We start from the raw sequence: 57,671 nt of genomic DNA, 5'->3' as shown, positions 1-57,671 counted from the left end.
AAGCCCACGCTGACCGCGACGACCGACGAGAGCAGCCACACCCACAGGTCGGCGGTGGAGCCGTGCTCCTCGCCGGCGACCGGCAGCGGGCGGTGGCGGTGCTTGAGCCACAGGCGCCGGCCCACCGGGAGCAGGAAGCCCAGGCCGGCGGCGACCAGGATGGCCGAGTTGCCGAGCGCGCGGCCGGTCATCTGCAGCCAGGCGCCGCCGAAGGAGGCGTAGTCCCCGCTGCCGGTGACCACCCAGAAGAGGAAGCCCTTGGGCTTGGTCAGGATGACCGCGACGAGCGCTATCGGCAGCGCGAAGCCGAAGCCGATCTTGAACAGGGCGGGCGGCCAGCGCACCCCGCGGCGGCGGGCGTCCTGGAGGAGCATCCACAGCACCGGGAGCAGCACCGCGCCGCCGGTCTGCTTGGTCAGCGAGCAGAGCGCGACCGCGATGCCGGCGGCCAGCCAACGGCGGCGCTCGGCGTAGCGGAAGGCGGCCACCATGGCGGGCAGCATGAAGACCTCGAAGGTCGCCGCCTGGGTGTCCTCCGGGGAGAGCCCGATGGACACCAGCAGGTAGAGCAGCCCGGCGCCGGCGCCGGCCCGGTTGCCCCAGCGGCCGCGGGCGATGGAGGCCAGCAGGATCGCGGTGACCAGGTGGGCGACCACCGCGAGGGTGCGCAGCGGCCACAGCGAGGCGGAGCCGAAGACGGCGAAGCAGGCCTGGTAGAGCCAGGGCAGCAGCGGCGGCTTGCGGTCGACCACGGTGTCGTACAGGACCCCGCCGTCGGCCAGCATCCGGGCCTGGGTGGCCAGGAAGCCCTCGTCGGGGCTCCACACCGGCCGGGCGAACGAGGGGATGTGGGTGGCGAGCGCCACCAGTGCCAGCACCGGCACCAGCCTGGTCCAGTACCCGGTGGTGACGTGGGTACGGACGCGCTCGGGCAGGCGCTGGGCCAGCCCGGCGAGGCGGGGGTGGGTGGGGGTGGTCGGCACCATCACAACCTACCGGGCGGGATCGGCGCGGGCAGCGCCGGTCCCGCCTTTCGGTGCGATTATCGGCTCGTCTTGTGACGAGCTGTTACAGAGTTGGGGCAAACGGCCCTGCGACGGGGCTCAGGCCTCGACGCGGGCCTCCGTGGCGGCCTTGTCCAGACCGGCCACCAGAGCGGTCACCTTGCGGGCGATGTCCGGGGCGTTGAGGCCGATCTCCGCCAGGATCTCGGCCCGGGTCGCGTGGTCCAGGAACTCCTGCGGGATGCCGAAGTCGCGCACCGGCAGGTCCACGTCGGCGTCGCGCAGCGCCTGCGCCACGGCGGCGCCGACGCCGCCCGCGCGGCCGTTGTCCTCGATCGTGACGACGGCGCGGTGCTCGGCGGCCAGGCCCGGCAGGGCCGGGTCGACCGGCTTGACCCAGCGCGGGTCCACCACGGTCGCGGTGATGCCCTGGGCGGCCAGCAGGTCGGCGACCTCCAGGCTGGTGCCGGCCATCGCGCCGACCGAGACGATCAGCACGTCGGCGCGGTGCGCCCCGGCGGACTCCTCCGCGGCGCGCAGCACGTCCATGCCGCCCACCCGGCCGACGGCGGCGACGGCCGGGCCGACGGTGCCCTTGGAGTAGCGCACGACCGTCGGCGCGTCCTCGACCTCGACGGCCTCGCGCAGCTGGGCGCGCAGCTGGTCGGCGTCGCGCGGGGCGGCCAGGCGCAGGGTCGGGACGACCTGCAGGATCGACATGTCCCACATGCCGTTGTGGGAGGCGCCGTCGCTGCCGGTGACGCCGGCCCGGTCGAGCACGAAGGTGACGCCCAGCTTGTGCAGGGCCACGTCCATCAGGACCTGGTCGAAGGCGCGGTTCAGGAAGGTCGCGTAGACGGCGACGACGGGGTGCAGGCCGCCGGTGGCCAGGCCGGCGGCGCTGGTGACGGCGTGCTGCTCGGCGATGCCGACGTCGAAGATCCGCTTCGGGAAGGCCTCCGCGAACGGGGCCAGGCCGACCGGGTGGAGCATGGCGGCGGTGATGCCGACCACGTCCTCGCGCTCGCGGCCGATCGCGACCATCTCCTCGGCGAAGACGGACGTCCAGTCCTTGCCCGCGCTCTTGATCGGCAGGCCGGTCTCCGGGTGGATCACGCCGACCGCGTGGAAGCGGTCCTCGTCGTTGTTCTCGGCGGCGTGGTAGCCGCGGCCCTTCTCGGTGAGGCAGTGGACGATCACCGGGCCGCCGAAGCCGCGCGCCTTGGTCAGCGCGGACTCCAGGGCGGTGAGGTCGTGGCCGTCGATCGGGCCGATGTACTTGAGGCCGAGGTCCTCGAACATGCCCTGCGGGGCGATGAAGTCCTTGAGGCCCTTCTTGGCGCCGTGCAGCGTCTCGAAGAGCTGCTGGCCGACCACCGGGGTGCGCTGGAGCGCGTCCTTGCCCCAGGACAGGAAGCGCTCGTAGCCCTGGGTGGTGCGCAGCGTGGAGAGGTGGTTGGCCATGCCGCCGATGGTCGGCGAGTAGGAGCGCTCGTTGTCGTTGACGACGATGACGACCGGGCGGTCCGTGGCGTCGGCGATGTTGTTGATCGCCTCCCAGGCCATGCCGCCGGTGAGGGCGCCGTCGCCGATGACCGCGACGACCGGGTCGCTGTTGCCCTTGAGCTGGTTGGCCTTGGCCAGGCCGTCGGCGTAGGAGAGCACGGTGGAGGCGTGCGAGTTCTCGATCACGTCGTGCTCGGACTCGGCGCGGGACGGGTAGCCCGACAGGCCGCCCTTCATCCGCAGCATCGAGAAGTCCTGGCGGCCGGTGAGCAGCTTGTGGACGTAGCTCTGGTGGCCGGTGTCGAAGAGGATGCGGTCGCGCGGGGAGTCGAAGACCCGGTGCAGCGCGATGGTGAGCTCCACCACGCCGAGGTTGGGGCCGAGGTGGCCGCCCGTCTTGGAGACCTCCGTCACCAGGAAGGTCCGGATCTCCTGCGCCAGTGCGGCCAGCTGTCCGGGCGTGAGCCGGTCGAGATCGCGCGGTCCCCGAATGCGGGTCAGCAGGGCCACCCGTTCCTCCTCGTTCAGTGTTCGCGGACCGCGGCCGGTCCGACGGGCGTCGCTGCCCGGTGTGCCGGTGCGCCTCGACGGTCCGCTGCGACGGTCGTGGTCGGTGCCGACCGGTCGAGTCTAATGTCCGCCTGCCGGACACCGAGCGGCGCGCCCGGTGCCACCGGCCGGCCATGGACGATCCCCGAGGTGACGGGGGTCCGGGCGGGAGCGGGTCGCGTCAATTCCGATTGACGGAGGCGGCGGCGAGGGCGCCCGACTCCCCCATCTCGCTCATGACAAGCGCCAGCGCGCCCAGCACCTCCGCGCGGCCGCCCAGGGTGCCCGGCACCACGGACAGCTGGCGGGCGGCGCTCGGGATCGCGTAGCGGGCGACCGAGTCCCGGATCGGGGCCAGCACCAGCTCACCGGCCTCGGCGAGGTCGCCGCCGAGGATCACCCGGCGCGGGTTGAGCAGGTTGCACAGGGTGGCGACGCCGGTGCCGATCTGCCGGCCCGCGTCGGCGATCACCCGGCGGCAGCCGAGGTCGCCCTGGTGGGCCAGCTCGACCACCCTGGGCAGGGTGAGGTCGGGGCCGAGGGTCGAGGAGAGCAGGGAGAGCAGGTAGCGGGAGCCGACGAAGGTCTCCAGGCAGCCGCGGTTGCCGCAGCGGCAGACCGGGCCGGCCTCGTCCAGCGTGATGTGCCCTATCTCACCGGCGGTGCCGCCCGGGCCGCGGTAGATCTGGCCGTTGACCACCAGGCCGGCGCCGACCCCGCTGGCGATCTTGATGTAGGCGAGGTCGCTCAGACCGCGGCCGGCGCCCCAGACCAGCTCGCCGAGCGCGCCGAGGTTGGCGTCGTTGTCGACGTGCACCGGCATGCCGAGCCGCTCGGCCAGCTCGCGGCCGGGGGCGATGCCCGTCCAGCCGGGCAGGATCGCGGTGGAGCCGAGTGCGCCGGTCTCCACGTCGATCGGGCCGGGCACGCCGAGGCCGACGCCGATCACCTTGTCCGGGCGGAAGCCGGCCTGCGCCAGGAGCCGATCGACCATGGCCTCGGCGCGGTCGAAGCCCTGGGCGGCGGAGACGTCGACGTCGATCGGGGCGCTCTCCTCGGCGAGCACCCGGTGCGCGAGGTTGCCGACCGCGACCCGCAGGTGGGTGTGGCCGAAATCGATGCCGACGACGATGCCGGCGTCGCCGCTGAGCGAGACGCTGCGGGCCCGGCGGCCGCCGGAGGAGGTGTCGGCGACGACGACGGTGCCGCTCTCCTTCAGTTCCCGCACGATGTTGGAGACGGTGGCCGCCGAGAGGCCGGTGCCGCGGGCGATCTCGGCCTGGGTCAGCGAGCCGGCCATCCGCACGGCCCGCAGCACGCGCTCCAGGTTCGCCCGGTGCAGCGATGACTGCGAGCCCGGTGTGTCCGTCGCCATGATCCACCATCCCAGAGGGGCGGGGACCCCTCCGCCGGGCGTCCCCTTCAACTCCTGAAGCCTACGGCTCCGGGTGGGAGGTGGGGGTGTTGGAGGCGGGATCAGGGGGCGGCGAGGGTGACGGCGGGCGGCGGAGGAGGCGGCGGGAGGGGCGCGGCCGGGTGGGGAGGTGGGGGTGCTGGAGGCCGGATCGGGGGGGGCGGCGAGGGTGACGGCGGGCGGCGGAGGAGGCGACGGGAGGGGGCGCGGCCGGGTGGGGAGGTGGGGGTGCTGGAGGCCGGATCGGGGGGCGGCGAGGGTGACGGCGGGCGGCCGTGGGGGTAACGGGAGGAGACGTGGCCCGGGTGGCCGGCGGGGTCGTCAGGTCACGGTGGGGTTGAGGTGGTGGGGGGATCCCGGGGAGGTCCGGGGGCTTTCGGGCTCCTGCCGACAGCCGAAAACCGGTCACCACTACCATGGTGCCCAATCTCACGCGTCCCACCGGACCGCGGACGGTACCGGCAGGGGACGAATCCAGACATGACGGGGAATCAGATGGCAGGGGATCACCCTACGCCGGGGGCAGGCGAAACACCGGGCAGCGGCCCGCAGGAACACCGCGGCGTCTCGTTCGGGCGCCAGCCCGGCGTCGACCCGGCCGCCGTCGCCGACCAGATGACGCAGCTGGACGGCTCGGCGATCCCGGGACCGGCGGCGCCCGCGGGACCGCCGGCCCAGCCGGCGGCGCCGCCGGCCGCACCGCCGACCGGCCCGGCCTACGCGCCGACCGCCGCCGCCTTCCCCTCCCAGGCCCCGCCGCCGCCCCCGGCCGGCGCGCCCGTCGGCCCGTACGACCCGGTGCCCGGCGGCTACCAGGCGCCCGACGCCGGGCAGTCCTACGGCGGCGGCTACGGCTACCCGCAGGAGCAGCAGAGCGGCTACGCCTACCCGACCACGCCGGTGCCGGCCGTGCCGAAGCAGCGCAACCCCGTCATGGTGTGGGGCGGCATCATCGGCGGCGTGCTCGCGATCGCCATCGTCGCCGCGCTGGTCGTGCTGTTCCAGCAGAAGGACAACCCCGACAACCCGGTCGCGAACACCGGCGGGACCACCACCGGCACCTCCGGCGACGGCGGCAGCACCAGCACCGGGACCAGCAGCGGCACCAGCGGCAACGGCGGCACGGGCGGCAGCGGTGCCAGCTACAACGTCGCCTGGTCCGTCCCCAAGGCCACCGACTCGGACGGCAGCACCCAGATGCTCGGCATCTGGGCCACCGACAAGCTCGCCGTGCGCGTGGACTCCAACGGCATCCGCGCGTACAACCTGTCCGACGGCAAGCCCGCGTGGTCCATCCCGGTGCCGAACGGCGCCAAGGAGCTGTGCGCCGCGTCGAACAGCACCAACTCCAAGAACATCGGCGCCGTCGCCTTCAACACCGGTGACAGCGACTGCTCCACCATGGCCGCCGTCGACCTCACCTCGGGCAAGCTGACCTGGAGCGTCAAGGTCTCCAACGACCGGCTCTCCTCCCCGACCCTGTCCGTCACCGACAAGGTCGTCGCGATCGGCGGCCGGCTGGTCGGCGCGGTCAGCATCGACAACGGCAGCACCGTCTGGTCGTGGAAGCCGCGCGACAGCAGCTGCACCGTGACGGGCCGCACCGCCGCCGCCCAGATCGTGATCAGCGACCGCTGCTACGAGAGCAGCCCGAAGTCCCAGCTGTACGTGGTGGACTCGGAGACCGGCGCGCAGAAGAGCACGCCGCTCGCGCTCGCCGGCAGCATCGAGGCGGTCGACAAGGTCGTCTCCGCGGATCCGCTGGTGGTGCTCATGACCAACGGCACCAACGGCGACTACGTCCTGCCGTTCGACAAGAGCGACAAGCCGGGCAACCCGATGTCGGTCAAGGAGCCCGGCTCCGACAGCCTGCGCCTGACCGGCCTGAGCGACGCGATCAGGGCGAACGTCGTCAGCGGGAACATCCTGTACGCGCAGGTCACCGGGACCAAGGACGCCGTCAACGCGTACGACCTGACCACCGGCAAGCGACTGTGGTCGGCCGCCAACCCGACGGCCAACCAGGACATCCGGCTCGTCTCCGGGTACGACAAGGACGGCAAGGTCCGCGCCATCCTCACCCAGGGCTACAAGAAGCCCGCCCGGCTCGTGACCCTCTCGCCGACCGACGGCTCGATGACCGACCTCGGGACCCTGGCCATGCCGGACGGCATGGACATCGGCGCCAGCCTGAACGAGTACAAGATGGCGCAGGACGCCAGCGAGGTCATCACCTTCTCGCGGTACGGCTCGGACTCGCCGCTCACCAAGTGGGCGAAGAAGTGACGACGGACTGACGTCGCTCCCGGGGAGGGGCGGGTCGGGGCTTCGGCCCCGGCCCGCCCCTCCTTCGTCGTCCCCCGCCATTGCGCGGCCCGGGCCGTCCGCCCGCGATTATTCGGCGGGCCCGCGCGTTGCCCATGGGAAGATGCGCAACACCAGCCCGACGAAGGAGTTCAGCGAGTGCCCGGCACCAACCTGACCCGTGAGGAGGCCCGCACCCGGGCCGACCTCCTGCACGTGGACGCGTACGACATCGAGCTCGACCTCGGCACCGCCCGCGAGGGCGGGACCTTCCGGTCCACCACCGTCGTCCGGTTCACCGCCACGACCCCCGGCGCGGACACGTTCATCGACCTCGTCGCCCCGGGCGTCGAGGAGATCACCCTCAACGGCGCCGCGCTCGACCCCGCGAGCTTCGCCGACAGCCGCATCCCGCTGCCGGGCCTCGCGGCCGAGAACGAGCTGCGCGTCGTCGCGAACTGCGCCTACACCAACACCGGCGAGGGCCTGCACCGCTTCGTCGACCCGGTCGACGGCGAGACCTACCTGTACACCCAGTTCGAGGTGCCGGACGCCCGCCGCGTCTTCGCCAACTTCGAGCAGCCCGACCTGAAGGCCGCGTTCACCTTCACCGTCACCGCCCCCGAGGGCTGGGTCGTCGTCTCCAACTCGCCGACGCCGCAGCCGACCGGCGACGGGGACACCCGGGTGTGGGCCTTCGAGCCGACCGGCCGCATCTCCACCTACATCACCGCGCTGATCGCCGGCCCCTACGTCGGCGTCTTCGACAGCTACGAGAACGGCGACCAGAAGGTGCCGCTCGGCGTCTACTGCCGGCCCTCGCTGCGCGAATTCCTCGACGCCGAGGCCGTGTTCGAGGTCACCAAGCAGGGATTCGACTACTTCCAGGAGAAGTTCGACTACCCCTACCCGTTCGCCAAGTACGACCAGCTGTTCGTCCCGGAGTTCAACGCCGGCGCGATGGAGAACGCGGGCGCCGTCACCCTGCGCGACCAGTACGTGTTCCGCTCCAAGGTCACCGACGCCGCCTACGAGGCCCGCGCCGCGACGATCCTGCACGAGCTCGCCCACATGTGGTTCGGCGACCTCGTCACCATGGAGTGGTGGAACGACCTCTGGCTGAACGAGTCCTTCGCGACCTTCGCCGAGGCCGTCTGCCAGGCCGAGGCGCCCGGCTCCCGGTGGCCGCACTCCTGGACCACCTTCGCCAACCAGATGAAGACCTGGGCGTACCGGCAGGACCAGCTGCCGTCCACCCACCCGATCATGGCCGACATCAACGACCTGGAGGACGTCCAGGTCAACTTCGACGGCATCACGTACGCCAAGGGCGCCTCGGTGCTCAAGCAGCTCGTCGCCTACGTCGGCCAGGACGCCTTCTTCCAGGGCGTGCAGGCCTACTTCAAGCGCCACGCCTGGGGCAACACCCGCCTCGGCGACCTCCTCGGCGCGCTGGAGGAGGCCAGCGGACGCGACCTCAAGGCGTGGTCCAAGGCCTGGCTGGAGACCGCCGGCATCAACGTGCTGCACCCCTCGATCGTCCTGAACACCGACGGCGAGATCGAGTCCTTCACCGTCCTCCAGGAGGCCCCCGCCCTCCCCGCCGGCGCCAAGGGCGAGGCCGTGCTGCGCCCGCACCGCATCGCCATCGGCCTGTACGAACTCGCCGACGGCGACACCCTGGTGCGCACCGACCGGATCGAGCTCGACGTCGACGGGCCGCGCACCGAGGTGCCGGAGCTCGTCGGACGGCACCGGCCGGCCGTCGTCCTGCTCAACGACGACGACCTCTCCTACGCCAAGATCCGGCTCGACGAGGACTCGCTCGCCGTCGTCACCGAACACCTCGGCGCCTTCACCGAGTCGCTGCCCCGCGCCCTGTGCTGGGCCTCCGCCTGGGACATGACCCGCGACGGCGAACTCGCCGCCCGCGACTACCTGGCGCTCGCGCTCTCCGGCATCGGGCGCGAGAGCGACATCGGCGTCGTCCAGTCCGTGCAGCGGCAGGTCAAGCTCGCCCTCGACGCCTACACCGACCCGGCCTGGCGCGAGGAGGGCCTCGCCCGCTGGGCCGCCGCCGCCGAGGAGCACCTGCGGGCCGCCGAGCCCGGCAGCGACCACCAGCTGGCCTGGGCCCGCACGCTCTCCTCCGTCGCCCGCACCGACGCCCAGCTCGACCTGCTCGCCGGGCTGCTCGCCGGGACCACCGAGATCAAGGGCCTGGCCGTCGACACCGAGCTGCGCTGGACCCTGCTGGTCCGGCTCTCGGCCACCGGACGCGCCGACGAGGCGGCCGTCGCCGCCGAGCTGGCGCGCGACAACACCGCGGCCGGCCAGGAGCACGCCGCCACCTGCCGTGCGGCCCGGCCCACCGCCGAGGCCAAGGCGCAGGCGTGGGCGGCGGTCGTCGAGTCGGACACGCTCACCAACTACGTGCAGGAGGCCACCATCGCCGGCTTCCAGCAGGCCGACCAGCGGGAGCTGCTCGCACCGTACGCGGCGAAGTACTTCGACGCCGTCAAGGGCGTCTGGGAGACCCGCAGCCACGAGATCTCGCAGCAGATCATCGGCGGGCTGTACCCGGCGCTGCAGGTGTCGCAGGCGACGGTCGACGCCACCGACGCGTGGCTGGCCGCGGCCGAGCCGGCGCCGGCGCTGCGGCGCCAGGTCGTCGAGGCGAGGGCCGGGGTCGAGCGGGCGCTGCGGGCGCAGGCCGCCGACCGGGCGGCCGGGGCGCGCTAGGCCCGGACAACGCGGAGGGGCGCCGGACTCGGTCCGGCGCCCCTTCGGCGTTGGTGCGGGTCTTACTGGTGGACGGCCGCGGGGGCCGTCGGCTACTTCTTCTTGCCCTTGCCGTACGGCAGGCCCGCGAGGGCGGCGATGATCGCGAAGGCCGCGATCGGGATCAGCACGTACAGGCCGATGGTCTGGCCGACGCCGAGGCCGGAACCCGGGTCGTCGCCGTCGTCCCGGGTGAGGGCCATGGCGGGCGACGACAGCAGCATCATCAGCGTGACCGTTGCGGAGACCGCGCCGGCTCGCAAAGCGTTCCTCTTGTCCACGTTTTCCAACTTACCCGGGGCTTATGGGGTGGCGCGCGTCGGGGTGGGCCTCATGGGGCTCCGGGCAGGGGTGGGGGCCAGGAGGTGGGACAGGAAGGGGGCGGCGGGGGTGGTGGCGAGGGTTTCCAGGGTCACCGGGTGGCCGGCGCCGTCGGCGATCGGGAGGCGCCAGTTCGGGTACTGGTCCCATGTGCCGGGGAGGTTCTGCGGGCGCGGGTCGCCGACCAGGTCGGGCAGCCACACGCCCACCAGCCCGGCCCCGGTGGCGCCCAGGAAGCGGTACAGCACCGGCATCGACAGCGGCTCCCCCGGCGCCAGCAGCCCCAGCCGCGTCAGCGCCGCCCGCCACTCGGCCAGCTCCGCCGCCGCCTCCGCCTGCTCGTCCCCCAGCGGCCGGGCCAGCAGCCCCAGCCGGTGGCGCAGCTCGACGTGTTCGCCGGAGAGCCGGGCCGCCGTGCTGGGCAGGTCGTGGGTGGTGAGGGTGGCCAGGCAGCCGCGCCGCCAGCGGTCCGGTGGCAGGACCTCCCCGCCGGCCGCCCAGTCCCGTTCGAACCACAGCACGGACGTGCCGAGGATCCCGCGCTCGGCCAGTTCCTCGCGGACGCCCGGCTCGACCGTGCCGAGGTCCTCGCCGATCACCGCCGTCCCGGCGCGGTGCGCCTCCAGCGCGAGCACGCCGAGCATGGCCTCGGCGTCGTACCGGACGTACGCGCCCTCCGTCGGCGCGTGTCCCTCCGGCACCCACCACAGGCGGAACAGCCCCATCACGTGGTCGATCCGCACCGCGCCGGCGTGCCGGGCGGCGGCCCGCAGCAGTTCCGCGTACGGGGCGTAGCCGGCGGCGGCGAGGGCGTCGGGGCGCCAGGGCGGCAGGCCCCAGTCCTGGCCGTGGGCGTTGAAGGCGTCCGGCGGGGCGCCGACCGAGATGCCGCCCGCCAGCACGTCCTGGAGCACCCAGGCGTCGGCGCCGTCCGGGTGGACGCCGACCGCGAGGTCGTGGATGAGGCCGACCGGCATGCCGGCGCCGTCGGCGGCGGCCCTGGCGGCGGCGAGCTGCTGGTCGACCTGCCAGGCGAGCCAGCGGTGGAACTCGACCCGGTCGGCGAGCTCCTTGCGGGCGCGCTCGGTCCCGGACCCGTCCGGGTGGCGCAGCCCCTTGGGCCAGGCGTGCCAGTCGGGGCCGTGCTCCTCGGCGATCGCGTTCCACAGCGCGTACCGCTCCAGCCACTCGCCCTCGCGGCGCAGGTAGGCCCGGTACGCGGCGTCGCGGCCGGTGCCGCGCGGGACCTCGTGCAGCAGTTCCAGCGCCTCGCGCTTGAGCGCCCAGACGGCGTCCCGGTCGATCAGGCCGTCGTGCGCGAGCACTTCGGCGCGGAGCCGGGCGGCCCGGCGGCCGAGTTCCTCGGCCTCGGCGCGCTGGTCGCCGACGAGGTAGGCGTACTCGGGGACGGCTTCGACGCGCAGGTGGACGGGGTCGGCGAAGCGGCGGGAGGAGGGGCGGTACGGGGACGGGTCGGAGGGGGCGCCGGGGAGGCCGGCGTGGAGGGGGTTGATCTGGACGAAGCCCGCGCCGAGGTCGGCGCCGGCCCACTGGGCGAGGTCGGCGAGGTCGCCGAGGTCGCCCATGCCCCAGGACCGCTCGGAGAGGAGGGAGTACAGCTGGGCGAGGAAGCCCCAGCTGCGGGTGGGGAGTTCGGGGAGCTTGTCGGGGGCGACGACGAGGGCCGCGCGCGCCGTGCCGCCGGCGCACTCGGCGGTGAGGACGTGCCGGCCGAGGGGCAGGTCGGCCGGGAGCCAGTGGGAGTGGCCGCGGGGCAGTTCCCACACGCCGCCGTCCTCCAGCTCGACGTGGAGGCGGGCGTCGGCGGGGACGTCGAGCGCGGTGCGGCGCCCCTGGCGGACGACGACGCAGGGCGGCAGCAACCGGGCCTGCTGCTCGGCCCGGTGACGGTCCAGCGCCGCCCGCACCTCCTCCGGCGTCCCGGCCTCGACTCCGAGCGCCCGCAGCACCGCCACCAGTGTCCGCGCGCCGACCGGCACCCCGCCGGGCCCCGGGTCCTTCGGATCGACCCCGTGCGCCTGTGCCAGCGCCACCAGTTCGGGTGGCGGGGCCGGAGCGTCCTGCGCCGGCACCTTGAGCCCGTCGGCTCCGTCACGGTCGAGATAAGCGGCCACTCGCGGCTCCTGCGATGTCTCGGCAACGCCAGTTCGGGACGACCACAGTCCTACCCGCGTGACGGCCCGATGACGCTGCGCGACACGAGCGCGAGCGGTCGACCGGCCGTCAGGAGGGGCCGGGGAGGGGGAACGGCGCGGCTGCGGGGGTGGGCAGAGGCGCGCGTCGAGAAAGGGACGAGGAGAGCGCAAGGGCGGCGAGCGGTCGACCTGCCGTCAGGAGGACCGGCCGCCCCGGGCGGTTCTGCTGGTGGGAGGGATGACCCGGGGGGGGCACGGTGATCAATTGGGCAAAGTGGACATATCTGACGACGGCGTTGACACCGGGTTGGGTAGCTGGTGGGGTTGCGGCGATGTGGTCCAGGCCTGGCGAGGAGGCTCCTGTGCAAGCCCGAGTTTCCGTAGCGGCCGGGCGGCGGCTGCGGCAGCAGTTGGAGCAGAGCTCCGCGCTGCGCGATGTCCTGTACCACCCCGCGGCGCTGGCGGCCCGGCGGGCCACCGCGCGGACGTGCCGTCAGCTGGCGCCGAAGACGGCGGACCGGCTGATCGCCGACCTCAAGGGGACGGAGCCGCTGCTGGCGTCCGTGCGCGCCGAGCGAGCGGCCGGGAGCCGCGCGCCGGGGCGGCGGGCGCTGCAGATCGCGGCCGGGGTCGCCGCGGCGGCCGTGGTCGGCGGGCTCCTCGCGGGGCCGGTGCCGTCGGCGGCGGCGTACGCGGGGGTACCCGGGCCGGATGTGGTGAGCACCGCGCCGCAGACGCCGCTGGGGAGCGTGACGAACCCGCAGGTGTTCCCGCGGCCGCAGGAGCAGACGGTGGCCGGGAAGCCGGTCGTGGTGCCGGCCGCGGTGACGCTGGTGACGGCGCCGAAGGCGGACCACGGCGCGGTGGACGCGGTGCACGAGGTGCTCGGGATCGCCGGGGCCACCGACTTCACCACCGTGTCCGACGTCGACGCCCCGCCGGCCGCGGGCTCGCTCGTCGTGTACGTCGGCGGGCCGGCCGAGGGCGCGGGCGGCGCGGTGGACCGGGCGCTGCGCGACCTGGCCGCCGCGGGCGGGACGAAGGACGGCGCCGCGCCGTCGCTGATCGGGATGCCGATCGGCGGCTACGTGCTGACGGCCGGCCAGCTGCCCGCGCAGGGCGGCGGGACGTACGGCGCGGTGGTGCTGGCGGGCGCGGACGCGGCGGGCACCTTCTACGCGGCGCAGAGCCTGCGGCAGTTGCTGGCGGCGGTGCCGGCCGGGCAGGGGCAGAACCAGGCGCCCGGCGCCTCGGGGCTCGGCCTGCCGGGGATCACGCTGCGCGACTGGCCGTCCGGGGCGCCGGTGCGCGGCACCGCGGAGGCGTTCTACGGCACGCCGTGGACGGCGCAGCAGCGGCTGGACCAGGTGGAGTTCCTGGGCCGCTCGAAGCAGAACTTCTACCTCTACGCACCCGGTGACGACCCGTACCGGCTGTCGCGCTGGCGCGACGCGTACCCGGCGGACAAGACGGCCGAGCTGCGCGAGCTGGGCGGCCGGGCGGCCGCCAACCACGTGACGCTCGGGTACGCCGTCGACCCGGGGCAGTCGTTCTGCTTCAGCTCGGGCAAGGACGTGGACGCGCTGGTGGCGAAGCTGGACGGGCTGCGCGCCCTCGGCTTCTCCGCGTTCCAGCTGCAGTTCCTGGACGTCAGCTACGACGAGTGGCACTGCTCCGACGACCGTTCGACGTACGGCACCGGGCCGGCCGCCGCGGCCAAGGCGCAGGCCGCGCTGGCCGCGAAGGTGCAGGACCGGCTGATCTCGAAGAACCCGGGCCTGGCGCCGCTGTCGATCGTGCCGACCGAGTACCACCAGTCGGGTTCGACGCCCTACCGCAAGGCGCTCGCGGACGCGCTGCCGGCCGGGGTGCAGGTGGCGTGGAGCGGGGTCGGGGTGATCCCGGAGAAGATCACCGGCGCTCAGGCCTCGGACACCGCGGGCCTGTACGGGCACCCGCTGGTCACCATGGACAACTACCCGGTCAACGACGCCAACCCGGACCGGCTCTACCTCGGCGCCTACACCGGGCGCGACCCGGAGGTGGCGAGCCGTTCGGCGGTGATGCTGACCGGGGCGATGCAGCAGCCGGTGGCCTCCCGGATAGCCCTGTCGACGGCCGGCGACTTCGCCTGGAACCCGGCCGCGTACAAGCCGGACGAGTCCTGGCAGGCCGCGCTGCGCACGATGGCCGGGCCGACCGGCGCCTCCGCGACCCCGGCCGGGTCGGCGCTGGCGGCCGTCACCGCGCTGGCCGGCAACAGCTCGTCCTCGCCGCTGTCCAAGCAGGAGTCGGGCTACCTGACCCCGCTGATCGACAGGTTCTGGGCGACCGCCGAGCCCACCTCGGGCGCGGCCCCCGACCTCGCCAAGCTGATAGAGGCCGCGGGCCCGCTGCGGGAGGCGTTCGGCGCGATGGCCTCGGCCCAGGAGACGCTGGCCGGCACCGCGGCGACGTCCGCGCTGGCCGCCGAGGCCGGGCCGTGGCTGGCGCCGCTGCACGGGTACGGGCTGGCCGGGCAGGCCGCCCTCGACATGCTGCTGGCGCAGCACGGCGGTGACGGCGCCGCCGCCTGGAAGGCCCGGGTGGAGCTGAACCGGCTGCGCGAGCAGCTGGCGCAGAGCCCGGCGACGATCGGCGCGGGCGTGCTCGGCCCGTTCCTGGAGCACGCGCTGCGGGCCGCCGACAACTGGGCGGGCGTGGTCAGCGGCGGCATCAGCCCGACGACGACGATGGGCTCCGCGCACGACCACCTGCCGGCGCTGATGACCGACGGCCAGGCCGACACCTTCTACTGGAGCTCCGCTCCCCCGCAGCCGGGCGACTCGGTCGGCGTGGACCTCGGCTCCGGGCGCCCGGTCAGCGGCGTCACCGTCCTGATGGGCGGCTGGGGCGACGGGCCGGACGCCCAGAGCGCCGTGGACGACTACATCCGCGACGGCGTGCTGGAGTACTCGACCGGCGAGGGCGGCTGGAAGCAGCTGGCCGTGGTGAAGAACCAGAAGACGGTCAGCGCCCAGGTGCCCGCCGGCACGGTGGTGCGGGCGGTGCGGCTGCGCGCCACCGCCGCCCAGAAGACCGCGGTGGCGGTGCGCGAGTTCACCGTGACGGCGCCGGACGAGGCCCCGGCGAGCGTCTCCGGCGGACCGGCCGCGCTGCCCGGCTCCTCGGCGGCGGCGGTGCTGGACGGCAACCCGGACACCGCCTACCGGGCGGCCAGCGCGCCGACCGCGCAGGACGAGCCGCTGACCGTCGAGCTGGGCGCGGCCCGGCCGGTGGACCGGCTCACCGTGCTGACCGACCCGAGCGTGAAGGCCACCGCGACCGTGTCGCTGCGGCGCCCGGACGGCACCTGGTTCGACATAGGGACGATCAACCCGGGCTACAACGAGCTGCCGGCCGGCGGCCAGCCCGCCGACGCGTTCCGGCTGACCTGGAAGCCGGGCGGCGACCCGCCGGTCGTCAACCAGGTGATCCCCTGGTACGCGGACGCCCCCGCGGCCCGGCTCACCCTGGCCGACCCGTCCCTGGACGTCGTGACCGGCGCGGCCGCGCCCGCCCAGACCCAGGCGACGGTCACGGCCGGCCGCCCCGAGGGCACCACCGGCAGCCTGCAGGCCGACGTGCCGGCGGCGGCGAAGGGCCTGACGGTGGCGCCGGCGGCCGGGGTGACGGTGCCGCGCGGCGGGAAGGTCGGGGTGCCGCTGCTGGTCAGCGCCGCGGCCGGGACGCCGTCCGGGACGTACCAGGTACCGGTGCAGTACGTGGCCGGCTCGACCGTCGTCAAGCAGGTGCTCCAGGTGCACGTGGTGCCGCCGACCGGCGGGGCGGACCTCGCGCTCGGCGCGAAGGCCACCTCCTCGGGCGACGAGACGGCGAACTTCCCGGCCTCGAACATCGCCGACGGCGACCCGAAGACCCGCTGGTCCTCGCCCGCGCAGGACAACGCCTGGGTGCAGCTGGAGCTGCCGCAGGCCGTCCGGCTCGGTGCGGCGGTGCTGCACTGGCAGGCCGCGTACGCCGCGTCGTACAAGATCCAGACCTCGTCGGACGGGGTCACCTGGACGACCGCGGCGAGCGTGGACAACGGCAAGGGCGGCGACGAGACGGTGCGCTTCGACGCCGCGAACGCCAAGTTCCTGCGGATGCAGGGTGTGACCCGGGCCACCAAGTACGGCTACTCGCTGTGGGGGATCGAGCTGTACGCCGTGACGCCGCCCGCGCAGCCGCAGCCGCCGGTGGCTCCTCCGGCGCAGCCGGGGACCCCGGGCACCCCCGGCACCACGCCCGCGCAGCAGCCGCAGCCGCAACCGGGACAGCCGGCCGCGGGACAGCAGCCGCCGGCCGCCGGGACGCCGCCCAAGCAGTAGTCCGTGCAGTGGCCCGTGCAGTGGTCGCCCGCGGGGCGGCCGTACACACGGCGGGCCGCCGTGCTCCCCGGTGGGGTGCGCGGCGGCCCATGAGGCGTACCGAGATGTGACGGGGCAGGCCCTTGTGGAGCTCTGGTTCAGGCGGAGAGCGGTTCGGGCTGCTCGCCGCGGCGGACTGGGGCGGCGTGGGCGCCGTGCGCCCGGCCGATCGGGACCGAGTGGTTGGGCTCGGTATGGTCGTGGTGCTCGTACTCGCCCCACTGCGGGGCGCGTAGTTGGTCGCCGCCGCCGTACGGCTCCAGGTAGGGCCGCCAGCGGGGGTCCTTGATGCCGGTGCCGATGATCCGCCAGGCCAGGCCGGAGGGTGGCGCGGGCGGGCGCTTCATGCGCCAGCCGAGTTCGGTCAGGTGGCGGTCGGCCTTGGTGTGGTTGCAGCGGCGGCAGGCCGCCACGACGTTGTCCCACCGGTGCTGGCCGCCCCGGCTGCGCGGGATGACGTGGTCGACGCTGGTTGCGGCGGCCCCGCAGTAGACGCAGCGGCCGTGGTCGCGGGCGAACAGCGCCCGGCGGGTGAGCGGGACGGGCCCGCAGAACGGGACCCGGACGAAGCGGGTCAGGCGGACGACGGACGGCGCCGGAAGGGCGCTGGTGGCGCTGTGCAGAGTGACTCCGGTGTCCTCCAGGCTGACCGCCTTGTGGTTGAGGACCAGGATGAGTGCGCGGCGCATCGATACGACGCCGAGTGGCTCGTAGGACGCGTTGAGGACCAGGACATGCGGCACGGATGCCTCCTTGGACGCCTGCGGCGCGTGGCTCGCGCCGGGACGAGCGGTTGGATCACCCAACGGGTGAGTGATCTCCCCCAGTGTCGCCTTACGCCTTCGTACGGCGCCACCACTCCTGTGTAACGGACCTGACGTGATCTCCGGGTGTGGTTTCCGTCATACCCGATATGCCCGGCGGAAGGTCGGGTTGCACCAGGGCCCCCGGTAGGAGCCCTTCCGCTTCCCCCCGGGGGGACTGCTCGGCCGGTCGGAGCAGTGGTGGGGCCGCCTCCCGGGGGTGCCGGAGCGGTGCCGAGGCGGTGCCCGGACGGGTGCGCGCGGGAGCGCACCGGGGCGTTGACGGGGCGTCCGGGGCGGCCCGCGCGCCGTTCGGCGGGTCCGGTCGGGTGTTCGGTGCCCGCTAGGCTGGGGCGACGGTCCGCGGGTCGGGCTCGCTGCGGCACGGGACCGGGCAATGCCCCCTGCAAGGAAGGTCCCGCACGTGTTCCGCTCCGGCGTCCTCGGCCTCGCCGACGCGTCCTCCCAGTCGACGACGCCGTCCCCCGGCCCGACCGCGCCGCAGGTGCCGCAGCTCGACCTGCGGATCCCGACGAGCGCGCAGGAGGTCTCGGACACCACCAAGCAGGCGGCCAGCTGGTTCGACACCCACTGGCAGTCCTGGCTCGCCGCCGGGGTGCGGATCGTCTTCATCATCGTGCTGGCACTGGTGCTGCGCGCGGTGGTGCGCAAGCTCATCACGCAGCTGATAACCAGGATGGCGCGCGCCCACGAGAGCGCCGAGGAGCACGGCCGCATCGGCGGACTGCTCGCCAACACCGGGGTCGTCAACCCGGAGCGGCGCCAGCAGCGCTCGGAGGCGATCGGCTCGGTGCTGCGCAGCGTCGCGTCCTTCGGCATCCTCGGCACGGCGGCGCTCATGGTGCTCTCCGCGCTGGGGGTGAACCTGGCGCCGCTGCTGGCGAGCGCCGGTGTGGCCGGTGTGGCGATCGGTTTCGGCGCCCGCAACCTGGTCACGGACTTCCTCTCCGGCGTCTTCATGATCATGGAAGACCAGTACGGCGTCGGCGACGAGATCGACACCGGGGTGGCCGCCGGCACGGTGCTGGAGGTCGGCTTGCGGGTGACCAAGCTGCGCGGCGCGAACGGCGAGATCTGGTACATCCGCAACGGCGAGGTGAAGCGGATCGCCAACATGAGCCAGGGCTGGTCCACGGCCACCGTGGACGTCCAGGTCGGGTACAAGGAGGACCTCCTCCGGGCCGAGGACCTGATCCAGGAGACCGCCGAGGCGATGTCCAAGGAGGCTCCGTACGACGAGCTGATCTGGGAGCCGGTGTCGGTGCTGGGCGTGGAGTCGGTCGCGGCGGACTCGGTGGTGGTGCGGATCGAGGCCAGGACGGCGCCGGGCAAGGCGGCGATGGTGGCGCGGGCGATGCGCCAGCGGCTGAAGGCGGCCTTCGACCACGCCGGCATCAAGGTCAAGGAGGAGGCGGCGGCCACGGGCGTCGCGATCGCCGCGGCCCCGGACCCGTCGCCGCCGTCCTCGCTGGCCGACCCGACCTCGGCGCGCTACAAGGCGACCGAGCCGATACCGGCACCGAAGCCGCCGATGGACGACCTCGCCAAGCCGTAAGCCGCCGACGGACGACCTCGCCGAGCCATAAGCCGCCGATGGACGACCTCGCCGGGCCGTAACACCCCTTCGCAGCGGCCGGGAAGGCCAGGACACGCGGACGAAAGCCCCGCTCCCACCGACGTGGGGGCGGGGCTTCGTGCTGCCCGGTAACGCTTCGGCATCCACCGCCCGGCGGGCCATTGACACTCCGCCGACGCTGACCGTACGGTCCTTCCCAAGCGACTGGAAAGTTTCCTAACAGTTCGCACCGTGGACCCGGGACACCCCCCGGGCGCTCCCCGGACACCCCCGGGAGTTCCCCCGGGTACGCCCCCGACCTGCCGGAAGAGGAGGATTCTGCGCGTGACCAAGACCACCGCCAAGGCCCCCCTCGCCGGCACCCCCAGCCTGCTGCGCGCCATCAACGACCGCGCCGCCCTCGAACTGCTGCTGGAGAACGGACCGCTCTCCCGCACCCAGATCGGCACGCTCACCGGGCTCTCCAAGCCCACCGCCTCCCAGCTGCTGGCGCGCCTGGAGGCGGCGGGCCTGGTCCTGCCGGTCGGCACCACGGCGGGCGGGCCCGGGCCCAACGCGCAGCTGTACCAGGTGAATCCGGCCGCCGGGTACGTCGCCGGGGTGGACGTCACGGCCACCGGGATCCGGGTCGCCGTCGCCGACATCACCGGCAGCACGCTCGCCGAGCACGTCGTGCCGGTGAAGGGCGCCCCGGCCGCCGGGACCGTCCCCCGGGTCGCCGCGGCGGTCGCCGACACGGTCCGGGCGGCCGGGATCGGCGAGGGCGCGCTGCACACCGTCGTGATCGGCGTCAGCGGCGCACCCGACCCCGTCACCGGCAAGCTGCGCTACGCCTCCCACCTGGCCGGCTGGCACTCGCCGACGCTCGTCGAGGAGCTGACCGGGGAGATCGGCGCCCCCGTGTCGATCGAGAACGACGTCAACCTCGCCGCCGTCGCCGAGCAGGCCTCGGGCGCGGCGCGGGGTTCCGAGGACTTCGTCCTGCTGTGGGCCGGTGCCGGGATCGGCGCCGCGATCGTGATCGCCGGGCGGCTGCACCGCGGCTTCACCGGCGGCGCCGGTGAGGTCGGCTACATGCCGGTGCCCGGCTCGCCGGTCGTGCGGGACGTGCGCCGCCGCAACTTCGGCGGGTTCCAGGACCTGGTCGGCGCGGCCGCCGTCCGGGCGTTGGCCCGCGAGCACGGGCTCGGCGCGCCCACCGCCGAGGAGACCATCGCCAAGGCCCTGGCGACCCCGGGCGCCGGCGAGGAGTTCCTCCGCGAACTGGCCGGCCGGATCGCCGTCGGGCTGGCCGTGATCGTCGCCGTCGTCGACCCCGAGCTGGTGGTCCTCTCCGGCGGCGTGCCGAGCGCCGGCGGCGAACATCTGCGCGCGCTCGTCCAGGAGGAGCTCGCCCGGCTTTCGATCGCCCGCCCGGAGGTGCGCAGCAGCACCCTCGCCGGTTCACCCGTCCTGCTCGGCGCGCTCCAGCGCGCCCTGGCGGCCGCCCGCGAGGCGGTCTTCTCCACCCACTGACAGCCCCCTGCCCCTGCCGACTCCCCCGACTCCCCCTGCGATCCACCCCTGCACCCACCTCTCCCCAACCCCCGACCGCGGGCGACGAGGCAATGACGCCTGCCCGCGCACCCCCAGGAGGACCTCGAAGTGCACCCCACCACCTCCCGCAGAGGCCGCCGCACGATCGCCGCCGTCACCGGCAGCGCCGTCCTCGCCCTGCTCGCCACCGCCTGCACCGGCAGCAACGACGCCGGCGGCAGCGACGACTCGGCGAGCGGCAAGGACGTCACCATCACCTTCTGGCACGGCTGGAGCCAGGACAACGAGGTGAAGGCGATCAACGACAACATCGCCGCCTTCGAGAAGGCCCACCCGAACATCCACGTCAAGGCCGTGGCCAACATCGCGGACGACAAGGTCAACCAGGCCCTGCGGGCCGGCGGCGACGACGCGCCGGACGTGGTCTCCTCCTTCACCACCAACAACGTCGGCATGTTCTGTTCGACCAAGGCCTTCATCGACCTCAACCCGCTGCTGAAGAAGAGCGGCATCGACGCCGCCAAGACCTTCCCGTCGGCGATGCTCAACTACACGCAGTTCCAGGGCAACCAGTGCACCCTGCCGCTGCTCGGCGACGCCTACGGCCTCTACTACAACAAGAAGGCCTTCGCCGCCGCCGGCATCACCGCCCCGCCGAAGACCTTCAGCGAGTTCGCCGACGCCGCGGCCAAGCTCACCGTCCCCGACGGCGACGGCTTCAAGCAGCTCGGCTTCATGCCGGACTACCACGGCTACGAGTCCACCACCGAGCACTTCCTCGGCCAGTACGGGCCGGCGTACTTCGGTGCGGACGGCAAGTCGGCCGTCGCCTCCGACCCGAAGGTCGCCGCGATGCTCACCTGGCAGAAGGGCCTCGTCGACAAGCTCGGCGGCTTCGACAAGCTGGAGAAGTACCGCTCCACCTTCGGCGAGGAGTTCAGCGAGAAGAACCCCTTCCACACCGGCCAGGTCGCCATGGCCATCGACGGCGAGTGGCGCACCAACTCGCTCGCCGAGAGCAAGCCCGACTTCGACTGGGCCACCGCCCCGTTCCCGGTGCCGGACGACCAGGCCGCCACCTACGGCCGCGGCTACCAGACCGGCACCGTCATCGGCATCGCCCGCAGCAGCAAGAAGCAGGCCGCCGCCTGGGAGCTCGTCAAGTACCTGACCACCGACACGGACGCGGTCGTCGGCTTCGCCAACGCGATCCACAACGTGCCGAGCACCTTCGCCGCGCTCGACTCGCCCAAGCTCAGCGGCGACCCGAACTTCAAGACCTTCCTGGACATCGCGAAGAACCCGAACTCCGGCACCACCCCGGCCAGCGCCAACGGCGGCGCCTACATCGTGTCGTTGCAGAACCTCGGCTACGCGTACGAGTCCGGCAAGCAGCCCGACCTCGCGGCCGGCCTCGCCGCCACCGCCAAGGAGATCGACGCCGCCATCGCCCAGGCGAAGTAACCGGCCCGGCACGGCAGTCCGAAGAACACGGCACTCGGAGCACCCCATGGCACTCGCGTTCGGCACCCGCAAGGGCACCGGACCCGCCGACCCGGCGGCGCACTCCACGCAGCACCTGCTGCGCCGGAAGCGCCGCCGGGAGGCGGCCCGCACCCTCGCGTTCCTCTCCCCCTGGCTGATCGGCTTCGGCGTCTTCTTCCTGTACCCGCTGATCTCCACCGTCTACTTCTCCTTCATGAAGTACGACGGGTTCTCGGCCCCCGCCTTCAACGGGCTGAAGAACTGGGACTACGTCTTCAACCACTACCCCTTCTTCTGGCAGGGCCTGCGCAACACCCTCTGGCTCGTCGTCGTCATGGTGTCCCTCCGGGTGCTGTTCGGGCTCGGCATCGGGCTGCTCATCACGAAGATCAAGAGCGGCGTCGGCTTCTTCCGCACCGCCTTCTACCTGCCCTACCTGGCCCCGCCGGTGGCCGCGACCGTCTCCTTCGCGTTCCTGCTCAACCCCGGCACCGGCCCGGTCAACCACTTCCTCGGCGAGCTCGGGCTCCCGCAGCCCGGCTGGTTCGCCGACCCGAACTGGTCCAAGCCCGCGCTCACCATGCTCGCCATGTGGGGCATCGGCGACCTGATGGTGATCTTCATGGCCGCCCTGCTGGACGTGCCCAAGGAGCAGTACGAGGCGGCCGAACTCGACGGCGCGGGGCCGCTCCAGCGCTTCCGCTACGTCACGCTGCCGAACATCTCGCCGATCATCACGTTCGCCGTGGTCACCGGCGTGATCCAGACCATGCAGTACTACACCCAGGCGATCGTCGCCGGGCGCGTCGCCAGCGGCATCGCGGGCAACTCCGGGCAGCAGTTCGAGCCCGGCTTCCCGCAGGGCTCCACCTGGACCCTGCCGCAGATGGTGTACAACCTCGGCTTCCAGCGCTTCGACACCGGCTCCGCCTGCGTCGTCGCCCTGGTCCTGTTCGCCATCGCGATGGCCGTCACCTCCCTCCTGCTGCGCCGCCGCTCCGGCTTCATGGCGAGCGAGGACTAGCGGACCAGCGGATCAGCGGATCAGTGAGGACCCGTTCATGACTCTCAGCACCCCCGTACTCGCCAAGGCCTCGTCGCCCTCGGGACGTTCGGCCGCCTCCGCGGCCGCCCGGCGGCGCGCCGCGCTCAACTGGGTGGCCGTCCACGCCCTGGGCGTCGCCGCCGCGCTGTTCTTCATCCTCCCGTTCGTCTTCGCCTTCCTGACCTCCGTCATGACGGACAGCCAGGCGCTCACGACGAACTACTGGCCCACCTCCTGGCAGTGGGGCAACTACACCAAGGTGTGGGAGGCGCCCGGGTTCCTCACCTGGTGGCGCAACACCCTGGTCTACGCCGGCGCCGGCACGCTGCTGACCGTCGTCTCCAGCCTCCCGGTCGCCTACGCGCTCGCCAAGTTCCGCTTCCGCGGCCGGAAACTGGCGCTCATGGCGGTCATCTCGATGATGATGCTGCCGCCGCAGGTCACCATCATCCCGATGTACCTGTTCTGGGCGAAGCAGATGCACCTCACCGGCACCCTGTGGCCGCTGATCATCCCGATGGCCTTCGGCGACGCCTTCTCCATCTTCCTGCTGCGCCAGTTCCTCACCACCATCCCCAAGGAGTACATCGAGGCGGCCCGGATCGACGGCTGCGGCGACCTGCGCACCCTGCTGCGCGTCGTGCTGCCGATGGCCAAGCCGGCCATCGCCGCCGTCGCCCTGTTCCAGTTCTTCTACTGCTGGAACGACTACTTCGGCCCGCAGATCTACGCCAGCGAGAACCACGCCGCCTGGACGCTCTCCTACGGCCTGGAGTCCTTCAAGGGCGCCCACCACACCAACTGGAACCTCACCATGGCCGCCACCCTCCTCGTGATGGCACCGGTGATCCTCCTCTTCTTCTTCGCGCAGAAGGCCTTCATCGAAGGCGTGACACTGACAGGGGTCAAGGGCTGATGTCCGCAACCAAGTCCGTACTCAAGCTGGCGATCGTCGGCGGTGGTTCGACGTACACCCCGGAGCTGATCGACGGCTTCGCCCGGCTGCGGGACACCCTGCCGATCGGCGAACTCGTCCTGATCGACCCGGCCGCCGAACGGCTCGAGCTGATCGGCGGGCTGGCGCGGCGCATCTTCGCCAAGCAGGGCCACCCGGCGGTCGTGTCCACCACGACGGACGTCGCGGCCGGCGTCGCCGACGCCGACGCCGTCCTGCTCCAGCTGCGCGTCGGCGGCCAGGCCGCCCGCAACCAGGACGAGACGTGGCCGCTGGAGTGCGGCTGCGTCGGCCAGGAGACCACCGGCGCCGGCGGGCTCGCCAAGGCGCTGCGCACCGTCCCCGTCGTGCTGGACATCGCCGACACCGTCCGCCGGGCCAACCCGGACGCCTGGATCGTCGACTTCACCAACCCGGTCGGCATCGTCACTCGGGCCCTCCAGGAGGCCGGGCACAAGGCCGTCGGCCTGTGCAACGTCGCGATCGGCTTCCAGCGGAAGTTCGCCGCGCACCTCGGGGTGGCGCCGGAGCTCGTCCGGCTCGACCACGTCGGCCTCAACCACCTCACCTGGGAGCGCGGCGTCACCCTGCTCGACGCCCCCGGCGCGGCGGGCGGGCGGGAGGTGCTGCCCGAGCTGCTCCGCGACTTCGGCAAGGAGATCGCCGACGACCTCCACCTGCCGCAGGCCGTCGTGCAGCGCCTCGGCGTCGTCCCGTCCTACTACCTGCGGTACTACTACCAGCACGACGAGGTCGTCGAGGAGCTCAAGGCGCAGGGCTCGCGGGCCGCGCAGGTCGCCGAGATCGAGCGGCAGCTGCTGGAGATGTACGCCGACCCCGCCCTCGACACCAAGCCCGAACTGCTGGGCAAGCGCGGCGGCGCGTTCTACTCCGAGGCCGCCGTCCAGCTCATCGCCGCCCTGCTCGGCACCGACGGCGGCACCTCCGTCCAGGTCGTCAACACCCGCAACGACGGCGTACTGCCCTTCCTGCCCGACGACGCCGTCATCGAGGTGCCGGCCGAGGTCGACGCGGCCGGCGTCCGCCCGCTGCCGCAGCGGCCCGTCGAGCCGCTCTACGCCGGGCTCGTCGCGGCCGTCACCTCGTACGAGCACCTCGCCCTCGACGCCGCCCTGCGCGGCGGGCGCGACCGCGTGTACGACGCGCTGCTCGCCCACCCGCTGGTCGGCCAGTTCGACCTCGCCGACCGGCTGACGGACCGGCTGCTCGCCCACAACCGCGAGCACCTCGCCTGGGCCTGACGTCCGGGGCGCCGGGCGGTCGCGCTCGTCCTGACGTTCGGGCGTTCTGGCGTCCTGACGTCCGGGTGTTCGGGCGTGCAGGCGTCCGGGCATCCGGGCGTGCAGGCGTCCCGGGCCCGCTGTGACGGCCCGACGTCCGCGCCCCGGCGTCGCCGTGGACGGCCCGGCCCGCGATATGAGGGTGTCGCGGGCCGGGCTCCGCGAGCGGACCGCCCACCCCCCGGCCGGGGCACCACCGGCCGGGCCACCCGGCCGGGCACCCTCGGCCGGGCCACGTACGAGTCGCGGGGACCTGATGACCCACCAGCCCGAACCACTCCTGCCCGGCGTGCTCGCCATCGACGCCGGCAACTCCAAGACCGACGTCGCCCTGATCGGCGCGGACGGCACCGTCCTCGGCACCGCCCGCGGCGGCGGCTTCGCACCGCAGAAGATCGGCGGCGCGGCCGCCGTCGCCGGCCTCGCCCCGCTGGTCGAGGAGGCCGCGCGCGCGGCCGGGCACCCCACCTGGACCGGCCGGCTGACCACCCATGTCAGCGCGTGCCTCGCCAACGCCGACCTCCCCGTGGAGGAGGAGGCGCTGCGCACCGCGCTGGAATCCCACCCCTGGGGCGTCAGCAACACCGTCGTCAACGACACCTTCGGCCTGCTGCGCGCCGGCACCGACGGCCCGCGCGGCGTCGCCGTCGTCTGCGGCGCCGGCATCAACTGCGTCGGCCTCCTCCCGGACGGCCGCACCGCGCGCTTCCCCGCCCTCGGCGAGCTCACCGGCGACTGGGGCGGCGGCGCCAGCCTCGCCGGCCACAGCATGTGGCACGCCGTGCGCGCCGAGGACGGGCGCGGCGGACCCACCGCCCTCGCCCGGGCCATCGCCGAGCACTACGGGCTGCCCAGCGCCGGCGCCGTCGCCGAGGCCGTCCACCTCGGGCACCTGCCGGCGGCGCGGCTGCACGAGATCGTCCGGGTGCTGTTCGCCGTCGCGGACGCGGGGGACCCGACCGCGCGGGAGCTCGTCGACCGGCAGGCCGACGAGATCGTCCGGCTCGCCGTCGTCGCGCTCACCCGGCTGCAGCTGCTCGACGCGCCCGCCCCGGTCGTGCTCGGCGGCGGGGTGCTCGCCTCCCGGCAGCCGCTGCTCCTCGACAACGTCACGGCACGGCTCGCGAAGGCCGCGCCGCTGGCCGAACCCCGGGTCGTCGTCGCGCCTCCGGTGCTCGGGGCGGCCCTGCTCGGGCTCGACCACCTGGGCGGCGACGCACGGGCGCAGGCGCGGGTGCGGGAGGCGTACGAGGCCGGGCGGCCGGTCGCGGTGTGAACCGGCCCTGAGCCTCCGGTCGTCCTGGCCTTCCGGCCCTCTTGAACTTCCGGCCCTCCTGAACTTCCCGTCCCCGTCGGGTCCGCACATCCGACGGGGGCGGGAACCGCACCCCGGCCCGCACACGTGTAACCGGATGTCCGCGTCCACGACCGGATGTACACGTCCGCCACGTTGCCGGGGAGACTGGTGCCATGGCCACGCCCCGCATCCTGCTCACCGCCGTCCTCTCCTGCACCGCCGTGGCCCTCACCGTCGCCGGACTCGCCTCCTGCACCCCCGTCGACGAGCACCCGACGGCCGTGAGCGCGTCCAGCGAGTCCGGCGGCCCGGACGACGACCCCGGGGACGCCGGCGACCCTGGGGACGCCGGTGACGACGCCGTCGAGGCGGTCCCCTCACTGCCGTCCGCCCCCGCCACGTGCTCGCCGGCCGGCGAGCACCCCGGGCACACCGTGCTGCTCGTCGTCGCCGCGGACCCGGCGGACCCCGCAGGGGCGGCGGACGCCGCGGGCGCCCTGGACGGCCCCGGGCTCACCGCCCGGGCCACCCGGTACCTCTGCTCGCCGAACCGCTTCGAGCCCGTCGGCCGCCCGATGCACTACTCCTTCGCCGCCGCCGGCGTCGACGCCGCCCTCGTCGACCGCCGGAACGGCGACCCCGCCAAACCGGTGCCGCTGCCAGAACTCCTCACCCACCTCGACGACTGTCTCGCCGCCCGCCCTCCTGCCACCCCCTACGGCTGCTACGGCAACACGTACGACGTCGTCCTCGACTCGCACGGGCGCATCATGCGGATCACGGAACTCGGCCGCCCGTAGGGATTCAGCGGGCCGGGCCCCCGCGATAGGTTGGTGCCCCGGATCGATCGGAGGGGCGGGTGACGTGCGCGAACACGAGCCGGACGGCGCTGACCACCCCGTCGTCGACCGCCCTGGCGCTGACCACCCCGCTGCGCCGGAACACCCGCCGCGCCGCGCCCGCGCCATCGCCGACAAGATCGACCACCTGATCTCCCGCGACGCCGCCCGGGCCGCCGGACGCGCCCCCACCTACCGCGAACTCGCCGACCGCATCAACACCCTGGCCGGACGCGACGTCATCTCCAAGGACACCATCCGCAACCTCCACCACGGCGTCACGCAGAAGGGCCAGAGCCCCAACCCGACCGTCGACACCCTCGACTGGCTCGGCCGCGGCTTCGGCATCCGGCAGGGCGCGGCCTACTTCCTGGACGACCACAGGACCGCCGACGTCGACGAACAGCTCGACCGCCTCGACAAGTTCGGGGACCTCCGGCAGGCCCTCGGCAACTCCGGGGTGGTCAGCCTGGTCAAGCGCGCCTCGGGACTGTCCGACAACAGCCTGAACATGCTGCTCGTCCTCGCCGAACGGCTCAAGACCCTGGAGGAAGGGGCGTCGGGAGCAGACGGCCTCAGCGGCTCGGACGCGAACTGAGGCCCTCCGCCTGCTCGTGTGCCCGCCCGCCCGCATGTACGCCCGCTCGCCTGCACGTGCGCCCGCTCGCCGATCGCCGCCGACTGAAGGAACGTTTTCCCGCATGCCACTTCCCCGCGGCCTCCGCAGGCGCTGCGAGAACATCCTCGGCGCCCTCGACCTGCCCGTGCCGTTCACCGTCGAGGGCTTCCGCGCCTCGCTCGAACGCCACCGGGGCCGGCCGATCGCCATGGAACCCCTGCCCGCCCTCGGCCACGACGCCCCCTGCGGACTGTGGATCGCCCTCCCCAGCATCGACGTCGTCTTCTACGAACGGCACACCACCCCCGCCCACCAGGACCTCATCAAGCTCCACGAACTCGGGCACGTCGCCTGCGAGCACACCGGCGTCCTCGAACTGCGCCACCTCACCGGTCTGTTGCCGGACCTCACCCCCGAATTCGTCGCCCGGGCCCTCGGCCTGGCCCGCACGAGCTACACCACCGTCGAAGAACAGGAGGCGGAGATGATAGCCCTGCTGCTCGCCGACCTCGCGGGCACCGACCGCGCGCGCACGGAATCCTCCCAACGGCTCGTCGACAGCATGCTCAGCCCGGTCGAACCCCTCCGGCGCGGGCGGCGGTCCGCGGGAGGGCGAGGCTGAGGATGCTGCGCTCCGTCTTCGAGATCCTCGTCCCCGCCCTCCTGTGGACCGCCGTCGCCTGGCGCGCGCCCCGGGCCTTCCGCTCCCCCGCCACCCGCGCCCTCTGGGGCACCGTGGCCGCGATGGCGCTCGCGCTCACCACCCGGCCCGCCCCCGTCGCCCGCCTCCTGGAGGACGGCACCGGGCTGCCCGAGGTGTCCGTCCTGATCAAGCACCTCCTCGGCATCGCGGCGGCGACCTGCCTGCTCGACTACGTCTTCGCGATCCACGGGAAGCCAGGGACGGGCATCCGCTCGGCGAAGGTCCGGCACGCGGCGGCGGCCGTGGCGTGCGGGGTGATGGCGGTGCTGTCGGTCTTCTTCTTCAAGCACGAGCAGATCGGGCCCGACGGCATCGACGCGCACTACGCCGACCGGCCGGTGCAGCTCTACCTCACCGTCTACTACCTGTTCTTCTTCGCCTCGACACTGCTCGCCTCCCGGCTCTTCTGGTCGAACCGGCTCAACGTGCCCCGCGGCCTCCTGCGGACGGGCGTCCGGCTGATGGCGGCGAGCACCGGGACCGGGGCGGTGTACGTCCTGTACCGGGTGTACTACATCGCGGCGCACACCGCCGTCGCACACGACCCCGTCACCGGGAAACCCGTCCCGCCGTACGACCCCGTCGGCGAGCTCCTGCCGGCCACGGCGGCCGTCCTGCTCGTACTCGGCCTCGCCATGCCGCCCCTGCGGACGGTGAGCCGCTACGTCCGCGACCAGCACGCCATGTGGCGGCTCCACCCCCTCTGGGCCGACCTCGTCGCGGCGGCGCCGCAGGTCGTCTTCGGCACCCCGGCGGGACGGGTCCGCAACCTCTTCGCCCTCGGCGACCGCTCGCTGGACGTCGCCCACCGGGCGTTCGAGATCCGCGACGCGGCACTGGCCCTGCGGGACGGCCTGCCGTCCTCGGCCCCCGGCACGGGCGCGGCGGTCGCCGCGGTCGCCGCGGTCGCGCCGGGCGACCGAGCGCGCGCCGAGGCCGCCTGGTTCCACGCCGCCCTCCACCACCACACCACCGGCCACCCCCCGGCCACCGGCATGCCCCCCGAACCCGCCCACCCCGGCGGCGCCACCCCGCAGGAGGAGATCACCTGGCTCCTGAAGGTGGCCACCGCCTACCGCCGCCTACCCACCTGAGACCGCGCGCAGGAGGTCGGGCCGACCGACTTCTGGCGCCCGCCCCCTGGGAATCGAACGAATCAACACCACACCACCCGGGGCCATGCAGCACACAGAAAGTCGCCCAAGTCGACCTCCCGAATGCGAATCCACACAGAACCGCCCGGGGCAGCGAAGGCTGGTGCGCGAGAAGTCGGCCCCGTCGACTTCTCACGCCCGCCCGCTGGGGCCAGGCAAATCGACGCGGAGCCACCCGGCACAGCGGCGCACAGGAAGTCGAGCCCGTCGACTTCTCGTACCTGGCCGCTGGGGGCCAGGCGAAGCGACGCGGAGCCACCCGGCACAGCAGCGCGCAGGAAGTCGAGCCCGCCGACTTCCCGCGCCCGGCGAATAGAAGCAGCTCCACCCCGGGGCGCCAGCGGGCGGAGTGGAGGCGCCCGCACAGGAAGTCGGCCAAATCGACCTCCCACGCACCCTGCACACCCGTCCCAACCGACGGCCGCGCGCCCGCAGGCCAGCGGGCACAGCCACCCAGGCCAACAGTTGGAAGCAACACGGTCGGAAAGCGGATCCTGCCGGACACAGGAAGTCGAGCCAATCGACTTCCTGTGTCCGGTGGTTGGGGGCTAGGCGAATCGACGCGGCACCGCTGGCGGCAGGGTGACGCGCGGAAGATCGGGCCAGTCGACTCCTCATGCCAAGCCGTTGAGGGGGCAGGCGAAGCAACGCGGGACCACCCGGGGCAGGGGCACGCAGGAAGTCGAGCACGTCGACTTCTCACGCCCGGCGATTGGGGGCCCATGAGCGGAGCGCTGACGAAAGGTCGGCCTCATCGACTTTTCGTGCAGAGCGTGCAGAGTAGGTGGAACCGACACTGCCGGACGCGGAGCCGTTGGCGAGGTGGGGCGCAGGAAGTCGGGCCCACCGACTTCCTGCGTCCGGCGATAAGGGGGTAGACGAAGCGACGCGGGGCCGGCTGGGGCTGAGGTGCGTAGGGAGTCGAGGCGGCCGACTTCTCACGCCCGGCGATAAGGGGGTGGACGAAGCGACGTGGGGCCGGCTGGGGTCGCGGCGCGCAGGAAGTCGGGCACGTCGACTTCTCACGCCCGGTGATATGGGGGCGGACGAAACGACGCGGGACCGCCTGGGGCCGCGGCGCGTAGGACGTCGAGGCGGCCGACTTCTCGTGCCCGGTGACAAGGGCACGGGTGAAGCGACGTGGGGCCGGCTGGGGCTGCGGCGCGGGGGAAGTCGGCGTGGGCGATGTTTTGCGGGTGGGGTGTCCATTGGGTGGGCGGGGGTGGCCGGGGTGGGGGTGGTCGGGTTGGGTGGGCGGTATGGGTGATGGGCGGCGGTGGGTGGTGTTGGTCGTCGGGATGGTGGCGATGGCCTCGGGGTGTGCGTTCCAGTTCGGGTTGCCGTACCTCATTCCGGCCTTGCGGGCGGGCGGGTTGTCCCTGGGGCAGGCGGGGTTGGTGGCGGCCTGTCCCACCATCGGGTTGGTGTTGACGCTCGCGGCCTGGGGTGCGGCGGCCGACCGCTGGGGGGAGCGGTGGGTGCTGGCGTCGGGGCTCGGGGTGGGGGGCCTGGTGCTGCTGGGGGCGTCGGCGGTGCACGGGACGGTCGGGTTGGCGGTGTGCTTCCTGGTCGCGGGGGCGGCCGGGGCGTCGGCACACGCGTCGAGCGGGCGGTTGATCCTCGGGTGGTTCCCGGCGCGGGAGCGCGGGTTGGCGATGGGGCTGCGGCAGACGTCGCTGCCGTTGGGGGTCGCGCTGGCGGCCCTCCTGCTGCCACCGTTGGCCGCACACGGACGGTCCTTGGCGCTGGCGGTGCTCGGGGCGTTGAGTGTGGCCGCGGCACTGCTGGTCGTCGTGCTGGTGCGGGACCCGGCGCGGGTCGGGGGCGGCTCCGGGGAGAAGCGCGGGAACCCGTACCGGACGCCGGTGTTGTGGCGGCTGCACGGTGCGGCGACCCTGCTGGTCGTGCCGCAGTTCACGGTGTCCGTGTTCGCGTTCGTGTTCCTGGTGGAGGAGCGCGGCTGGTCGCCGTCGACGGCCGGTCCGGTGCTGGCGGGTGTGCAGGTGGCAGGGGCCGGGGCGCGGTTGGCGGCCGGGTGGTGGTCGGACCGGGCGGGGAGCCGGACGGTGCCGATGCGGCGTCTGGCGCTGACGGCGGCCGGCGTACTGGCGGTGCTGGCGGCGGGGGCGTTCGCGCACTCGGCGGCGGCGACGGTGGCGTTGATGGCCGCGGGCGTGGTGACGGTGTCGACGAACGGGCTGTCGTTCACGGCGGTGGCCGAGTACGCGGGCGGTTCGTGGGCGGGCCGCGCGCTGGGGGTGCACACGACGGTGCAGAACGCGGTGGCGGCGGGCGTCGCTCCGACGGCCGGTGCGTTGATCGGCGTGACGGGCTACGCGTGGGCGTACGCGGCGGTGGTGGCGTTCCCGCTGGTCGCGGCGCTGGTGGTGCCGGGGCCGGACTCCTTGCGCGGGACGGCACTTGACCTCAAGGGCGCTTGAGCTCATCGAATGGTCGCATCCGATCCGTCGATGCGACGGGCGAGAGGCGAGAGGTCAGGTCATGACGAACGACGTGCTGGTGGTGGGGTCCGTCCCGGAGGACGTGCGGCGGGCCGCGACCGGGGTGGTGAAGGCGCTGGAGCGGGCGTTCAACGAGAAGGACGGGGACGCGCTGGCCGCGCAGTTCGCGCGGCGGACGTCGTGGTCGAACGCCCGCGGCCTGCGGCTGGACGACCGCGCGTCGATCGCCGAGTTCAGCGGGCCCGCGCTGAAGGGGTTCCTCGCGGACTCCTACGCGCGCTACGACGTCGTCAAGCTGCTGGAGATCGCGCCCGACGTCATCGCGGTGAACGTCGCCCAGCAGCCGACCGACCGGGCGGGCAACCCGGTCGACGGCGTGCGCGGGGCGACGCTCTACATCGTCGCGCGGCAGGACGAAGGCTGGCGGATCGTCGCCGGCCAGAACACGGCCGTCGAGCCGCCCGCCGCCGAGCCGCCCGCCGGCAACTGACGTGAGGCGCGAGAACCCCGGCCGGGAGGACCAACCCGGCCGGGGCCCCGACGTGTTGTGTGGACGGTCTCCATACTGTTGCGGAACTCCCCTCCGAATGTTGATAGAAGGCGTCGCTACGCGCATGGACGTGCCCTGACCTGCCCGCTTTTGGAGTTCGCTACGGTACGGCTGGGTTTCCTTTGCTTCCGATCTCGTTGACCCGCTTTCAGCGGCTCTGCTTTGCTTCGGGCCACCCTTTCGGCCCCATGAACCGCCGGCGCACCCCACACCTCCGCGCCGGCGGCAGAGAGGAACCCTCACGATGGGCATGTCCCCCACCTCCAGAGTCCTGACCGGCCTCTCCTCGCTGGTGCTGGCCGCCGCCGGCTTCGCCGCCGCCGCACCCGCGCAGGCGGACCAGCCCGGCAGCGAGTTCGCCGGGCACACCCACCCGTACCGGCACGGCGTCGTCCCCACCAAGGAGGCCGGCGCCGCCGCGGCCGGGAAGCGCACGTCGAACCTCAACTACGGCGGCGGTGTCGACGGCATCGGCGTCACCACCGGCGCTCCCAGGGTGTACCTGGTCTTCTGGGGCTCCCAGTGGGGCACCCAGGGCACCGACGCCAACGGCTACACCACGCTCTCGGGTGACCCGAGCGGCATCGCCGTCCGCGCGCAGCAGTTGTTCAAGGGCCTGGGCACGAACAACGAGACCTGGTCCGGCGTCATGACGCAGTACTGCGAGGGCATCACCAAGGGCGCGACCTCCTGCCCGTCCACCGCCGCCCACGTCGGCTACCCGACCGGCGGCGCGCTGGCCGGCGTCTGGGTCGACCCGTCGGCCGCCGCCCCGGGCCAGGCCACCGGCAACCAGATCGCCAACGAGGCGATCAAGGCCGCCGGGCACTTCGGCAACACCACCGGTGCGGCCAACCGCAACGTCCAGTACGTGGTGCTCTCCCCCACCGGCACCCACCCGGACGGCTTCAACACCACCTCCGGCAGCTTCTGCGCCTGGCACGACTGGAACGGCGACTCCACCCTGAGCGGCGGCGCGGCCTCCTCCCCGTACGGCGACATCGCGTTCACCAACGACCCGTACGTCACCGACATGGGCACCTCGTGCGGCCAGAACTACGTCAACACCGGCACCGCGGGCCTGCTGGACGGCGTGACGATGGTGTACGGCCACGAGTACTCCGAGACCATCACCGACCAGAACCCGGCCGGCGGCTGGACCGACTCGTCCGGCTCCGAGAACGCCGACAAGTGCGCCTGGAAGGGCACCGGCGGCGTGGGCGGCGCGCAGAACGTGACGCTCGCGACGGGCTCGTTCGCGATGCAGGGCACCTGGGCGAACGACTACAACGGCGGCGCGGGCGGCTGCGAGATCTCGCACCCGGTCGTTCCCTGAACTGTCCGGGCACCCGTCCGGGCACCCGTCCGGGCAACCATCCGGGCAACCGTCTGAGCACCACGTGAGAACCATCTGAAGGCCGCCGGAAAACAGGCGCCGGGGCGGGCAGTGCGGGCCCGCCCCGGCGCTTTGCCGTGCCCGGGGGGATAGGGGCGCGGAGCCGCCGTCGGGACCTACGGTGCGACGAGGCCGAACTCGTAGGCCTGGATGACCAGGTGGACCCGGTCGCGGGCGTCGAGTTTGGCGAAGAGCCGGGCGACGTGCGCCTTCGCCGTGGCCACGCTGATGACGAGTTCCGCGGCGATCTCGGCGTTCGACAGCCCCCGCCCGACCAGCGTGAGCACCTCGCGTTCGCGTTCGGTGACGATCGAGGCGACGGGCCGGCGCGGGGTCGGCGCGGACTGCGGGCGGGCGGCGAACTCGCCGATCAGACGGCGGGTGACGCTCGGCGCGATGAGGGCGTCCCCGGCGGCGACGACGCGGATGCCGTCGAGGATGGTCTCCAGGGCGAGGTCCTTGACGAGGAACCCGCTCGCGCCGGCGCGCAGCGCGCCGTACACGTAGTCGTCGTCGTCGAAGGTGGTGAGGACGAGCACGTGGGTGTCCACGCCGGGGTCGGCGGCGATGCGGCGGGTGGCCTCGATGCCGTCGACGCCGGGCATGCGGATGTCCATGACGGCGACGTCCGGGCGCAGCCGGGTGACGAGGTCGACGGCCTCGGCGCCGTCGCCGGCCTCGCCGACGACCTCCAGGTCGGGGGTGTCGGCGATGAGCACGCGCAGGCCGGTGCGGATGAGCGGCTGGTCGTCGACCAGGACGACTCGGATCACGGTCCCACCTCCAGGGGGAAGTCCGCGGGGAGCGGTAGTCGGGCGGCGACGCGGAAGCCGCCTTCGGGGCGCGGGCCGGCGCTGAACTCGCCGTTCAGCAGGCTGACCCGTTCGCGCATGCCGGCGATGCCGTAGCCGGTGCCGGATCCGCGCCCCGGGCCCGAGCCGTGGCCCGGGCCGGCTCCGGAGCCGCCGCCCGCGCCGGCACCGACGCCCAGGTCGACGACGGTGACCTCGACCTCGTCCGGGCGGTGGTCGACGGTGACGTGGCAGTCCCTCGTCCCGGAGTGCTTGACCACGTTGGTCACCGCCTCCTGGACGATCCGGAAGGCGGCGAGGTCGACGTCGGCGGGCAGGTGGCGCGGCTCGCCGGTGCGGGTGAGTGCGACGCGGACGCCGGCGACCGCGGTGTTCGCCACGAGCCGGTCCAACTCGGCCAGTCCGGGCGCGACTTCGAGCGGCGCGGACTCGCCCTCGCCCTGCCGCAGCGCGCCGAGCATGCGGCGCAGTCCGGCGAGGGTCTCGCGGCTGGTGGCCTCGATGGCGTCGAGCGCGTTGCGGGTCTCGGCGGGCTGGGTGTCCATGACGCGGCGGCCCATGCCGGCCTGGATCGCGATGATGCCGATGTTGTGGGCGACCATGTCGTGCAACTCGCGGGCGATGCGCAACCGTTCGGCGGTGACGGCCTGTTCGGTGGCGCGCCCGCGCAGGGCTTCGGTGTGGCGGCGGCTCTGGTGGATCGTGTTGCCGACGAGCCAGGCGATGGCAACGGTCGCGCCGATGCCGCCGTAGGCCATCGGGTTGACGGGGTAGCCGTTGAGGGCGCCCCAGAGGAACAGTCCGAGGAGCATGGCGAGCGGCATCCCGGCGGCGCAGAGGGAGACGAGCCGGGTGCGGGTGGCGGCGCAGTAGCCGACGACGGCGTCGGCGATCAGGAACTGGAGGACGGTCGTCTCGGGGACCTTCCACATGCCGAGCGAGAAGAGGCCGCCCGCGAGCGCCACCGCGATGGCGGCGAGCGGCAGGCGCACCAGCAGCGCGGCGACGGACGTGGTGACGACCGCCGTGACGACGAGCGGCATGTCCTCGGGGTTGCCGTCGTAGGTGAGGAGGTGGCGCAGTTCGTCGGCGCGCGTGAAGAACCGGAAGACGACGACGGCCGCCCAGAACGCCGCCACCCACACGCCCGGGGGCAGGCGCCGGAGCAGTGGCGGGCGGGCTTCGATGATCATCGCCCGATCGTATCGATCATCCGTGCGCCGCACAGTGGCCCACGGGCCTAATCCCCGGGGCCACTGCACCGGTCGCGCGGTGTGTCCCGTGGGCCGCGCGGTGTGTCCCGTCGCCCGATGCCGGTGCACGGCTCCGACCGGCACCGTTGTCCCCGTGATCGAGATCGAGCGACTCAACAAGCGGTACGGCGACAAGCTCGCCGTCGACGACCTGTCCTTCACCGTCCGGCCGGGCACCGTCACCGGTTTCCTCGGCCCCAACGGCGCCGGCAAGTCCACCACCCTCAGGATGGTCCTGGGGCTCAACACGCCCACCGGCGGCACCGTCACCGTCGACGGCGTCCCGTTCGCCGGGCGCCCGCGCGGCCTGCGGCACGTCGGCGCCCTGCTGGACGCGCAGGACGTGCACGGCGGGCGCAGCGCCCGGGCGCACCTCGCGGCGCTGGCCCGCAGCAACCGGATCCCGCTCGGGCGGGTGGACGAGGTGCTGGCGGAGGTCGGGCTCGGCAAGGCCGCCGGGCGCCGGATCGGCGGGTACTCGCTGGGCATGAAGCAGCGGCTGGGCATCGCCGGCGCGCTGTTGGGCGATCCGCCGGTGCTGCTCTTCGACGAGCCGCTCAACGGGCTGGACCCGGAGGGCGTGCTGTGGGTGCGCGGGCTGTTCCGGCGGCTCGCGGAGGAGGGGCGGACGGTCTTCGTCTCCAGCCACATGATGGCCGAGATGGAGCACACCGCCGACCGGCTGATCGTGATCGGCCGGGGCCGGCTGATCGCCGACGAGAGCCTCGCGGACTTCTCGGCCCGGCACGCGGTGGCGGGCGTGGCCGTGCGGACGCCCGAACTCGCCTCACTGGTACCGGTCTTGACGGACGCGGGCGCCGAGGTGCGGCGCGAAGGCCCGGAGGCCGGCCTGGTGACCGGCCTGCCCGCCGCCCGGATCGGCGAACTGGCCCTGCGGCACGGCGTGGTGCTGCACGAGCTCGCCCCCCGTACGTCCTCCCTGGAGTCGGCGTTCATGTCCCTGACCGCCGACAGCGTCGAGTACCTGGCCGGAGATGCCCGATGAGTACCGTGACCGTTCAGCCCGCAGCCCCGCTCCAGCCCGCGGCGCCGCTTCACCCCGAGGCGCCGCTGCACCGCTTCACCGACCTGCTCGCCGCCGAGTGGATCAAGCTCCGCTCGCTGCGGTCCACCTACTGGGTGCTCGCGCTGGCCTCGCTGGTGGCGATCGCGGTCAACATCAACGCCGTCCACACCGACCTGACGTACATCGACCACCCGCCCGCGCGGATGCCCGGCATGCCGCCGTACCGGTACGACCCGCTGTACCACGGGCTCGGCAGCATTTCGAGCGCGCTGATGGCCGTCGCGGCGGGCAGCCTCGGGGCGATCACCGTCTTCGGCGAGTACACCACCGGGCTGATCCGCACCACGTTCGCCGCCGTGCCCGACCGGCGCGGGGTGATCGGCGCCAAGGTGCTGCTGATCGGCGGGATCACCGCGCTCGCCGGGGCGGTGGTGTCGGTGGTCTCCTTCTTCGCCACCAACGCGATGCTGGCCTCCCGGCACGTCGGGCTGTCCATCACCGACGACGGCTGCCTGCGGGCGGTCCTCGGGTACGCGGCGATCGTGCCGGTCTGCGCGCTGATCGGGATGGCGCTGGGGGCGCTGCTGCGGCACGCGACCGCGTCGATCGTCTCGCTAGTGATGCTGCTGTTCATCCTGCCGATGATGTTCGGCGGGGACCGCTACCGGTGGCTCAAGGAGATCGGCACCCACCTGCCGCTGGCCACCGTGCAGCGGCTCGCCATCAACCCGAACTCGACGACCACGATGGGGAAGTACGCGCCGAGCGTGCTGGACTCCTGGATCACCATGGGGGTGTGGGGCGTGGCCGCGGTGGCGGTGACGGTCGTCCTGGTACGGCGGCAGGACGTGTGAGGACGGGCCGGGGCGGCGGGACCCGCGGAGGTCAGTCCGCTCCCAGGCGGCGGGCGATCGCGGCCGGCAGCGGGTACGGGCGCTCGGGCGGCAGCAGGCGCTCGGCCTGTGCCGCCCGGCCGGCCCGGACCAGGTCGGCGATCCGGTGCACCCGCGGCGTGAGGTCCGTGAGGCCGACCACCCACTCGTCGGCGAACGTCCGGATCAGCGAACGGCCCACCCCCACCTGGATGCTGTAGTGGTTGAGCGCTCCCCCGCGCAGCGTCCGCTCCGGGTCCCATTGGACGTGCACGGCCGCACCCGCGACCTCGTCCGGGTGCGCCGTCGTCAGGACCGCCCGGGCCAGGGCCTCCTCCCAGCCCTCGCGAGTGATCCGGACCGCCAGCACCCGCGTCTGGCCGGGCTTGCGGGCCCAGTTGCTGCGGTGCATGAGCCAGCGGAACGACGGCTTGATCCAGGTCATCCGCCGGAACGAGAACGGCGCCACGAACCGGCCCGCCGCGAGCGCCGGGTCGGCGACGGCGGGGGCGTACGCCTGGTAGAGGACGATCGTCCGCTCGTCGTGGTCGGCCCGGATCCCGTACAGCGCGGTCATGCCGACGCACGTTGCCAGGAGGGGCGGGCGGCGGCAACGGGATTTGCGGCTCCCGGGCCTCAGCCTGCGGCGGGCTCCACGACGCCGGCACTGACGGCGGCATCGGCGGCGGGATGGGCGGCGGCATCGGCGGAGGCCTTGGCGGGATCGGCGGGATCGGCGGAGGCATCGGCGGAGGCCTTGGCGCGGAACGCGGCCAGCGTCTCCGCGCTCACGCCGCAGGCCGGGAGGAAGGCGGCGGCGCCGCCGTGGCGGGTGCGGACCAGGTCGAGGAACACGGCCATCGCCTCGGCCGGGGCCTGCAGCAGCGGGGCCGGGATGTGCAGGTCGGGCCGCTCGTTGAGGGCGGTGCGGTGGCGGTCGGCGAGACCGGCGAAGATCTGCGGCAGCGCGTCGGCGGTGCGGACGTAGTCGGCGACGATGAGCTCGGCCGGGACGCCCAGCAGGTCGAGCAGCAGCGCGGTGAGCAGCCCGGTGCGGTCCTTGCCGGCCGCGCAGTGCAGCAGGACGGCGCCCGGACGGGCCGCGGCCTCGACGGCGGCGGCGACGGCGGCCGGGGCGGACTCGGCCATCAGCACGTAGAAGTCGCCGAGGTCGGCGGCGGTGGTCATGGTGCGCAAGCGCTCGGCGAGGCCGTCGGTGGCCGGGTTCACCGGGGCCGCGACGACGGCTATCCCGGCGGACTCGGCGGCGGCCCAGTCGGCCGGGTCGGTCTCGGAGCCGTCGCGCAGGTCGACGATGGTGCGGATGTCGCAGGCCCGCAGCTGCTCGACGGTGGCGGCGTCGGCGGCCGGGAACGGCTGGGCGGAGCGGTAGAGCACACCGGGGCGCACCCGCAGGCCCTCGGGGTCGCCGAGGACGGCGGAGTCGCGGAAGTTGACCAGGGACATGCGCGGCCTATGCCTTTCGAGAGGACATCTAGACATCTAGATGTGTCGTCCAGATGTCTAACCGCTCCGAGGGGTCGCGGGCAAGCCGCCGTGCCCCGGGGCTACCTTCCATGGCACCGCTCCGGGGCCGGATCGTCGAGCCGGGGCCCGCGTCGAGCCGGGGCCCGCGCCGGACGGGAATCGTCGGGCCGGGAGCTTCGTAGGATCGTGCCCGTGGCGACCAACCCTCCCAGCACCCCCCTCTACCGCCGCCTGGCGCGACAGCTCCAGGAGCGGATCGACGCCGGCGCGTACCCGGCGGGCGCCCGGCTGCCCAGCGAACCGGAGCTGAGCGCCGAGTTCGGTGTGAACCGGCTCACCGTCCGGCAGGCGGTGGCGGAGCTGGAGCGCGCGGCCGTCGTCGAGATCCGGCGCGGGGTCGGCACGTTCGTCCGGCCGCCGGCGGTGCGCGTCTCGATCACGGTGGACCCGCGCAGCCAGCGGTTCGACCTCGGGAGCGTGCACAGCGCGCTGCCGGGCGCCCCGGAGGGCGGGGACGGCGAGTTCGTGCTGGGCGCGCGGCCGGTGGCCGGCTCGGCGGAGGACGAGGAGGCCGCCCGGCAGCTGGGCCGCGGGCCGGGCGAGCTGTCCCGCGTCGACACGGTGATCCGCCTCGGCGGGCGGGCCCGGGCGGCGTGCAGCTACTGGGTGCCGTTCGGGCCGCTGTCCGCGGAGCTCGTCCGGCCCGGCCGGCCCGGCAACCTGGTGCTCGACCTCGCCCGCGCCGCCGGGGTCGAGCTGGAGTACGACTGGCGGGCGTTCGGCGCGATCGGCGCCGACCTCGCCGACGCCGAACTCCTCGGCGTCCCGGCGGGCACGCCACTGCTCGTGCGCGAGGGCGTCAGCTGCACCCCGGACGGCGCCCCGGCGCTGTACGTGCGGCGGCGGATCGACGGCAGCAGCGCGCGCTTCGTCCTGCACTTCCGCGAGCCGCTGGGAGCGGAGCCGGGCGACTCGGCGGCGGGCAGGCCTGGGACGGGTGGGCCTGGGCCTGGCGACTCGGCGGCGGGCGGGCCTGGGACGGACGGGCCTGGGCCCGGCGACTCGGCGGCGGGCAGGCCTGGACCGGACAGCCCGTAGCGGTCCTGCTAGGGTTCCGCGCCGGTAGCGGCGCGAACGAAGAGCGGGGCGGAACACGATGACGGCGGGGAACGAACCCGGACCCGGCCCCGGCATACCCGCCGAACTGGCCACCGCCTGCACGGACTTGCTCGCCCAGGTCGCCCGCACCGGCCGGCTCCCGCACCGCGCCGAACTGGAGCACCTGCGCACCCTCGGCGAGCACTGCGCCGAAGCCGGCTACGGCCTGCGCGAGGTGGTCGCCCACGGCCTGGCCGCCACCCGCCGGGCCTGGCACACCCTGCCGGACGTCACCGCCGCGAGCGGCGTCGGCGACCTGCGCCGCACCGGCGACGCCGTCCTCGCCGCGACCGAGGCCGCCCTCGCCGCCCTCGGCGAGGGCCACGAACGCGCCCAGCGCATGGCGGTGCGCCAGGAGGAGTCCGCACGGCGGGAGTTCATCGACGACCTGCTGCACGGCCGCACCGACCTCGGCGCCCTCGCCGAACGCGCCGACCGCTTCGGCCTGCGGCTCGCGAGCGCCTACGCCGTCGCGGTGGCCGCCGTCGACGGGCCCGCGGCGGACGCGCACCACGTGCACCACCTGGTGAGCCGGGTCGAACGGGAACTGGTCGGGCGCTTCGGCGAACGGGGTGTCCTGCTGACCGGCAAGGACGGTCGGCTGGTGTGCATCGCCCCGGACAGCGAACGCGTGGTGCTGGAGGCGTTCACCGAACTGGCCCTGCGCCCCGGCACCGGCTACCGCCCGGTCCGGCGGGTGGCGACGGGCCGCCGCCACTCGGGCGCGAGCGGGGTGCTGCGCAGCTACGAGGAGGCGCTGGGGGCACTCGACTACGCGGAGCGGCTCGCCCTCCCCGCACGGCAGTTGAAGGCGGAGGAGCTGCTCGTCTTCCCGGTGCTGATGCGCGACCGCGCGGCCATGGCGGACCTCGTACGGACGGTCCTGGGCCCGCTGACGGAGGCGAGGGGCGGGGCCCGCCCGCTGCTGGACACGATCGTGGTCCAGTCGGAGACGGCCTACGTCAACGCGGAGGCCGCCCGCCGCCTGGGCCTGAGCGTCCGGACCCTGGGCTACCGCCTGGAGCGGATCAAGGCCCTGACCGGCTACGACCCGTCCGACGCCCTCCAGCGCTTCACGCTGGAGACGGCGGCCATGGGGGCCCGGCTCCTGAACTGGCCGGAGCAGCCGCTGTAGCGACGCCAGCCGGCGGGCGGGCATGCACGCGGGCGGGCGGGCGCGCTTGGGCGCACGCGCGTTTCCGGGTGTCAAAGGGGCGTCAAGATTGCCGGGTCCTGGCAATGTGCGGAGGGCCTCCGCACTGTCACGATCTCCGTGGCGCCGAGGTGTGCGGTGCCACCGGAACGCGCTCGGGGGCGCGGCCCACGACGGGGGACGTCGCGGCCGCGGCGGGCTGTCCGGTGGTGCGGGCGGCCCGGTGCCGACGGCCGTCGCCGGGTTCGGACCGACGGCCGTGGGCCGGCGCCCGACAGGGGGTGGCGCCGGCCGCAGTGGGGGTGCCGGGCACCGTGCCGGGGGGCACGAGCCGGCGGGCACCCCGGGGGGTATGCCGGTCACGTCGGTCACGGTGTCGGGGGACACGGTGCCGACGCGACCGGCCGCCGCGCGCCGCAGCGGCCCCGAAGCCCGTCCCGCCCCCGAAGCCCGTCCCGCCCCCGAAGCCCGTCCCGCCCCCGGAGAGCCGGTCCCCTAACCGCAGCCGAACACGTCGTCCACCAGTTCCAGCCACAGGTCGAGCCTCGGCGCCACGTTCTTGAACATGTGCTTCGCACCCCGCCGCCGCTCGTAGGACGCCACCAGCAGGTGGGCCACGCGCTCCGTTTCGGCCGGGAGCTGACCGTGGATAATCTCCGTCCAGCGCGGCGAGTTCCGCCCCCCGTCGTGCAGCGTTGCGCGCGGCAGCATCCGGCAGGCGCCCCAGATCACCAGTTCGGGCGCGTACTCGAGCAGCTTGTAGTGGCCCGTGCTGTGGCGCTTCCGGAGCCGCGCGAGCGCTTTCTGCGCCTCCCTCCGCGCCTCGACGGCCCGTTGGACGCTGATCGCGTGCACGTCCTCGTGCACGATGCTCCGGTAGGCGTCGCTGCCGAGGTCCGACCAGAGCGCGTCCAGGCCCTCGTCGGTCTGCAGCCGATTGCTCAGCCGGGGGCTCGACCCGCGGGAGAGCGCCGCCAGGGACCTGAACACGTCCGCGATCGTGAAGCCCACCGGGTGCGGCCCGGACACGACACCCCGGCGGGTGTCGAAGTAGCTTCCCTCTGCCGCAAATTCCTCCCGCACGGCCCGGAGGTGCGGGCAACTGCCCAGATTGTCCTGCGGAACGGCCGGACTGACGCACCGGTCCGCCGTGTCGCACAGGTCCCGGGTCCGCCGGCGGTCCTCACCGGTGACCACGACCACCCACAGCACGGCCTTGACCAGTTCCGGCGGCGGCAACTCGCGGGCGACGTGGGCCATAATCACCAGCCGCTGGAACCCGTCGTAGCACTCCAGCCCCGAAACCCAGAGCCGGCCGCCCCCGCGCACCCGGTCGGCCTCCCACTGGAGGCTCTCCGCTCCGAGGACGATCGGTCCGCCGACGAGGCCGAAGTCCTGCGGACGCCGGCGGAGCATCTCGGCGAGCGCCTGGTTCCCGGGGCTCTCCGGCAGGTAGCCGCGCCTGCTGCGCAACGCGATCGCCGCGTCCGGCATGGCCGCCAAGGCGGCCAGGGCGATCGCGTCGACCTGCACGAGCCAACGGTCACCGAGCGGTACGGCGTGGAGCACCGGAAGGACATGCCGATTGGCCGACGGGCGGGTGTCGGCTTTCCATGAGATTCCTTGCCAAGCATCAAGCGGTGCAGCGTAGTTGTTCATGGCCGGTTCAACGCAGGGCGGGCCCGCGGGTTGCGGAGCCCGGGGCTGGACCGGCTCCGCGCGTCCCACCTTCCGGGCGTCTTCCCCACCCCCGCCGGGTGGAGCCCTGCCGAGGCGGCCTGCCGGTCGCGGCGCCGGCCGGCACGACCGAGGCCCGCCCGCCGGTCTCGGCGCCGGGCGGCACGGCCGACGTCAGTCCACCTCATGGCCGCCCCGGGCCTTCCCTGCACGTCCCGCAGCACGACACCCTGGTCTTCACCGGGCACTGCGCCACCGAGGTGCACCTGCTTCCGGACACCGGGCACTGCGCGATCTCGAAGATGGGCGAGGCGATGGAGCTCATCACGGCGTGGCTGCGGAAGACGATGGTCAGCTGATCATCTCGTCGCAACGACTTCGCACGAATTCGCACGACTTCGAACGAACGAGCCCCGCGCGTGGCGCGCGAGTCCGCGCCTCACGTGCGGGGCTAGCTTGTCTGCATGATCGCTCAGGAACCCGATCTCGCCGGGTTGCGCCGGGTCTACGGGCGTACGGGCAGCCGGCTGTTCTACAGCCGGGTGGCGCGCAACGCCCGGCACTGGGGGTGGACCGAGCCCGGGCAGTCGAAGTGGCGCCTGTGGCGGGCGCAGCGGCAGCTGGAGGACGTGCTCGGCCGCAGGCTCGCGCTCCCGCCGGGCGCCGAGGTGCTGGACGCGGGCGCCGGGGCGGGCGTGGTGGCGCGGGCGATGGCGGTGCGGTTCGGGCTCGCGGTCACCGGCGTCGACCTGCTGGACTTCCACGTCGACGAGGCGAACCGGCTGAGCGCCCGCGCGGGACTGTCCGACCGCACCACCTTCTCGTGCGGCGACTACCACCGACTCCCGTTCCGCGACGGCACGTTCGACGGCGCGTACTCGATGGAGACGCTCGTCCACTCCTACGACCCGCCGCGCGCCCTCGCCGAGCTCCACCGGGTGCTGCGCCCGGGCGGGCGGCTGGTGCTGCTCGGTCCGATGAGCACCGTCCCGCTGGACGAAATGGCGCCGGACGCACGGGCGTTGCTCGAACCCTACCTGGACGCGATGGTGATGACGGGCGCCAAGGTCTACCACGCCCGCAACCTCCCGCTCCTGCTCGCCGAGGCAGGGTTCCAGGTCGAGGAGGCGCTGGACGCGACGCCGTACTACACGCCGACGACGGAGGCCGTGTACGCGTACTTCCGGCTTCCGTGGGCGGTGCTGCGCCGGTTCGGCGATCCGGCGCGCTGGCTCAACCTCCGTTCCACGGTGGAGATGTACGCCGTGCGGGCATACGTCGCCTGGTACGTCCACACCGCCGTCAAGCCGAATGCCGTCAAGCCGCTCTCCCCCGCTTCCGCCGCCGAGCCCCCGAGGTGAACCGCATGACGAACGCCGCCCCACTGCCGTACCCGAGCGGCTGGTTCTGCGTCGGCCTCGCCCGGGACGTCCCGCCCGGCCGGGTGCGGACGGCCCGCCTGATGGGCGAGGACGTGGTGCTGTACCGCACCCGGCGCGGCACGCTGCGCGCGGTGGGCCCGCACTGCCCGCACCTGGGCGCGCACTTCGGGGCGGGCGGGACCGTCCGGGGCGAGGACCTGGTCTGCCCGTTCCACGGCTTCGCGTTCGGGCCGGACGGCTCGTGCACGGGCGCGCCGGACGGCACCCGGCTGCGGGCGGGCCTGACGCACAACCACCTCGCCGAGCGGGACGGCATCCTGTACGTCTGGCGGGGGATCGCCGACGAACCGCCCACGTGGGAACTCCCACCGCCGGTCGGGGCGGTGCCGCTCGCGTGGTGGCGCGGGGAGGTGCTGTCGCACCCGCAGGAAGTGGCGGAGAACAGCGTCGACTTCCGGCACACCGCCGTCCTGCACGGCCTGGACACCCGGGAGACCGCCCCGCCGGAGATCGCCGGCCCGCTGTTCACCGTCCACCAGCGCACGACCACCCGCTTCCTGGGCCTCGGCGCGGTCAGCCTGGAGCAGCCGGTCACGCTGGCCGGGCTCGGCTCGATCCAGGTGGTGGCGGAACTGCCGGGACTGGGCCGCCGGCTGCGGGTGTGGGTGCTGTCCACGCCGGTCGCGCCGTGGCGGACGGCGGTGCTGATCGCCGTGGCGGTCGGCCGGCCGGCACCGGGGGTGCCGAGGGTGCCCGGGGTGCCGGGGGCGCCGGGGGTGCTCGCCTCGGCGGCGGACCGGGCGGCGGACCGGGCGGCGGCGTGGGTGGCGCTGCGGGGCACCGTGCGCGTCGTCAAGCAGGACCGCCCGGTGCTCGCCCACAAGCGCTACCTGGCGCAGCCGCGCCTGGTCCCCGGGGAACGCTCGATCGGGCTGCTCCGGCGCTGGGCGCGGCAGTTCTACGGCGAGGAGATCGGCGGAGCGGTCCGGCCCGAGCCGTTCGCCGACGGGGCGCCGACGGAGGGGGCGCTGGCGGACTGACGGGTCGACGGACCAGCGCCTCCGCCGCTCAGCTCCGCGCCGCCTTCCCGTCCGCCGCGAGCGCGACCAGGCCCTTGTCCGTCGGCCCGTAGACCCTTCCGCCGCCCGCCCAGAACGGCACCAGGGCGGTCGTCTCGGTGCTCGGCGTGAAGTCGAAACTCCACCGGGCGTCGCCGGTGTCCGGGTCGAGCGCCCACACCTGTCCGTGCGCCCACACGTACACGTTGCCGTCCGCGCAGAACACCTCGATCCGGTTGACCGAGCCGATCGGCAGCGACCCCGACCAACGGACCGCGCCGCTCTTCGCGTCGAAGGCCTGCACGACCACCGCCGGTCCCTCGAACTGCGACGCGGCCGCGTAGACGGCGGTGCCGTCCGGACTCGCCGCCGCGGCCTGGAAGACCGGCCGGCCGGGCGACTGCCACGCCACCGCGCCGCCCTCCGGGTCGAGGGCGTAGAGGTGGTCGGTGAGGAACAGGAACCGGCCGCCGGCCGAAGCGTGCGGGCCGTCGGAGAAGGCGGGGAGGGTGGTGAGCGAGGTGATCGTGGTCCCGGCTCCGGGGGCGGGCTGCTCCCACACCGTCTTCCCGGCGGCGGTGGTGTCGAGCGCGGTCAGCTTGGAGATCGTGCGGTCGGCGGTGGCGGTGTTGTACAGCACGCGGGTGCCGGAGGACGGCACCAGGAGCCGCCCGTACACCGGCTGGGTGTGGGGGTAGGTGGTCTCCCAGCGGACCGCCTGCGTCGCCGGGTCGATCGCCTGGACGAAGGTGGCCTGCTGGTACTGCGGCGGCGCCGGCGGGGCGACATGGGTGACGGTCCCGTCCCCGTGGACGTACAGGACCCCGTCGAGCAGGCCCGCGAGCGAGACGTTCGTGAGGCCGACGGCCTTCCGGGTGATCGACCAGGCGACGGTGCCGGTGGCGAGGTCGACGGCCTTGATCGCGTAGTTGAGGTTGAGGGGGTCGGTCAGGCTCACGAACCCGCCGGCGTAGGCCTTGCCGCCGCCGACCACCAACGCGCCGGAGCCGAGCCCGGTCCACGAACGGGCCATCTGGTTCGACAGCGGGCCCCAGAGGGGACGGCCGGACTGGTCGAAGGCGCGGACGCCGGTCATCCCGGCGACCAGGACGGTGCCGCCCTCACCGGCCAACTGGATCGCGGGCTCGTCGAGTTGGGCGGTCCAGAGGGGGGTGGCGGCGGTCTTGGTGTCGATCGGGCGGGTGAGGTCGGTGGGGGCGGGGCGTCCGGGGGCGGCGGTCGAGGGCTTCGCTCCGTCGCCGGAGGCCCGGTCCGAGGAGGACGGGAGCGCGTAGTACAGTGCGGCGCCGCCCCCGGCCAACGCCACGGCTCCCCCGGCCAGGCCCAGGAGGAGCTTGCGGCGGGAGGGCCTGGGCTGATCGGTCGGCCCGGGAGCGGGCTCGGGCTGCGGGGGCGCCGCGGGCGGCGCCGTGGGCGGTGGCGGGACGGACGGCGCGAGCACAGCCGCCGCCCGCTCGATCTGCGTCACCAACGACGGGTGCAGCCAAGGACCTTGGGCCACCGCCCCCGCACCGCCCTGCGCGAGCGCGGCCACGACCTGCTCCGGCGTCGGACGGTCCGCCGGCTCCTTAGCCAGGCAGGCCGCGATCAGGAGCCGCAGCCCGCCGGGCACCGCCGACAGGTCGGGCTCCTCGCCCGCCACCTTCTGCAGCACCGCCAGCGGGTGCCCGCCGTCGAACGGCCCGCGCCCGCCGGAGGCCGCGTACACCAGCGTCGCGCCGAGCGAGAACACGTCGCTCGCCGGGCCCGCCGTCCGGCCCAGCGCCTGCTCCGGGGACATGTACGCGGGCGTGCCGAAGATCGCGCCCTCGGCGGTGAGCGCGGTGCCGTCGGCCGCCCGCGCGATGCCGAAGTCGATGACGTGCGGGCCGTCCAGCGCCAGCAGGACGTTGCTCGGCTTGAGGTCGCGGTGGGTGAGCCGGGCCGCGTGGATGGCGCGCAGCTCCTCGGCGATCCCGGCCGCGACGATGCGCAGCACGTGCTCGGGGAACGGCCCGACCAGCATCACCGCCTCGTCCAGGCCGATGCCCGGCACGAAGGCGGTCGCCAGCCACGGGACGGGCCCGTCCGGGTCGGCGTCCACGACCGGCGCGGTGAACGCCGACGACGCGGCGCGCGCGGCGGCGACCTCGCGCCGGAACCGGGCGTGGAAGCCCTGGTCCCCAGCGAGTTCGGGTCGCACCACCTTGACGGCGACCGTCCGTCCGCCCGCCGACCGGCCCAGGTACACGACGCCCATGCCGCCCGCCCCGAGCCGGCCGAGCAGCGCGTACGGGCCGATCCTGGGCGGGTCGGCGGGGTCCAGCTGCCGCATCATCGGGTTCCGTTCGGTTCGGGGGCGGGTTCGGGGGCGGAGGCGGGTTCGGGGGCGGGGGCGGGTTCGGGGGCGGGGTGGTCGTGCACGGTCGTGCTCACGCTCCGTTCGCGTGCAGGGCGGTCACCGTGGACGTGCTCGGGTCGGACACGCACAGCCGCCCGTCGCCGGCCGTCCAGGCCAGGGTGGTCGGGTCCTTGCCCTTCAACCCCGAGTACTTCCAGCGGGGTTTGCCGTCCGCCGGGTCGAGCGCCCACAGGACGGTGTCCGGGCCCATCCGGTAGAGGTTGCCGTCGGCGAGCAGGAGGCGGGCGCCCAGGTACGCGGCGTCCGGCGGGTCGGGCGGCAGCGGGGTGCGGTGGCGGGGGCGGCCGTTGCCGGTGTCGAGGGCGGCGACCGAGACGCCTCCGTCCGCGTCCTTCATCAGGCAGTGCACCGTGCCGCCGTCCGCCGAGGCCGCGAAGCCGTCGCCGCGCAGGGAGGCGCCGATGACGCCGTCCGTCGTCCACGTCGGGTTGCCGGTGGCCGGGTCGAGGGCGGTCAGGGTGCCCCGGACGGCGTCGGGCACGAGGTAGTGGCCGCCCGCGGCGGTCAGGCCGAGGGAGGGCATCCTCCGCTCCCACGCGACCTCGCCCTTGGCGTCCAGCATCTTCAGGGTGTCCTGGGTGCTCAGCGCCGCGTGGTCGTCGCCGGGCAGGAGCGCGAGTTCGAGCAGCTGCGCCTGGTCGCCGTGCAACCAGGCGGTACGGCGGCCGGCCAGGTCCACCGCCCACACGTGGAAGCCGGTGTCCGCGATCCCCCGGTCCGCGCCGTCGCCGAGGCCGATCAGGTAGGCCCGGCCGGCGCGGACCCCGGCGAACAGCAGCTCGCCCACGGCGTGCGGGTGGTCCTGCTGGAGCCGCCAGTCGATCGAACCGTCGGCCGGGTTCACGCTCACCAGCTCGCTCCTCGGCGCGGCTCCGACCATCGCCATTCCGACGGTGTAGAGGCGGTCACCGCCCAGGGCCGAGAAGTTCCGGGGCATGCCGCCCATCGCGTAGCCGGCGTCCGCCGTCCACTTGGTGTGCCCGGCGTCGTCCACGCCCCAGATGTGGCCGAGCCCGATGCAGGCCGTCACGCCGGGAGCGGAGAGGAGTTGGGGGCAGGCGGACGGCAGGTTCACCTTCCAGGCGAGGGACGCCTCGGGGACGGAGGCGACGGCGGGGCGGGTGGTCGTGGCGCCCGTGGTGGCGGCGGCTCCGGGCGGCGCGTGGACGTCGCGGACGTCCTGCTCGTGGACGTCCTGCTCGCGGAGGAGAGCGACGGTCGTGGCCGCGCCCGCTGCGGTGAGCACGCCGCCGCCGATGGCCAGCAGGACGCGACGGCGCGGGAGCCGGCGACGCGGGGGTTGGCGGGGTGGGGCGTCGGACGGGGGCGGCGTGTATGCCGGGGGCAGGTATGCCGGCGGCGGGTATGCCGGTGGCTCCGGGGACTCCGGTCTCTCCGATGGCTCGGGTGCCGCGGTGAGGACGCCCCGCACCGCGAGCACGTCCGCCGTGACGGCCTGCGGGAGCCAGCCGCCCGCCGTGTCGGGACGGCCGATCCGCTCGACCAGGTCGACGAGCTGCCGCGGGGCCGGCCGGTGCACCGGGTTCTTCGCGAGGCAGGCGCCCACCAGGTACCGGAGGCCGTCCGGCAGACCGCTCAGGTCCGGCTCGGTGTTGACCACGCGGAACAGCACGGCCGCAGCGGCACCCTCGCCGAACAGGTGCCGTCCGAGCGCCGCGTACGCGACCGTCGACCCGAGCGCGAACACGTCGCTCGCCGGGGCGAGCGGCTCGCCCAGTGCCTGCTCCGGTGACATGTACGGCGCCGAACCGATCACCGAACCGGTCGTCGTCAGCCCGGTGCCGTCGGCGGCGCGCGAGATGCCGAAGTCGATGACGTGCGGACCGTCCAGCGCCAGCAGCACGTTGCCGGGCTTGAGGTCCCGGTGGATCAGCCCGGCGCGGTGCACCTCGTGCAAGGCCTCGGCGAGCCCGGCGGCCAGCGTGCGGACCGTCCCCTCGGGTAACGGGCCGTGCCGCACCACCGCGTCCTGCAGCGGGACGCCCACGACGAAGGCCGTGGCCATCCAGGGGGTGACGGCCTCCGGGTCGGCGTCGACGACGGGCGCGGTGAACGCCCCCGACACCCGGCGCGCCGCCGCGACCTCCTGCCGGAACCGCGCGCGGAAGCCCGGGTCCCCGGCCAGCTCCGGCCGCACGACCTTGACGGCCACGGTCCGCCCACCGGCCGACCGGCCCAGGTACACGGCCCCCATGCCACCGGCCCCGAGCCGTCCGACCAATGCGTACGGCCCGACCTGTCGCGGATCCGCAGGCCCGAGTTGCTCCACCGTCTCCCCCTCCCCGCGAGCCCTCAAAGGCTAGGGCCAACCGCGGTGCGGTGACAGTGGATCATCCGGGTTTTATCGACCCGGCACTGCCCGGCACCCACCCCGGTGGCGGAGCCGCCAAACTCTCCCACACCGGATCCACCACCCCCGGCACCGCCCGCCCGGCCGCCCACCAGAGCCGCACCAACTCGGCATAGATCGGCACCCCGGCGGCGTCCCGCAGAATCGTTTCCTCGCCCATCGATGCAACACAATCACTCACGCCCCGCCCAACGCCCCCACCCCACCGGAGACACGCCCCCACCACCCCTTCACCCCGAATCCCCACCCCACTTCGCACAGAAAGTCGACCCAGCCGACTTCCTGTGCGCCCACCCCCAACCGCCCTCCCCTACAACGCCCTACGAGCCACCCCTGCAACAGGAAGTCGGCGAGCTCGACTTCCCGTGCGCTCACGCGAGGGCCAACCGGAGCCGCCACGCCCGCACAGAAAGTCGGCGAGCCCGACTTCTCACGCACCACTCACTCACTCGGAGACCCCACCCCACACGCCACCCACCAGCCGACACACAGAAAGTCGACGTGGCCGACTTCTTGCACACTCACCCTCGAAATCCACCTCAAGCCCGCACACGAGGTCGACCAACCCGACTTCTCACACACCCACTCACTCACTCGAAACTCCACCCTGCACACCACCCAGCAGCCAATACACGAGAAGTCGGCAGGCCCGACTTCTCGCGCGGGCTGCACAAGAGTTGGGGCGTTGGGATTGGTGCGTCAAAAGTCGGGTCGACCGACTTCCCATGCGGGTTGGGTGCGCCGCCCGTACAAGCCAGCGGGCGAGGAAGGCGCCAGCTGCGTACAGGAAGTCGAGCAGACCGACTTCCCGCGCGGGACCGGCGCGAGGGGCGGTGGGTGCCAAGGAATCACTAGCGCTGGTTCGTCAGCGGCCTGAGGGATGACTCCGCCAACGCCAGCCGGCGAGCCTCGCACAAGAGGCGGTCGGCGGGCGAGCGCGCAGGAAGTCGAGCAGACCGACTTCTCGTGCGGGGCCAGCCGACGCCTGGCATCCGGCTCAGTGCACCCCCAAAGCACAGGGATCGCCGCTGCATAGGAAGTCGGGCGGGCCGACTTCTCACGTAGGTGCTGGCATGCGAAGAGTAGCGCCGTCAGATGGTGCGTTAGCGAACGATGTGGACGCCGATGCGCAAAGAGTCGGGCGGGCCGACTCCTCGCGCAGGCGCTGCAACGCGACGAGCAGCGCCGGCGGCCGCCGCGTGCGGGTGCACGAAGGGGTCGCCAATGCGCAGGAAGTCGAGCTGGCCGACTTCTCGTGCGCAGCTCGATGGGCGGAATAACGCAGGGGACGGTGGTGCACAGGGTCGGACGGGCCGACTTCCCGCGCGGGCGCTGCGGCGCGACGAGCAGCACCGGCGGGCGCCGCGCGCGGGTGCACGAAGGGGTCGCCGATGCGCAGGAAGTCGAGCTGGCCGACTTCCTGCGTGTGGCCGCCGGGTGGGGCGGCGATGCTCAGGAAGTCAGGCGGGCCGACTTCTCGCGCGGGTGCTGGGGTGCGACGAGCAGCGCCGGCGGGCGCCGCGTGCGGGTGGACGAAGGGGGCGGCGATGCGCAAAAAGTCGGGCGGGGCGACTTCCTGTGCGTGGTCGGTGGGTGGGGCGGCGATGTGCAGGACGTCGGGTGGGGTGAGGTGGGGTTAGGGCTTGGAGCGGGCGGCGGCGAGGAGGGCTGGGACGGTGGCCAGCTTTACGCGGGGGCGGCCTTCGGCTTCGCCTCGGGTGCGTTCGGCGCGGTCCACGGCTCGTAGTTCCTTCAGGCCCACCGTGTCGGGGCGCCGGGAGCGGATGAGGTGGTCGAGGTCCTTGCGGGTGGCGGCCGGGGTGGGGAGGGTGCGGGCGGTGGCGTCGTCGAGGAGGGCGTCGACGGTTTCGCGGGCGCAGGCGCGGTTGGCGCCGATGCCGCCGGACGGGCCGCGTTTGGCCCAGCCGACGACGTAGGTGCCGGGGAGGCCGTCGACGCGGCCGCCGTGGTGGGCGACGGTCTCCGTCGTCTCGTCGAACGGGAGGCCGGGGATCGGGACGCCCCGGTGGCCGATGGAGCGCACGACCAGGCCGGCCCGGATCACCTCCTGCTCCCCCGTGGCCCGCCGGACCGCGACCCCCGTCACTCCCCCGTCGTCCCCGGTCAGAGCCGTGGGGGTGGAGAAGAAGCGGAGCACCAAGCGGCGAGCCCCCTCGGGCTCCGCCGAGCCGTCGAAGCGCACCAGCGGCAGCCCGTCCAGCAGAGGCGCGGGGGCGGACCCGGACGAGTCCACCACCACCTCCACTCCGGGCAGTTGGCGCAGCGCGAGGAACTCCGACCGCGTCCACGCCGCCTCCGCCGGCCCGCGCCGCGCGACCAGGACGACCTCCCGCACCCGGCTGCCGCGCAGGGCGGCGAGCGCGTGGTCGGCGATGTCGGTGGTGGCGAGCCGGTCGGGGTCGGTGAGCAGGATGCGCGCGATGTCGACGGCGACGTTCCCGTTGCCGATCACGACGACCCGACCGCACGAGGACGAAGACAGCGTCACCGCGTCGGCCGGCACGGTCGGTTCGGCGTTGTACCAGCGCACGAAGGTGGTGGCGGGGAGGCTGCCGGGCAGGTCCTCGCCGGGTATGCCGAGCCGCCGGTCGGCCGCCGCGCCGACGGCGTAGACCACCGCGTGGTGGTGGGCGGCGAGTTCGTCGTGGGTGAGGTCCGTGCCGGCCTCGACGTTGAGGTACATCCGCAGCCGCGGGTCGTGGAAGACGCCGGCGAAGCTCTCGGCGATGCGCTTGGTCGACTGGTGGTCGGGGGCGACGCCGTGCCGCAGGAGGCCGCCGGCGACGGGCAGCCGGTCGATCATGGTGATCTCGGCGCCGGTGGTGCGCAGCAGTTCCTGCGCGGTGTACCCGGCGGAGGGCCCGGTGCCGACGACGGCGACCCGCAGCGGCCCGAGCCCGTCGGGCAGGCTGCGGGGGAAGGTGGGCGCGCCCCACGCGTGGTCGTTGGGGTGGTCGCGGTACCAGTCCCGGTTGAGGTCGCCGTACACGGTGTCGGGCCCGCGGAGCCGGTCGACGGGGAAGACGGCGTCGACCGGGCAGGCGTCCGCGCACGCGCCGCAGTCGATGCACGCCGCCGGGTCGATGTACAGCATGTCGGTCGTGCCGAACTCCGGTTCGTCCGGGGTCGGGTGGATGCAGTTGACCGGGCAGACGGACACGCAGGAGGCGTCGTTGCAGCAGGTGCGGGTGATCGCGTAGGCCATGGCCGGGGGTGGGTCCTCACTGAGTGGGGGGGAGGAGGGGGAGGTCAGAGCATGTCGATGCGCCGGTAGATGGCCGCGGAGCGCTGCGTGAGGAGCCCGGTCTCGGCGAGGAAGGCCATCAGGTGCCGGGAGCTGGTGCGCATCATGGCCTTGCGGTGCTCGTTGCCCCGGACTTCGGCGAGGGCCCGCGCGACGTCGAGTCCGGTGGCCTTGTACACCCCGGGGTGCACCATGCTGGTGACGATGACGTACGCGCCCATGGCGATGCCCGTCGCGGAGGTGCGCCGCCGGGCGGGGCCGGCGTGCCGCATGCGTTCGCGGATCTCCTGGCGGGCGAACTTCATGTGCCGGGATTCCTCGACGACGTGGATGCGGGAGGTGCCGCGGACGATGTCGAGGACGTTCTCGCCGCGCATCCAGTCGCGCTGCATGACGTCGAGCACCTCCTCGGCCACGAGGATGCCGCCGTAGGCGAGTTCGCCCTTCGCGAGGGATTTGAAGGCGCGGCCGGCGTTGGCGACCACCTTGTTCGGCCGGTACGCGGGCACGCCCATCTTCTGGCAGGCGCGCGCGAACATGATCGAGTGCCGGCACTCGTCGGCGATCTCGGTGAGCGCGAACTGGAACTCGGAGCTGGCCGGGTTCTTGAGGTACTGATCGCGGAGCACCATCTGCTGGAGGATCATCTCGAACCAGATGCCGGTGTTCATGATCGAGCAGACCTCGTGCCGGGTGAGGGTCACGCGCTGCTGCTCGGTCATCTCGTCCCAGAGGCGGGTGCCGTAGAGCGTGCTCCACTCCGGATTGAGGCCGTAGTGCTCGTCGGGGAGGGGGGCGTCCCAGTCGATCTCGGTCGACGGGTCGTACGAGAGCATGGCGGCCGAGTCCAGCAGCCGTTTCGAGACGTCGTCGTCGGCAACGGTGTGCTGGTCGTTCCTCCGCCGCGCCGCCGGGTCGGTGAGAGCCATGGCTGCCTCCAGGTGCCTGCTCCTGCGGGTTCCCGCTGACCCGCTTATTAGACGGACAGTACAATAAGAGCCCGCCGCCGAGAACCCCCCGCGCGACGGGCCGGATCAAAGAAACGCGGGCCGTCTCAAAGAAACGCGGGCCGCCTCAAAGAACCGAAGCCCTACCGCAGCGCCTTCCGCAGCGCCTCCGCCGCCTCCGCCGTCGCCTCGCGGAACCGGTGCCCGATCCCGATGTAGTTGGCGTACCCGTGGATCAGGTCAGGCTGCCGGCTCAGCTCCACCTCGACCCCCGCCGCCCGCAGCGCCTCCGCGTACGCCTCGCCCTCGTCGCGCAGCGGGTCGTAGCCGGCCGTGCCGACGTACGCGGGCGGCAGGCCGGTGAGGTCGGCGGCGCGCAGCGGTGAGACGCCCGGGTCGGCGCGGTCGACCGGCTCGGGGGCGTAGCGGTCCGCGAACCAGTCCATGTCGGCGCTGGTGAGGAAGAAGCCGTCGGCGAAGAGGTCCCGGGACGGCCGCCGGACGGACGCGTCCGTCGCCGGGTACAGCAGCAGCTGGAAGACGGGCGCGGGCCCGCCCCGGCGCACGGCCCGCTGCGCGGCGACGGCGGCGAGGTTGCCGCCCGCGCTGTCGCCGCCGACAGCTATCCGTGCCGGGTCCGCGCCGAGGTCGCCCGCCTTGGCGAGGGCGAAGTCGACGGCGGCGAGGGCGTCGTCGGCCGCCGCCGGGTACGCGTGCTCGGGCGCCAGGCGGTACTCCACCGACAGCACCCGCACCCCGGCCCGCTGGGCCAGGAACCGCGAGACGTGGTCGTGGCTCGCCCGGGAGCCCACCACCCAGCCGCCGCCGTGGAAGTACACGAGCAGCCCGGACCGCTCCCCCAGCCCGGCCGGACTGTACAGCGTCGCCGCCAACTCGCCGCCGCCGGAGGGGATTCCGACCTCCCGGACGGCCACCGGCCCGATCGTCGGCCCGCCCACCAGATACCGCGCGTACTCCATCGCCGTCCGCGAGGGCCCGACCCCGCCCGGCAGGACGAGGGCCGCCTTCGACAGCCGCTGCAGCTTGAGGATCAGCTGCGCGTCCAGGGCGAGCGTCTGCCCGTCCCGCACGACCGGCGCCCCCACGATCGCCCGCCGCACCCCCTCCGGCAGCGCGAACGCGCCCCGGACGACGGCGGCCTGGATCCGGACGGGGAATGGAATCGACATCGCTGCCTCCTGGGGGGCTCTCCTGGGGAGCCCCCATGATGGGGCCGCCCGCCGGTCGGGGGAACCCCGCCTCGACGCCCGCTCAAGGCGGTCGCGAGCCGGCACGGCGGGCACCCGGGCGGCACCGTCAGCCCACCTTCCGGATCACCTCCGGCGCGGAACCCGTGTCGTTGCTCGGGTTCGAGGCATCCCGCTGCCCTTGGAATCCCACGTAGAGCGGCTGGACGCTCTCCGGCACGAGGTAGATCTCACACGTGACGGTCCTGCCGTCGGTGAGGTGCATTTCGTCGTCCGAAGGCGCCTGACACGGCGCGAACTTGACGCCCCAGGACGGAGCGAAGAAGTACGCCCGCTTCGGTCGGCACCGTGCAGGAGCAACGTCCTCGACGGCCGTCTCACCCGGGAGGCGGCGGACGAGTGGGCCGTGCAGCAGATGCACCTGACCGAGGACGACACCGACGAGTCGGCCGCCCGGGCCCTCGCCCTGCTCGCCGGGATCGACCTGCGCCACAGCCCCGGAGCCCCCTACCTGCACAGCGACGAGCAGGTCAGCGGCCGGCTCGACGAGCTCCGGGCCCGCCGGGCGACGTCATGACGCCACCCGGCCGGCCCGCTCCGCGAGGTACCGCCGCTCGGGCGCGCTGACCGTACGGGCCGCGGCCTCGCGGTAGGCGGCGGCAGCCTCCGCCGACTGCCCCAACAGCTCCAGCAGCTCCAGCAGATGCCCGCGCACCGCGAAGGGCCGGTGGTGGCGCGGCGGCCGCCGGTCCGCCTCCAGCTCCGAGAGCAGCGCGAGTCCGGCGGCCGGCCCGTGCACCATGGCCACCGCCACCACCGGCCGGCGAGAAATGTCGGCACCGGCCGTGGTCAGTGGGGATTGGTAGGTTCCCGCGCATGGCTGACTTCACCAATCGCCGCCCGGTCACGTCGGCGGACTCGCTCACCCCGCTCCACGCGGCGCAGGTCGCCCTGAGCGGCAGGCTCTACGACGGCGAGGACCTGCCCGCCGAGCGGCGGCTGTCCGCGGACGTGGACGGGGACGCGGACGGCGACGCGGACGGGAACGACGACGACGAGGGCGTGCTGCACTTCTGCGAGCTCTGGGACGTGGTGGCCGACGGAGTACCGCGCTACGAGGCCTGGTTCTACCAGGTGGACAGCGGTTCGATCTTCCTGGCCGGGACGACGGAGGTGGTCGCGGAGGTCATCCAGTGCGGGCTGGAGTGCCCCGACCCCGAGCGGCGGCTGGAGCTCGGCGCGGCGATGGTCCGGGCCGGCCTGCTGCCCGCCTCGGACTCGGCCTACCGGGAGTTCCGCGAGGCGGCGGCGATGTGAGAAAAAAAGGCCGGTGGGGGGGGCGGGCGGGGGGGCGGGCGCCCCCCCCCCGCCGCCCCCGCCGGGCGGGCGCGC

Annotated in this window: 44 protein-coding genes (1 of these 44 running past the window's edge); 27 read left to right on the top strand and 17 right to left on the bottom strand. The window is 73.8% G+C overall.

The features are described from left to right. The 3 genes from ACFV4F_RS29450 to ACFV4F_RS29440 all read right to left on the bottom strand — a co-directional run. Positions 1–986, bottom strand: the 5' portion of a protein-coding gene (locus ACFV4F_RS29450; RefSeq protein WP_380506938.1) for an ArnT family glycosyltransferase. It extends 547 nt beyond the left edge of the window; the window shows 986 of its 1,533 coding nt (coding positions 1–986); its start codon is at positions 984–986; its stop codon lies beyond the left edge, outside the window. Between the two features lie 117 nt (positions 987–1,103). Then, positions 1,104–3,020, bottom strand: coding sequence for a 1-deoxy-D-xylulose-5-phosphate synthase (gene dxs, locus ACFV4F_RS29445; RefSeq protein WP_380441988.1), 1,917 nt, complete (start codon positions 3,018–3,020; stop codon positions 1,104–1,106). 220 nt (positions 3,021–3,240) lie between these two features. After that, positions 3,241–4,434 carry an ROK family protein gene (locus tag ACFV4F_RS29440; RefSeq protein ID WP_380441986.1) on the bottom strand — a complete coding sequence of 398 codons (1,194 nt, stop codon included), beginning with the start codon at positions 4,432–4,434 and terminating at the stop codon, positions 3,241–3,243. A gap of 534 nt (positions 4,435–4,968) precedes the next feature. On the opposite strand from ACFV4F_RS29440, the gene ACFV4F_RS29435 reads away from it, so the two are divergent. Together ACFV4F_RS29435 and pepN are read left to right on the top strand one after the other, a co-directional pair. Further along, positions 4,969–6,759 (top strand): PQQ-binding-like beta-propeller repeat protein, encoded by a 1,791-nt coding sequence (locus ACFV4F_RS29435; RefSeq protein WP_380441984.1) that lies wholly within the window; start codon positions 4,969–4,971, stop codon positions 6,757–6,759. Between the two features lie 177 nt (positions 6,760–6,936). Further along, positions 6,937–9,519 carry an aminopeptidase N gene (gene pepN, locus ACFV4F_RS29430; RefSeq protein ID WP_380506935.1) on the top strand — a complete coding sequence of 861 codons (2,583 nt, stop codon included), beginning with the start codon at positions 6,937–6,939 and terminating at the stop codon, positions 9,517–9,519. Positions 9,520–9,611: 92 nt separating this feature from the next. Here pepN and ACFV4F_RS29425 read toward each other — a convergent pair whose 3' ends face one another. Next, positions 9,612–9,839 (bottom strand): hypothetical protein, encoded by a 228-nt coding sequence (locus tag ACFV4F_RS29425; protein ID WP_380441980.1) that lies wholly within the window; start codon positions 9,837–9,839, stop codon positions 9,612–9,614. Positions 9,840–9,860: 21 nt separating this feature from the next. After that, a complete protein-coding gene (gene malQ, locus ACFV4F_RS29420) occupies positions 9,861–11,972 on the bottom strand; it encodes a 4-alpha-glucanotransferase (RefSeq protein ID WP_380506943.1) in 2,112 nt (703 codons plus the stop codon). 425 nt (positions 11,973–12,397) lie between these two features. Here malQ and ACFV4F_RS29415 point away from each other — a divergent pair, with 425 nt between their 5' ends. Continuing rightward, on the top strand, positions 12,398–16,405 hold the full coding sequence (locus ACFV4F_RS29415; RefSeq protein ID WP_380506932.1) for a beta-N-acetylglucosaminidase domain-containing protein: 4,008 nt from the start codon (positions 12,398–12,400) through the stop codon (positions 16,403–16,405). A 137-nt stretch (positions 16,406–16,542) separates the two neighbouring features. Here ACFV4F_RS29415 and ACFV4F_RS29410 read toward each other — a convergent pair whose 3' ends face one another. Then, complete coding sequence (locus ACFV4F_RS29410) at positions 16,543–17,187, bottom strand: HNH endonuclease (protein WP_380441976.1); 645 nt, start codon at positions 17,185–17,187, stop codon at positions 16,543–16,545. Positions 17,188–17,644: 457 nt separating this feature from the next. Between ACFV4F_RS29410 and ACFV4F_RS29405 the strand changes: the two genes are divergently transcribed. The 14 genes from ACFV4F_RS29405 (at position 17,645) to ACFV4F_RS29340 (ending at position 34,126) form a co-directional block, all read left to right on the top strand. Next, on the top strand, positions 17,645–18,823 hold the full coding sequence (locus tag ACFV4F_RS29405) for a mechanosensitive ion channel family protein (protein ID WP_380441974.1): 1,179 nt from the start codon (positions 17,645–17,647) through the stop codon (positions 18,821–18,823). 345 nt (positions 18,824–19,168) lie between these two features. Then, positions 19,169–20,359: an ROK family protein gene (locus ACFV4F_RS29400; RefSeq protein WP_380506929.1), complete on the top strand. Its 1,191-nt coding sequence runs from the start codon at positions 19,169–19,171 to the stop codon at positions 20,357–20,359. Positions 20,360–20,488: 129 nt separating this feature from the next. Next, positions 20,489–21,844 (top strand): ABC transporter substrate-binding protein, encoded by a 1,356-nt coding sequence (locus tag ACFV4F_RS29395; RefSeq protein ID WP_380441970.1) that lies wholly within the window; start codon positions 20,489–20,491, stop codon positions 21,842–21,844. Positions 21,845–21,890: 46 nt separating this feature from the next. Beyond that, positions 21,891–22,889 (top strand): carbohydrate ABC transporter permease, encoded by a 999-nt coding sequence (locus ACFV4F_RS29390; protein ID WP_380441968.1) that lies wholly within the window; start codon positions 21,891–21,893, stop codon positions 22,887–22,889. A 37-nt stretch (positions 22,890–22,926) separates the two neighbouring features. Next, on the top strand, positions 22,927–23,826 hold the full coding sequence (locus ACFV4F_RS29385; RefSeq protein ID WP_380506926.1) for a carbohydrate ABC transporter permease: 900 nt from the start codon (positions 22,927–22,929) through the stop codon (positions 23,824–23,826). After that, entirely contained in the window at positions 23,826–25,127 is a 1,302-nt protein-coding gene (locus tag ACFV4F_RS29380) for a 6-phospho-beta-glucosidase (protein ID WP_380441964.1), read from the top strand. Before ACFV4F_RS29385 ends, ACFV4F_RS29380 begins: the two co-directional genes overlap by 1 nt. 295 nt (positions 25,128–25,422) lie before the next feature. Continuing rightward, a complete protein-coding gene (locus tag ACFV4F_RS29375) occupies positions 25,423–26,442 on the top strand; it encodes an N-acetylglucosamine kinase (RefSeq protein ID WP_380441962.1) in 1,020 nt (339 codons plus the stop codon). A gap of 194 nt (positions 26,443–26,636) precedes the next feature. Beyond that, positions 26,637–27,263: a hypothetical protein gene (locus ACFV4F_RS29370; RefSeq protein WP_380506923.1), complete on the top strand. Its 627-nt coding sequence runs from the start codon at positions 26,637–26,639 to the stop codon at positions 27,261–27,263. A gap of 64 nt (positions 27,264–27,327) precedes the next feature. After that, positions 27,328–27,900: a hypothetical protein gene (locus ACFV4F_RS29365; protein ID WP_380506920.1), complete on the top strand. Its 573-nt coding sequence runs from the start codon at positions 27,328–27,330 to the stop codon at positions 27,898–27,900. A gap of 103 nt (positions 27,901–28,003) precedes the next feature. Next, positions 28,004–28,543: a hypothetical protein gene (locus tag ACFV4F_RS29360; RefSeq protein WP_380506917.1), complete on the top strand. Its 540-nt coding sequence runs from the start codon at positions 28,004–28,006 to the stop codon at positions 28,541–28,543. A 2-nt stretch (positions 28,544–28,545) separates the two neighbouring features. Beyond that, positions 28,546–29,718, top strand: a complete 1,173-nt coding sequence (locus tag ACFV4F_RS29355) for an MAB_1171c family putative transporter (RefSeq protein WP_380506914.1) — start codon at positions 28,546–28,548, stop codon at positions 29,716–29,718. Between the two features lie 1,319 nt (positions 29,719–31,037). After that, complete coding sequence (locus tag ACFV4F_RS29350; protein ID WP_380441953.1) at positions 31,038–32,219, top strand: MFS transporter; 1,182 nt, start codon at positions 31,038–31,040, stop codon at positions 32,217–32,219. A gap of 61 nt (positions 32,220–32,280) precedes the next feature. Next, positions 32,281–32,730, top strand: a complete 450-nt coding sequence (locus tag ACFV4F_RS29345; RefSeq protein WP_380506912.1) for an SgcJ/EcaC family oxidoreductase — start codon at positions 32,281–32,283, stop codon at positions 32,728–32,730. 304 nt (positions 32,731–33,034) lie between these two features. Further along, positions 33,035–34,126 (top strand): hypothetical protein, encoded by a 1,092-nt coding sequence (locus ACFV4F_RS29340; RefSeq protein WP_380506909.1) that lies wholly within the window; start codon positions 33,035–33,037, stop codon positions 34,124–34,126. Between the two features lie 176 nt (positions 34,127–34,302). Here ACFV4F_RS29340 and ACFV4F_RS29335 read toward each other — a convergent pair whose 3' ends face one another. Then, positions 34,303–34,959, bottom strand: coding sequence for a response regulator (locus ACFV4F_RS29335; RefSeq protein ID WP_380441947.1), 657 nt, complete (start codon positions 34,957–34,959; stop codon positions 34,303–34,305). After that, positions 34,956–36,191: a sensor histidine kinase gene (locus tag ACFV4F_RS29330; RefSeq protein ID WP_380441945.1), complete on the bottom strand. Its 1,236-nt coding sequence runs from the start codon at positions 36,189–36,191 to the stop codon at positions 34,956–34,958. The genes ACFV4F_RS29335 and ACFV4F_RS29330 overlap by 4 nt, the downstream gene beginning before the upstream one ends. A 154-nt stretch (positions 36,192–36,345) precedes the next feature. On the opposite strand from ACFV4F_RS29330, the gene ACFV4F_RS29325 reads away from it, so the two are divergent. Both ACFV4F_RS29325 and ACFV4F_RS29320 read left to right on the top strand, forming a co-directional pair. Beyond that, positions 36,346–37,257 (top strand): ABC transporter ATP-binding protein, encoded by a 912-nt coding sequence (locus ACFV4F_RS29325; protein WP_380506906.1) that lies wholly within the window; start codon positions 36,346–36,348, stop codon positions 37,255–37,257. Next, a complete protein-coding gene (locus tag ACFV4F_RS29320) occupies positions 37,254–38,132 on the top strand; it encodes an ABC transporter permease (RefSeq protein WP_380506903.1) in 879 nt (292 codons plus the stop codon). Before ACFV4F_RS29325 ends, ACFV4F_RS29320 begins: the two co-directional genes overlap by 4 nt. Positions 38,133–38,163: 31 nt before the next feature. Here ACFV4F_RS29320 and ACFV4F_RS29315 read toward each other — a convergent pair whose 3' ends face one another. Together ACFV4F_RS29315 and ACFV4F_RS29310 are read right to left on the bottom strand one after the other, a co-directional pair. Beyond that, positions 38,164–38,727 (bottom strand): DUF4291 domain-containing protein, encoded by a 564-nt coding sequence (locus ACFV4F_RS29315; protein ID WP_380496601.1) that lies wholly within the window; start codon positions 38,725–38,727, stop codon positions 38,164–38,166. Between the two features lie 59 nt (positions 38,728–38,786). Next, a complete protein-coding gene (locus ACFV4F_RS29310) occupies positions 38,787–39,617 on the bottom strand; it encodes a tyrosine-protein phosphatase (protein ID WP_380506900.1) in 831 nt (276 codons plus the stop codon). A gap of 213 nt (positions 39,618–39,830) precedes the next feature. On the opposite strand from ACFV4F_RS29310, the gene ACFV4F_RS29305 reads away from it, so the two are divergent. Both ACFV4F_RS29305 and ACFV4F_RS29300 read left to right on the top strand, forming a co-directional pair. Beyond that, positions 39,831–40,736: a GntR family transcriptional regulator gene (locus ACFV4F_RS29305; RefSeq protein ID WP_380506897.1), complete on the top strand. Its 906-nt coding sequence runs from the start codon at positions 39,831–39,833 to the stop codon at positions 40,734–40,736. Between the two features lie 58 nt (positions 40,737–40,794). Next, entirely contained in the window at positions 40,795–41,931 is a 1,137-nt protein-coding gene (locus tag ACFV4F_RS29300; protein WP_380506894.1) for a PucR family transcriptional regulator, read from the top strand. Between the two features lie 513 nt (positions 41,932–42,444). On the opposite strand, the gene ACFV4F_RS29295 is transcribed toward ACFV4F_RS29300, so the two are convergent. Further along, positions 42,445–43,608 carry a hypothetical protein gene (locus ACFV4F_RS29295; RefSeq protein WP_380506891.1) on the bottom strand — a complete coding sequence of 388 codons (1,164 nt, stop codon included), beginning with the start codon at positions 43,606–43,608 and terminating at the stop codon, positions 42,445–42,447. A 98-nt stretch (positions 43,609–43,706) separates the two neighbouring features. Here ACFV4F_RS29295 and ACFV4F_RS29290 point away from each other — a divergent pair, with 98 nt between their 5' ends. The 3 genes from ACFV4F_RS29290 to ACFV4F_RS29280 all read left to right on the top strand — a co-directional run bounded on the left by ACFV4F_RS29290 (position 43,707) and on the right by ACFV4F_RS29280 (position 46,048). Beyond that, positions 43,707–43,985 (top strand): hypothetical protein, encoded by a 279-nt coding sequence (locus ACFV4F_RS29290; protein ID WP_380506888.1) that lies wholly within the window; start codon positions 43,707–43,709, stop codon positions 43,983–43,985. Positions 43,986–44,090: 105 nt separating this feature from the next. Continuing rightward, on the top strand, positions 44,091–44,987 hold the full coding sequence (locus ACFV4F_RS29285) for a methyltransferase domain-containing protein (protein ID WP_380506885.1): 897 nt from the start codon (positions 44,091–44,093) through the stop codon (positions 44,985–44,987). 5 nt (positions 44,988–44,992) lie between these two features. Beyond that, positions 44,993–46,048 (top strand): Rieske 2Fe-2S domain-containing protein, encoded by a 1,056-nt coding sequence (locus tag ACFV4F_RS29280; protein ID WP_380506882.1) that lies wholly within the window; start codon positions 44,993–44,995, stop codon positions 46,046–46,048. A 28-nt stretch (positions 46,049–46,076) separates the two neighbouring features. Here the strand turns inward: ACFV4F_RS29280 and ACFV4F_RS29275 are convergent, their stop codons facing one another. After that, the gene (locus tag ACFV4F_RS29275; RefSeq protein WP_380506879.1) at positions 46,077–48,404 is read right to left on the bottom strand and encodes a PQQ-binding-like beta-propeller repeat protein; all 2,328 of its coding nucleotides are present in this window, start codon (positions 48,402–48,404) and stop codon (positions 46,077–46,079) included. A gap of 94 nt (positions 48,405–48,498) precedes the next feature. Then, positions 48,499–50,778: a PQQ-binding-like beta-propeller repeat protein gene (locus tag ACFV4F_RS29270; protein ID WP_380506876.1), complete on the bottom strand. Its 2,280-nt coding sequence runs from the start codon at positions 50,776–50,778 to the stop codon at positions 48,499–48,501. Between the two features lie 50 nt (positions 50,779–50,828). Here ACFV4F_RS29270 and ACFV4F_RS29265 point away from each other — a divergent pair, with 50 nt between their 5' ends. Beyond that, positions 50,829–50,975 (top strand): hypothetical protein, encoded by a 147-nt coding sequence (locus tag ACFV4F_RS29265; RefSeq protein WP_380506873.1) that lies wholly within the window; start codon positions 50,829–50,831, stop codon positions 50,973–50,975. Positions 50,976–52,495: 1,520 nt separating this feature from the next. Here ACFV4F_RS29265 and ACFV4F_RS29260 read toward each other — a convergent pair. The 3 genes from ACFV4F_RS29260 to ACFV4F_RS29250 form a co-directional block, all read right to left on the bottom strand. Next, positions 52,496–54,085, bottom strand: a complete 1,590-nt coding sequence (locus tag ACFV4F_RS29260; protein ID WP_380506870.1) for an FAD-dependent oxidoreductase — start codon at positions 54,083–54,085, stop codon at positions 52,496–52,498. A 44-nt stretch (positions 54,086–54,129) separates the two neighbouring features. Next, a complete protein-coding gene (locus ACFV4F_RS29255; protein ID WP_380441915.1) occupies positions 54,130–55,053 on the bottom strand; it encodes a diiron oxygenase in 924 nt (307 codons plus the stop codon). Positions 55,054–55,214: 161 nt separating this feature from the next. After that, the gene (locus ACFV4F_RS29250; RefSeq protein ID WP_380506868.1) at positions 55,215–56,261 is read right to left on the bottom strand and encodes an alpha/beta hydrolase; all 1,047 of its coding nucleotides are present in this window, start codon (positions 56,259–56,261) and stop codon (positions 55,215–55,217) included. A gap of 424 nt (positions 56,262–56,685) precedes the next feature. Between ACFV4F_RS29250 and ACFV4F_RS29245 the strand changes: the two genes are divergently transcribed. After that, positions 56,686–56,856: a hypothetical protein gene (locus tag ACFV4F_RS29245; RefSeq protein WP_380506865.1), complete on the top strand. Its 171-nt coding sequence runs from the start codon at positions 56,686–56,688 to the stop codon at positions 56,854–56,856. Here ACFV4F_RS29245 and ACFV4F_RS29240 read toward each other — a convergent pair. Next, complete coding sequence (locus ACFV4F_RS29240) at positions 56,851–57,081, bottom strand: hypothetical protein (protein ID WP_380506862.1); 231 nt, start codon at positions 57,079–57,081, stop codon at positions 56,851–56,853. The genes ACFV4F_RS29245 and ACFV4F_RS29240 overlap by 6 nt on opposite strands. 74 nt (positions 57,082–57,155) lie before the next feature. Here ACFV4F_RS29240 and ACFV4F_RS29235 point away from each other — a divergent pair, with 74 nt between their 5' ends. Next, entirely contained in the window at positions 57,156–57,596 is a 441-nt protein-coding gene (locus ACFV4F_RS29235) for a hypothetical protein (RefSeq protein ID WP_380506860.1), read from the top strand. The last annotated feature ends 75 nt before the right edge of the window (positions 57,597–57,671 follow it).

The organism is Kitasatospora sp. NPDC059722, assembly GCF_042733235.1.
Lineage (GTDB): Bacteria > Actinomycetota > Actinomycetes > Streptomycetales > Streptomycetaceae > Kitasatospora.
The sequence above is the reverse complement of the archived record's forward strand: the minus strand, read 5'-3'. Positions and strand labels throughout refer to the sequence as shown.

Bases quoted from the DNA above. Each gene is read 5' to 3' on its own strand.
- ACFV4F_RS29440 (WP_380441986.1), bottom strand. From the start codon at position 4,434: ATGGCGACGGACACACCGGGCTCGCAGTCATCGCTGCACCGGGCGAAC.
- ACFV4F_RS29435 (WP_380441984.1), top strand. From the start codon at position 4,969: ATGGCAGGGGATCACCCTACGCCGGGGGCAGGCGAAACACCGGGCAGC.
- ACFV4F_RS29405 (WP_380441974.1), top strand. From the start codon at position 17,645: ATGCCCCCTGCAAGGAAGGTCCCGCACGTGTTCCGCTCCGGCGTCCTC.
- ACFV4F_RS29390 (WP_380441968.1), top strand. From the start codon at position 21,891: ATGGCACTCGCGTTCGGCACCCGCAAGGGCACCGGACCCGCCGACCCG.
- ACFV4F_RS29385 (WP_380506926.1), top strand. From the start codon at position 22,927: ATGACTCTCAGCACCCCCGTACTCGCCAAGGCCTCGTCGCCCTCGGGA.
- ACFV4F_RS29380 (WP_380441964.1), top strand. From the start codon at position 23,826: ATGTCCGCAACCAAGTCCGTACTCAAGCTGGCGATCGTCGGCGGTGGT.
- ACFV4F_RS29375 (WP_380441962.1), top strand. From the start codon at position 25,423: ATGACCCACCAGCCCGAACCACTCCTGCCCGGCGTGCTCGCCATCGAC.
- ACFV4F_RS29370 (WP_380506923.1), top strand. From the start codon at position 26,637: ATGGCCACGCCCCGCATCCTGCTCACCGCCGTCCTCTCCTGCACCGCC.
- ACFV4F_RS29360 (WP_380506917.1), top strand. From the start codon at position 28,004: ATGCCACTTCCCCGCGGCCTCCGCAGGCGCTGCGAGAACATCCTCGGC.
- ACFV4F_RS29355 (WP_380506914.1), top strand. From the start codon at position 28,546: ATGCTGCGCTCCGTCTTCGAGATCCTCGTCCCCGCCCTCCTGTGGACC.
- ACFV4F_RS29350 (WP_380441953.1), top strand. From the start codon at position 31,038: ATGGGTGATGGGCGGCGGTGGGTGGTGTTGGTCGTCGGGATGGTGGCG.
- ACFV4F_RS29345 (WP_380506912.1), top strand. From the start codon at position 32,281: ATGACGAACGACGTGCTGGTGGTGGGGTCCGTCCCGGAGGACGTGCGG.
- ACFV4F_RS29340 (WP_380506909.1), top strand. From the start codon at position 33,035: ATGGGCATGTCCCCCACCTCCAGAGTCCTGACCGGCCTCTCCTCGCTG.
- ACFV4F_RS29330 (WP_380441945.1), bottom strand. From the start codon at position 36,191: ATGATCATCGAAGCCCGCCCGCCACTGCTCCGGCGCCTGCCCCCGGGC.
- ACFV4F_RS29320 (WP_380506903.1), top strand. From the start codon at position 37,254: ATGAGTACCGTGACCGTTCAGCCCGCAGCCCCGCTCCAGCCCGCGGCG.
- ACFV4F_RS29315 (WP_380496601.1), bottom strand. From the start codon at position 38,727: ATGACCGCGCTGTACGGGATCCGGGCCGACCACGACGAGCGGACGATC.
- ACFV4F_RS29310 (WP_380506900.1), bottom strand. From the start codon at position 39,617: ATGTCCCTGGTCAACTTCCGCGACTCCGCCGTCCTCGGCGACCCCGAG.
- ACFV4F_RS29300 (WP_380506894.1), top strand. From the start codon at position 40,795: ATGACGGCGGGGAACGAACCCGGACCCGGCCCCGGCATACCCGCCGAA.
- ACFV4F_RS29295 (WP_380506891.1), bottom strand. From the start codon at position 43,608: ATGAACAACTACGCTGCACCGCTTGATGCTTGGCAAGGAATCTCATGG.
- ACFV4F_RS29285 (WP_380506885.1), top strand. From the start codon at position 44,091: ATGATCGCTCAGGAACCCGATCTCGCCGGGTTGCGCCGGGTCTACGGG.
- ACFV4F_RS29280 (WP_380506882.1), top strand. From the start codon at position 44,993: ATGACGAACGCCGCCCCACTGCCGTACCCGAGCGGCTGGTTCTGCGTC.
- ACFV4F_RS29275 (WP_380506879.1), bottom strand. From the start codon at position 48,404: ATGATGCGGCAGCTGGACCCCGCCGACCCGCCCAGGATCGGCCCGTAC.
- ACFV4F_RS29260 (WP_380506870.1), bottom strand. From the start codon at position 54,085: ATGGCCTACGCGATCACCCGCACCTGCTGCAACGACGCCTCCTGCGTG.
- ACFV4F_RS29255 (WP_380441915.1), bottom strand. From the start codon at position 55,053: ATGGCTCTCACCGACCCGGCGGCGCGGCGGAGGAACGACCAGCACACC.
- ACFV4F_RS29250 (WP_380506868.1), bottom strand. From the start codon at position 56,261: ATGTCGATTCCATTCCCCGTCCGGATCCAGGCCGCCGTCGTCCGGGGC.
- ACFV4F_RS29240 (WP_380506862.1), bottom strand. From the start codon at position 57,081: ATGGTGCACGGGCCGGCCGCCGGACTCGCGCTGCTCTCGGAGCTGGAG.
- ACFV4F_RS29235 (WP_380506860.1), top strand. From the start codon at position 57,156: ATGGCTGACTTCACCAATCGCCGCCCGGTCACGTCGGCGGACTCGCTC.